Origin of the sequence: Oceanisphaera arctica (assembly GCF_002936955.1) — a bacterium.
In the GTDB taxonomy this organism is placed as follows: domain Bacteria; phylum Pseudomonadota; class Gammaproteobacteria; order Enterobacterales; family Aeromonadaceae; genus Oceanimonas; species Oceanimonas arctica.
This window is the reverse complement of record NZ_MPZM01000022.1, coordinates 1-49,552: the sequence shown is the minus strand read 5'-3', so window position 1 is coordinate 49,552 and position 49,552 is coordinate 1. Positions and strand designations below refer to the sequence as shown.

Annotated in this window: 42 protein-coding genes and 2 pseudogenes; 28 read left to right on the top strand and 16 right to left on the bottom strand. The window is 60.6% G+C overall.

Translation table 11 applies throughout. From position 1 onward, the window contains the following. Positions 1-341: pseudogene (locus tag UN63_RS10840) on the top strand (ATP-binding cassette domain-containing protein); the annotation flags it as partial. Positions 342-365: 24 nt separating this feature from the next. Here the strand turns inward: UN63_RS10840 and UN63_RS10835 are convergent. Both UN63_RS10835 and UN63_RS10830 read right to left on the bottom strand, forming a co-directional pair. Further along, a complete protein-coding gene (locus UN63_RS10835) occupies positions 366-1,445 on the bottom strand; it encodes a 3-deoxy-7-phosphoheptulonate synthase (RefSeq protein ID WP_104486776.1) in 1,080 nt (359 codons plus the stop codon). A 99-nt stretch (positions 1,446-1,544) separates the two neighbouring features. Beyond that, positions 1,545-1,952 (bottom strand): VOC family protein, encoded by a 408-nt coding sequence (locus UN63_RS10830; RefSeq protein WP_104486775.1) that lies wholly within the window; start codon positions 1,950-1,952, stop codon positions 1,545-1,547. Between the two features lie 74 nt (positions 1,953-2,026). Here UN63_RS10830 and UN63_RS10825 point away from each other — a divergent pair, with 74 nt between their 5' ends. Beyond that, positions 2,027-2,329: a putative quinol monooxygenase gene (locus tag UN63_RS10825; protein ID WP_104486774.1), complete on the top strand. Its 303-nt coding sequence runs from the start codon at positions 2,027-2,029 to the stop codon at positions 2,327-2,329. Between the two features lie 65 nt (positions 2,330-2,394). Here the strand turns inward: UN63_RS10825 and UN63_RS10820 are convergent, their stop codons facing one another. Then, complete coding sequence (locus tag UN63_RS10820; RefSeq protein WP_104486773.1) at positions 2,395-3,390, bottom strand: LLM class flavin-dependent oxidoreductase; 996 nt, start codon at positions 3,388-3,390, stop codon at positions 2,395-2,397. Positions 3,391-3,491: 101 nt separating this feature from the next. Here UN63_RS10820 and UN63_RS10815 point away from each other — a divergent pair, with 101 nt between their 5' ends. Genes UN63_RS10815 through UN63_RS10805 form a run of 3 tightly spaced genes read left to right on the top strand, consistent with a single transcriptional unit; the run spans position 3,492 to position 6,354 of the window. Next, complete coding sequence (locus UN63_RS10815; RefSeq protein ID WP_229793534.1) at positions 3,492-3,992, top strand: prolyl-tRNA synthetase associated domain-containing protein; 501 nt, start codon at positions 3,492-3,494, stop codon at positions 3,990-3,992. A 59-nt stretch (positions 3,993-4,051) separates the two neighbouring features. Further along, the gene (locus UN63_RS10810; RefSeq protein WP_229793535.1) at positions 4,052-5,770 is read left to right on the top strand and encodes a PhnD/SsuA/transferrin family substrate-binding protein; all 1,719 of its coding nucleotides are present in this window, start codon (positions 4,052-4,054) and stop codon (positions 5,768-5,770) included. Then, positions 5,770-6,354 (top strand): response regulator transcription factor, encoded by a 585-nt coding sequence (locus UN63_RS10805; RefSeq protein WP_104486770.1) that lies wholly within the window; start codon positions 5,770-5,772, stop codon positions 6,352-6,354. The genes UN63_RS10810 and UN63_RS10805 overlap by 1 nt, the downstream gene beginning before the upstream one ends. A 247-nt stretch (positions 6,355-6,601) precedes the next feature. Here UN63_RS10805 and ansA read toward each other — a convergent pair whose 3' ends face one another. Both ansA and sppA read right to left on the bottom strand, forming a co-directional pair. Next, the gene (gene ansA / locus UN63_RS10800) at positions 6,602-7,615 is read right to left on the bottom strand and encodes an asparaginase (protein ID WP_104486769.1); all 1,014 of its coding nucleotides are present in this window, start codon (positions 7,613-7,615) and stop codon (positions 6,602-6,604) included. Beyond that, positions 7,615-9,450: a signal peptide peptidase SppA gene (gene sppA, locus UN63_RS10795; RefSeq protein ID WP_104486768.1), complete on the bottom strand. Its 1,836-nt coding sequence runs from the start codon at positions 9,448-9,450 to the stop codon at positions 7,615-7,617. The genes ansA and sppA overlap by 1 nt, the downstream gene beginning before the upstream one ends. Before the next feature lie 177 nt (positions 9,451-9,627). Here sppA and UN63_RS10790 point away from each other — a divergent pair. After that, a pseudogene (locus tag UN63_RS10790) lies at positions 9,628-11,635 on the top strand (oxidoreductase). A gap of 222 nt (positions 11,636-11,857) precedes the next feature. Further along, complete coding sequence (locus UN63_RS10785; RefSeq protein ID WP_104486767.1) at positions 11,858-12,412, top strand: NAD(P)H nitroreductase; 555 nt, start codon at positions 11,858-11,860, stop codon at positions 12,410-12,412. 241 nt (positions 12,413-12,653) lie between these two features. Here UN63_RS10785 and paaZ read toward each other — a convergent pair whose 3' ends face one another. Then, the gene (gene paaZ, locus UN63_RS10780; RefSeq protein ID WP_104486766.1) at positions 12,654-14,693 is read right to left on the bottom strand and encodes a phenylacetic acid degradation bifunctional protein PaaZ; all 2,040 of its coding nucleotides are present in this window, start codon (positions 14,691-14,693) and stop codon (positions 12,654-12,656) included. Between the two features lie 269 nt (positions 14,694-14,962). Here paaZ and paaA point away from each other — a divergent pair, with 269 nt between their 5' ends. The 13 genes from paaA to UN63_RS10715 all read left to right on the top strand — a co-directional run bounded on the left by paaA (position 14,963) and on the right by UN63_RS10715 (position 26,512). Next, positions 14,963-15,898 carry a 1,2-phenylacetyl-CoA epoxidase subunit PaaA gene (paaA, locus tag UN63_RS10775; RefSeq protein ID WP_219821149.1) on the top strand — a complete coding sequence of 312 codons (936 nt, stop codon included), beginning with the start codon at positions 14,963-14,965 and terminating at the stop codon, positions 15,896-15,898. Positions 15,899-15,909: 11 nt separating this feature from the next. Then, the gene (gene paaB, locus UN63_RS10770; protein ID WP_104486765.1) at positions 15,910-16,197 is read left to right on the top strand and encodes a 1,2-phenylacetyl-CoA epoxidase subunit PaaB; all 288 of its coding nucleotides are present in this window, start codon (positions 15,910-15,912) and stop codon (positions 16,195-16,197) included. 8 nt (positions 16,198-16,205) lie between these two features. Next, positions 16,206-16,970, top strand: a complete 765-nt coding sequence (gene paaC / locus UN63_RS10765) for a 1,2-phenylacetyl-CoA epoxidase subunit PaaC (RefSeq protein WP_104486764.1) — start codon at positions 16,206-16,208, stop codon at positions 16,968-16,970. An 11-nt stretch (positions 16,971-16,981) separates the two neighbouring features. Then, positions 16,982-17,476, top strand: coding sequence for a 1,2-phenylacetyl-CoA epoxidase subunit PaaD (gene paaD, locus UN63_RS10760; protein WP_104486763.1), 495 nt, complete (start codon positions 16,982-16,984; stop codon positions 17,474-17,476). Between the two features lie 26 nt (positions 17,477-17,502). Continuing rightward, on the top strand, positions 17,503-18,564 hold the full coding sequence (paaE, locus tag UN63_RS10755) for a 1,2-phenylacetyl-CoA epoxidase subunit PaaE (protein WP_104486762.1): 1,062 nt from the start codon (positions 17,503-17,505) through the stop codon (positions 18,562-18,564). A gap of 9 nt (positions 18,565-18,573) precedes the next feature. After that, complete coding sequence (locus UN63_RS10750; protein ID WP_104486761.1) at positions 18,574-19,350, top strand: enoyl-CoA hydratase-related protein; 777 nt, start codon at positions 18,574-18,576, stop codon at positions 19,348-19,350. Continuing rightward, the gene (paaG, locus tag UN63_RS10745; protein WP_104486760.1) at positions 19,350-20,141 is read left to right on the top strand and encodes a 2-(1,2-epoxy-1,2-dihydrophenyl)acetyl-CoA isomerase PaaG; all 792 of its coding nucleotides are present in this window, start codon (positions 19,350-19,352) and stop codon (positions 20,139-20,141) included. Before UN63_RS10750 ends, paaG begins: the two co-directional genes overlap by 1 nt. A gap of 1 nt (position 20,142) precedes the next feature. After that, positions 20,143-21,642: a 3-hydroxyacyl-CoA dehydrogenase gene (locus UN63_RS10740; RefSeq protein WP_104486759.1), complete on the top strand. Its 1,500-nt coding sequence runs from the start codon at positions 20,143-20,145 to the stop codon at positions 21,640-21,642. After that, positions 21,639-22,085, top strand: a complete 447-nt coding sequence (gene paaI, locus UN63_RS10735) for a hydroxyphenylacetyl-CoA thioesterase PaaI (protein WP_104486758.1) — start codon at positions 21,639-21,641, stop codon at positions 22,083-22,085. Before UN63_RS10740 ends, paaI begins: the two co-directional genes overlap by 4 nt. Further along, entirely contained in the window at positions 22,078-23,286 is a 1,209-nt protein-coding gene (gene pcaF, locus UN63_RS10730) for a 3-oxoadipyl-CoA thiolase (protein WP_104486757.1), read from the top strand. The genes paaI and pcaF overlap by 8 nt, the downstream gene beginning before the upstream one ends. 24 nt (positions 23,287-23,310) lie before the next feature. Continuing rightward, positions 23,311-24,600, top strand: a complete 1,290-nt coding sequence (gene paaK, locus UN63_RS10725) for a phenylacetate--CoA ligase PaaK (protein WP_104486756.1) — start codon at positions 23,311-23,313, stop codon at positions 24,598-24,600. Between the two features lie 86 nt (positions 24,601-24,686). Then, a complete protein-coding gene (paaX, locus tag UN63_RS10720; protein ID WP_219821148.1) occupies positions 24,687-25,703 on the top strand; it encodes a phenylacetic acid degradation operon negative regulatory protein PaaX in 1,017 nt (338 codons plus the stop codon). 212 nt (positions 25,704-25,915) lie between these two features. Further along, positions 25,916-26,512, top strand: coding sequence for a phenylacetic acid degradation protein PaaY (locus UN63_RS10715; RefSeq protein ID WP_104486755.1), 597 nt, complete (start codon positions 25,916-25,918; stop codon positions 26,510-26,512). 75 nt (positions 26,513-26,587) lie between these two features. Here UN63_RS10715 and UN63_RS10710 read toward each other — a convergent pair whose 3' ends face one another. From UN63_RS10710 to mobA, 5 genes are all read right to left on the bottom strand, one after another. Then, entirely contained in the window at positions 26,588-29,041 is a 2,454-nt protein-coding gene (locus UN63_RS10710) for a penicillin acylase family protein (RefSeq protein ID WP_104486754.1), read from the bottom strand. Between the two features lie 97 nt (positions 29,042-29,138). Next, positions 29,139-30,440 (bottom strand): TRAP transporter large permease, encoded by a 1,302-nt coding sequence (locus UN63_RS10705; protein ID WP_104486753.1) that lies wholly within the window; start codon positions 30,438-30,440, stop codon positions 29,139-29,141. Continuing rightward, positions 30,437-30,976: a TRAP transporter small permease gene (locus tag UN63_RS10700; RefSeq protein ID WP_104486752.1), complete on the bottom strand. Its 540-nt coding sequence runs from the start codon at positions 30,974-30,976 to the stop codon at positions 30,437-30,439. Before UN63_RS10700 ends, UN63_RS10705 begins: the two co-directional genes overlap by 4 nt. A gap of 5 nt (positions 30,977-30,981) precedes the next feature. Further along, on the bottom strand, positions 30,982-32,007 hold the full coding sequence (locus UN63_RS10695) for a TRAP transporter substrate-binding protein (RefSeq protein WP_104486751.1): 1,026 nt from the start codon (positions 32,005-32,007) through the stop codon (positions 30,982-30,984). A gap of 362 nt (positions 32,008-32,369) precedes the next feature. Next, the gene (mobA, locus tag UN63_RS10690) at positions 32,370-32,960 is read right to left on the bottom strand and encodes a molybdenum cofactor guanylyltransferase MobA (protein ID WP_104486750.1); all 591 of its coding nucleotides are present in this window, start codon (positions 32,958-32,960) and stop codon (positions 32,370-32,372) included. Positions 32,961-33,183: 223 nt separating this feature from the next. Between mobA and UN63_RS10685 the strand changes: the two genes are divergently transcribed. From UN63_RS10685 to UN63_RS10675, 3 genes are all read left to right on the top strand, one after another. Next, on the top strand, positions 33,184-34,392 hold the full coding sequence (locus tag UN63_RS10685) for a CynX/NimT family MFS transporter (protein ID WP_104486749.1): 1,209 nt from the start codon (positions 33,184-33,186) through the stop codon (positions 34,390-34,392). Between the two features lie 363 nt (positions 34,393-34,755). Then, positions 34,756-35,604: a DNA ligase gene (locus UN63_RS10680; protein ID WP_104486748.1), complete on the top strand. Its 849-nt coding sequence runs from the start codon at positions 34,756-34,758 to the stop codon at positions 35,602-35,604. Between the two features lie 67 nt (positions 35,605-35,671). Continuing rightward, positions 35,672-36,424, top strand: coding sequence for an NRDE family protein (locus tag UN63_RS10675; RefSeq protein ID WP_104486747.1), 753 nt, complete (start codon positions 35,672-35,674; stop codon positions 36,422-36,424). 33 nt (positions 36,425-36,457) lie between these two features. Here the strand turns inward: UN63_RS10675 and UN63_RS10670 are convergent, their stop codons facing one another. Continuing rightward, positions 36,458-37,315 (bottom strand): PA4780 family RIO1-like protein kinase, encoded by an 858-nt coding sequence (locus UN63_RS10670; protein ID WP_104486746.1) that lies wholly within the window; start codon positions 37,313-37,315, stop codon positions 36,458-36,460. Positions 37,316-37,611: 296 nt separating this feature from the next. Continuing rightward, a complete protein-coding gene (locus UN63_RS10665; RefSeq protein ID WP_104486745.1) occupies positions 37,612-38,571 on the bottom strand; it encodes a LysR family transcriptional regulator in 960 nt (319 codons plus the stop codon). A gap of 133 nt (positions 38,572-38,704) precedes the next feature. Here UN63_RS10665 and UN63_RS10660 point away from each other — a divergent pair, with 133 nt between their 5' ends. Continuing rightward, positions 38,705-39,766: a sodium-dependent bicarbonate transport family permease gene (locus tag UN63_RS10660; protein ID WP_425320323.1), complete on the top strand. Its 1,062-nt coding sequence runs from the start codon at positions 38,705-38,707 to the stop codon at positions 39,764-39,766. Between the two features lie 25 nt (positions 39,767-39,791). Here UN63_RS10660 and UN63_RS10655 read toward each other — a convergent pair whose 3' ends face one another. Continuing rightward, complete coding sequence (locus UN63_RS10655) at positions 39,792-41,144, bottom strand: purine-cytosine permease family protein (RefSeq protein ID WP_104486744.1); 1,353 nt, start codon at positions 41,142-41,144, stop codon at positions 39,792-39,794. A gap of 270 nt (positions 41,145-41,414) precedes the next feature. Between UN63_RS10655 and capB the strand changes: the two genes are divergently transcribed. The 3 genes from capB to UN63_RS10640 all read left to right on the top strand — a co-directional run bounded on the left by capB (position 41,415) and on the right by UN63_RS10640 (position 46,314). After that, entirely contained in the window at positions 41,415-43,154 is a 1,740-nt protein-coding gene (gene capB / locus UN63_RS10650) for a caprolactamase subunit beta (RefSeq protein WP_104486743.1), read from the top strand. Between the two features lie 27 nt (positions 43,155-43,181). Further along, on the top strand, positions 43,182-45,263 hold the full coding sequence (capA, locus tag UN63_RS10645; RefSeq protein WP_104486742.1) for a caprolactamase subunit alpha: 2,082 nt from the start codon (positions 43,182-43,184) through the stop codon (positions 45,261-45,263). 103 nt (positions 45,264-45,366) lie between these two features. Beyond that, complete coding sequence (locus tag UN63_RS10640) at positions 45,367-46,314, top strand: AraC-like ligand-binding domain-containing protein (RefSeq protein ID WP_181068230.1); 948 nt, start codon at positions 45,367-45,369, stop codon at positions 46,312-46,314. Between the two features lie 546 nt (positions 46,315-46,860). Here the strand turns inward: UN63_RS10640 and UN63_RS17230 are convergent. Beyond that, positions 46,861-46,992 (bottom strand): putative transporter small subunit, encoded by a 132-nt coding sequence (locus UN63_RS17230; protein WP_219821147.1) that lies wholly within the window; start codon positions 46,990-46,992, stop codon positions 46,861-46,863. 2 nt (positions 46,993-46,994) lie between these two features. Beyond that, a complete protein-coding gene (locus UN63_RS10635) occupies positions 46,995-48,665 on the bottom strand; it encodes a sodium:solute symporter family protein (RefSeq protein ID WP_104486740.1) in 1,671 nt (556 codons plus the stop codon). Between the two features lie 507 nt (positions 48,666-49,172). Between UN63_RS10635 and purE the strand changes: the two genes are divergently transcribed. Next, positions 49,173-49,552 (top strand): 5-(carboxyamino)imidazole ribonucleotide mutase (gene purE / locus UN63_RS10630; RefSeq protein ID WP_104486739.1); only part of this gene is annotated, 380 nt, incomplete at its 3' end.

The window sequence follows — 49,552 nt, the reverse complement described above, 5'->3', positions numbered from 1 at the left end:
TGATAGCCGGCACCCTGCTGCAGGTGGATCCCGCCATCAACCCCGACGCTCGCCTGCTGCTGCTGGACGAACCGCTGGCCGGGCTGGACTGGCATCACCAGCTCGCCACCCTACGCCTGCTACGCCGCTATGCGGAGCAAGGGCTGGCGGTGGTGGCCTCCATTCACGATATCAACCTGGCCTGCCAGTATGGCGACGACGTCTGGTGTTTGCACAAAGGCAAACTGGCCGCCCGGGGCGGGCCCGAGGTGATCACCCCGCAGCTTATCGCCGAGGTGTTCGAAGTCAGGGTACGGGTACTGGAGCAGGACGGCCGCCGGATTATGCTGCCGGAAGAGTAAATTGTCGTAGGGTCGAATTTATCCCTAATCCCTAATCCCTAATCCCTCGTGGCTTACCGCCTGATACAGGGTTTCCAGCAGCTGTTCGGTGTCGTTCCAGCCCAGGCAGGCGTCGGTGATGCTCTGGCCAAACACAGCGGCCTTACCTTCCACCACTTCCTGGCGGCCGGATTCGATAAAGCTTTCGGCCATCACGCCGGCGATATGGCGGCTGCCGTTTTTCAGCTGGTTGCAGATGTCTTCTGCCACCAGCAGCTGGCGCTGGTGCTGCTTCAGGCTGTTGCCATGGCTGAGATCTACCACCAGCCGGGGTGACAGCCCCACCTGCTCCAGCCCGCTGGCCGCCTCGGCCACGCTGTCGGTATCGTAATTGGGCGCCTTGCCGCCGCGCAGGATCAGATGGCCATAAGGGTTGCCGCTGGTCTGGTAGATGGTCATCTGGCCGTCTTTGTCCGGCGAGCAGAAAATATGCGGATGACTGGCCGCGCGCACCGCGTCCAGCGCAATCTGGATGTTGCCGTCGGTGCCGTTCTTGAAGCCCACCGGGCACGACAGCGCCGAGGCCATTTCTCTGTGCACCTGAGATTCGGTGGTGCGCGCGCCGATGGCGCCCCAGCTGATCAGGTCGGCAATATACTGTCCGGTCACCATATCCAGAAACTCGGTGGCGGTGGGCAGCCCCAGGGCGTTGATGTCGCACAACAGCTTGCGGGCCAGTTGCAGGCCGGTGTTCACGTCGAAGCTGCCGTCCAGGTGCGGATCGTTGATCAGCCCCTTCCAGCCGACGATGGTGCGCGGCTTCTCGAAATAGGTGCGCATCACGATGCAGAGCCGATCTTTATAGCGTTCACGCAACGGCGCCAGCCGTTCGGCATAGGCTAGGGCAGCGGCGGGGTCGTGAATGGAACAGGGGCCCACTATCACCAGCAGCTTGTTGCTGGTGCCGGTCAGGATGGATTCAATCTCGGCGCGGGCAGTCAGCACCGTCTCGGCCATGGCGTCGGTAAGGGGGAATTGGGTGTTCAGCTGGTGCGGGGTGATCAGCGCCGCCAGGCGGCGACTTCTTAGTTCATCTGTGTTTAATTTCTCGGTATTTAAGGACATGCGTTTCCCTGCTGAAAATTTGATGTGTCGGAGCACGATGTCCTTAACATAACGGAAAGCCGTGGCAGGGAAAACCACGGCAGGGGATAAATCTGCAGCTTACGGCTTGCTGAAACGCTGACCGGAGATGTCCGGGTGGTAGATGGGCTGGATCACGTTGCCGGCCGGGTCGGTAATGTGGAAACTGCGCGCGCCGTCACCGTGATCGTGCGGACGGTCGAGCATGGTCACGCCCTTGCTCTTCAGGTACAGAAACCACTGCTCCAGCTCTTCTTTGCTGTCTACGATAAAGCCGAAGTGATCCAGGCTCTGCACACCGCTGGCGGGCAGGTCGGAGCGGCCCAGAGAGAGGTTGTCATTGCCGCAGGTGAGGTACACCAGATCCTTGTGGGCCCGGCGCAGCAGCTCCATGCCCATGATGTCGGTGTAAAAACGCTCACATTCTTCCAGATTGGGCATGGTGAAGGCGATATGACGCATGCCGTTCAAACGACCGGGTCTTTCCATGGCGGGCTCCTTGTCTCTTGGTTAAAAATATTGTGTACTATTTGTTGATTTTAGATAAACAAATGGAGTTTACAATGTATTCGATTATTGTCAAAACCAAGCTCAAGCCCGGCACCACCGATGCCTTTCTGGCGGCCATGCTGCCCAACGCCGCCGCGTCTGTACGTGACGAGCCGGGTTGCCTGACCTTCGACGTGCTGCAGGACAAGGCCGATCCCGAGCTGTTCTGGCTATACGAAATCTATCAGGACGAAGCGGCCCTGGCCGAGCACAAGCTGACCCCTCATTACAAGGCCAGTCGCGCCGTGGTGACCGACCTGATTGCCGAGCAGTCGGTGATCCGCGCCGATGTGCTGGCGGTGAATCCGGGCCGTTAAATCGCCTCAGGCCAGGCCCTCTGTCGGGCCTGGCTGTTCACGCCTCCTCGCTTTTCAGAACCCGTTTATTCTATCAGCCCGGCCAGCAGCGACAGGCTGTGATGGCGGGCATCCTGCTCATAAATATCGGACACTATCATCAGCTCGTTGGCACCGGTCCGGGCCAGCAGCACTTCCAGCTTGTGGGCCACCCGCTCGGGTGAGCCGACCACCGCCGCCCCCAGAAAGCTTTCGACCCCATTTTGTTCATGAGGCAGCCAGAGCCGGGCCATGTCGGTCACCGGCGGCTGCAGCATGCGGGTATCACCACGCAGCAGCGACAGCACCTTTTGTTGCGGTGTGGTGGCGAGAAAGGCGGCTTTTTCGTCGGTGTCGGCCACGATGGCCGGCACACCCACCATCAGATAAGGCTCGTTCAGCACCGCCGAGGGACGGAACTGGTGCCGGTAGAGTTGTGCCGCCTCCACCATCATCCGGGGCGCAAAGTGCGAGGCAAAGGCATAGGGCAGTCCCATCTGTGCCGCCAGCTGGGCGCTGAACAGGCTGGAGCCCAGCAGCCAGATCGGCACTTCGGTGCCGGCGCCGGGAATCGCCATCAACTTCTGGCCGTGCTGGGCCGGTCCCAACAGCCGCTGTAGCTGTTGCACCTGATCGGGAAAGTCGGCGCCGTCTTCCGGCCGCCGGCGCAGGGCGCGCATGGTGTCCTGATCGGTACCCGGCGCCCGGCCCAGCCCAAGATCGATACGGTCCGGATACATAGTGGCCAGGGTGCCAAATTGCTCGGCCACCACCAGCGGTGGATGATTGGGTAGCATTATGCCGCCGGAGCCGACCCGGATACGCGAAGTGTGGCCGGCAATATGGCCCACCAGCACGGCGGTGGCGGAGCTGGCGATGCCGTCCAGATTATGGTGCTCGGCCAGCCAGAAACGCTCGAATCCCAGCCACTCGGCATGGCGTGCCACCGCCACCGAGTCGGCAATGGCGTCGGCCGCATCGTGATTGGTGCGAATATGCACCAGATCGAGCATCGAGAGTTTGACGGAAGAGAGTGAAGTCATGGCAGCTACCGGGTTCGAATGTCACAATACCCGATAACAGCATATTTCGCTGCCAATGACCATTGGCCGGCAGTCATGGCCCCTGATGTTGGGGAGAACAGATGTTGGAGAGAAAAATGGATATCATGACGCGACTGGCGGACTGGCAGATTTGTCCGCCGCTGATCGAACACCCGCCGCTTTTTACCTGTGACGATGCCGACCGGCTGCTGGTGGAGCGCCCCGGCACCCGGCTCAAGAATCTGTTTCTGCGTGACAATTACGGTCGTCGCCATGCCCTCTTGCTGACCCGTTCCGACAAGCAGGTGGATCTTAAAGCCCTGTCGCGCCAGGTGGGTTGGTCCCGGCTTGGTTTTGCCTCCGCCGACCGGCTGCAGCGTTATCTGGGTGTCGAGCCCGGCCATGTGTCGGTGCTGGCGCTGGTTAACGACTCTGAGCAAGAGGTAGAACTGTGGTTGGATCAGGAGCTGGAAAACGGCGACGACTTTCACTGCCACCCGTTGCGCAATACCGCCACCGTCTTGCTGAGCAAGGTCGACCTGCAGGCCTTCACGGCCCGCACCGGCCATACGCCGCTCTGGCTGCCTGTACCGGCGCCTTGATGGCGAATCGGCGCAGCAGGCTCAGGCTCCGGAAAGGGCCTCTCTGTCATGGCCTCATTTTGTGGCTGCTGCTGTTGCTGAGTTCGCAGGCGTTGGCCGACCAGTATCGGGTGGGCTTTCTGGCCTTTCGGGGCGAGGCCCAGGCCCGAGCCGAATGGGCACCGACGCTGTCGGCGCTGAATGGCGCCTTGACCGGGCATCGTTTTGAAGGCCGTTATCTCACCCAGCAGCAGCTGGACGAGGCGCTGGCCGCCGGACAACTCGACTTTGTGGTAACCAACCCGGCGCACTTCGTGTTGAATCGGGGCCGGGGGTTGAACTGGCTGGCGTCTTATCTGGACCCTCATTATGGCCAGGCACGAGAAAGCGTGGCTGCCACCCTGCTGGTAAGGGCCGACAGCGGCATTACCGTGCCCGAACAGCTGCGGGGCCAGCTGGTAGGGGCGGTGCATAAACAGGCCTTTGGTGGCTATCTGCTGGTGGCGGAGCAGTTGCGCCGCCGGGGCATTTTGCCTGCAGAACTGAATTTTCGTTTTACCGGCTATCCGGTGGATGCCCTGGTTTATCTGTTGCGAGACGGCGCCCTGACGGCGGCCATGCTGCCGACCTGTCTGCTGGAAAGCATGGCGCAGGAAGGTCTGATCGAGGCGGCCGACTTTCGCGCCCTGATGGTGGAAGACGACGCCGTTTGCATGCGCTCGACACCGCTGTATCCGGGCTGGAGTTTCGCCGCCGTAGGCGCTGTAGATGAAGGGGTGTTGCGGGCCATTAGCCGGGCCTTGCTCAATCTGGAGCATCAGGGGCGCCCTTTGTGGGGGGCGGCCATTCGGCTGGATGAAGTCGAACGGTTACTGGCAGACTGGCAGCTGGGCCCGGCATCCGATCCGGCCTCGATCTTGCGGCTGCTGCGCCAGCTACTGGACCGCTACTGGCCTTTTCTGGCCGCACTCGTGATCGTCGTGCTGGCCATGTTGCTGCATCACTATCGTGTGACCCTGCTGTTGCTCAGGCGCACCCAGGAGCGGGATAAATTACATGATCTGATGCAACACAAAGAGCAGGAGTTAGCCCAGGCACGACAACGCATCCTGGTGGGCGAAATGGCCACCGGTCTGGCTCACGAGCTGAATCAGCCGCTGTCGGCGATTCAGGCTTATGCCCAGGCAGGTGAATTGGTGAGCGATACCGGGCCACAACAGGAGGCCTTCGGCCATATAGTGGCGGAAACCGAGCGGGGCGCGGCCATAATTCGCCGCTTTCGCCAGTGGGCCACCCAGCCCTTGCCTTGTGCCGAAGCGTTTGAACCGGCGGACTTGTGTCGGGAGCTGGTGGCGCGAATCGGCCCGCGGGCAGAAGCGAAGGGGGTGCGATTGTCGGCTCGAACCGAGGCCGGAACCCTGCTGTCGGTGCGTCCGGCGGTTGAGCAAATTCTCAATAATCTGCTCGGTAATGCGCTGGATGCCCATGCTCGTTTGGCTAATGGCCATGAGACTCATGGCTGTGCGACTCATGACCATACAAGCAGCGGTGGCATCATGTTGCTGACCGCTCACCACGAGGTGGGGGGCTGGCGTCTGACGGTAGAAGACGATGCCGGTGGGGTGGACAACAGCATTATCGAGGCGATGCAGCAGAGCCTGCCGGCCAGCCACTATCACGGCATGGGCATAGGGCTGCTGGTCAGCCATCGGCTGGCGCTGCGCCTGGGTGGACGCCTGACGCTTGTGAATACCGGCCGGGGTACCCGTGCCACGCTGTTTTTGCCTGAGGAGGCCTGATGCAGATTTACATTCTGGACGACGACGAACAGGTAGTGGCGGCCAATCGTTTTCTGCTGAATGCCATGGGGCATGGCAGCCAGGGCTGGTCCAGTCCGCAGCAGTTTCTGGATGAGCTGGATGATAAGAAGCCGGCCATTCTGCTGCTGGACCTGGCGATGCCCGAACTGGACGGATTGGCGGTGCTAAGCGTCCTGCAACAGCGCCGCAGCACGGTGGCGGTGATCTTGCTGACCGGTCATGGCGATGTGCCTCAAGCGGTGGAGGCGATGAAACTGGGCGCGGTGGACTTTCTTGAAAAACCGATAGATGCCCGTCGCCTGACCGCCGCGCTGGCTCAGGCCCGGCTAAAGGTAGATCAGTTGGTCGAGCAGGCCCGTGTGCACCAGTGTTTCACCCGGTTGTCGGCCCGGGAACGGGAAGTAGTCAGTCTGGTCGCCCAGGGCTTGACCAACAAGGCCATTGCCGAACAACTCTGTGTGGCGGTGCGTACCGTGGAGGTGCACCGCGCTTCGGCCATGAACAAGCTGAACGTCGCCAACATGGCCGAGCTGCTCAATCACTGGCAGTTGTATCGGGGGTAAAACGTGAGGAAGAAACGTGTACTTTGTAGATGCCGCTTTAGCCGGCAGGCCCAGCGAAGCTGGGCAATATCCACAACGCCGAACCTGCAGATCATACGCCGCACCTGAAAATCCCGATGTGCCTGCAGGATTGCGCCGCATAAATGGGCGCCTACAGGGGCCGTGTTTCGTAGGGTCGAATTCATTCGACCATATCGTTACATGATGACACGGCAGGTCCATTGAAATGGACCCTACGAGATGGGCCTCACGCCCGGCTCAATTCCCCGCGCAAATTCCGCTTCATCAGCTCGCGTATTTCTTCCGACGGCAGGTTTTTGCTCAGCAGATAGTGCAGCTTGGCCAGCGCCGCTTCTGTGGTCATGTCGTAACCGGAGATCACCCCGGCCTGGGCCAGGGCGTGGCCGGTGGCGTAGCCGTCCATGTTGACGGTGCCGCGCAGGCACTGGGTCAGGTTGACGATAATCACGCCCCGGGCCGAGGCCTCGGCCAGCAGGGTTAGCATGGCCTCGTTCTGGGGCGCATTGCCCACCCCGTAAGACAACAGCAACAGCGCTTTGACCGGCTGCTGCAGCAGGTTGCCGATTACCTCGGCGGAAATACCGGGGTAGAGGGTCACCACGCCAATGGGCTGGGGCGTGATGGGGCTGACGGTCAGCGGCTTGCCGGTGGTGGTACCAAGCATACCCGACTCCAGGCTGATATGGATGCCCGCATTGAGCAGGGGCGGAAAGTTGGGCGAGTCGAAGGCCTGAAAGCCGTCGGCGTGCACCTTGCTGGCGCGGTTGCCCCGATACAGGCGGTTGTTGAAGAACAACCCTACCTCGTGGATGGGGTAGCAGGCGGCCACATAGAGGGCGTTGAGCAGGTTGGGACGGCCGTCGGAGCGCAGCTCGGCCAGGGGGATCTGGGAGCCGGTGACGATCACCGGCTTGTCCAGGTCTTCCAGCATGAACGACAGCGCGGCGGCGGTAAACGCCATGGTGTCGGTGCCGTGCAGCACCACGAAGCCGTCGTAGTCGTCGTAATTGGCCTTGATATCATCGGCAATCCGCTGCCAGTCGGCGGGCGTCATGTCCGAAGAGTCGATCAGGGGATCGTACTCGTGAATATGGTAGGCCGGCATCTCGGCACGATGAAACTCCGGGGTTCTGGCCAGGCAATCGGTCATGAAGCCCGCCTGGGGCACATAGCCCTTGGCGGATTTCTGCATGCCGATGGTACCGCCGGTGTAGGCGATGTAGATTTTTTTCTGGTGCATTAAAACTCCTGGCATTCCACACACAGCACATACTGGCCGCGAATATCGTTGAACTGGCTCAGGGCCGTCAGCTCGCTCTTGAGCTGTTCACCGGCCGGACGCAATACCGCCGGCAGGGCGGCGGTGGCCCAGTCGCTCAGCACGCCCGAGTCCAGCAGCAGTTGTTCCAGCAGCATTTCTTTGGCGGAGCTGGGCAGTTTCACCGGCTTGACGCTGAACTCCGCCAGCTCGGCCAGACCGGCGGCACCGGCCAGGGCATCGTCCAGATAACCCAGCTCATCCACCAGCCCCAGCTCTTTGGCGTCCTGTCCGGTCCAGACGTGGCCCTGGGCGGCACGCTCCACCTGCTCCGGGTTCATGCTTCGGCCCTTGGCCACCAAATCGACGAACTGATCGTAGGTGTGCTCAACTCCCATCTGGATCAGCTGCTTGGTGTGTTCCGGCAGACCGGTGGTCAGGCCCGCCCCCACAAAGTCGGTGGTGCCCACACCATCGGTATGGAGACCCAGCTTCACGAAGGCTTCCTCGAAGGTGAGGAAGAGGCCGAACACGCCGATGGAGCCGGTGAGGGTGGTGGGTGCGGCGTAAATCTTGTCGGCGTCGGCGGCTATCCAGTAACCACCGGAGGCGGCGATGCTACCCATGGACACCACCAGCGGCTTGCCGCTTTCCTTGAAGCGCAGCAGGCTGCTGCGGATCTGCTCGGCGGCAAAGGCGCTGCCGCCGGGGCTGTCGATACGCAGCACCAGGGCGTGAATGTCCGCATCCAGCCGGGCTTCATCGATCAGCCGGCCGAGGTATTCGTCGTTGATGGTATTGGAGCCCGCATCGCCACTCATGATGGCGCCACTGGCGGTGATCAGACCCACCGCCGGGGCGGCATTCTTGCGCGGCGCGCTGTGGCTGAGGTAGGCGGGAATTTCCACACTCATGTAACGGTTGGCCTGGCTGTCCCAACCCACCTGTTCGGCCACGGTCTGCAGCATCTCGTTACGGCTGGCAAGCCGGTCGACCAGACCCTGCTCCAGGGCATAGCGGGCCGGGTCACCATTTACGGCGCCAAAGCGGCTCAGCAGCTGTTCTTTGCTCGGGTTGATGTGGTCGGCGGGAATTTTCCGGAGTCGGACTATGTTGTCCTGATAATGCTGCCACAGCTGGCCGAGCCAGCGCAGGGTATCTTCACGGCTCTCTTCGGACATGTCGTCGCGCAGATAAGGCTCGACGAACGACTTGTAGGTGCCCACCCGGAATACATGAGGGGTGATGTTGAAGCGCTCGAAGGCCGACTTGTAGTGCAATCGATAGACGCCGAGGCCCTGAATGGTGACGGCGCCGGCCGGGTTCAGCAGAATTTCGTCGGCATGGGCCGCCAGATAATACTGACCCTGGGTGTAGTAGTCGCCGATGGCATACACCGGCTTGCCGGAGGTCTTGAAGCCCTCGATGGCTTCGCCGACTTCATCCAGCTTGGTCAGGCTGGACTCGCTCATGTTCTGCAGCCGCAGCACGAGGGCGCCGATGCGCTCATCGTTGCGGGCCCGATCCAGGGCCTCCTTGATCTGACTCAGGGTCATGGGCGGGGGTGTGGTATCGCCAGATAGCCACTTTTCGGCCAGACGCCGGGGGCTGGCGGTGGCTTCCTGCTCCAGCACGGGGCCGGTCAGGGTCAGGGTCAGGGCGGCCTTGGCCGGCAATGCAGGAGCGTCATCCCCGGCGCTGAAGATCAGCACCACGAACACCAGTACGGCTAGAAACAGCAGGTTGGTTATCAGGAGACGAATGGCATTCAGCACCCGGCCCAGAGTACGAAATAACCACTTGATGGCAAACCACATAGCAACGCCTTAATCGGAATAATTGTCTAATCGGTCCATTATGACGGCAGCTGCGGCACAATACCACGAGCGGTGACCGGTTTACCGTGAAAACCGGGGCTAAAACAAGTGTTTGAAAACGGCCATTTTATCCATTAGCCTCAAGTGGTCAAACCTGTCTTGTTCGGCGGAGGGATCATGAGCCGTTACCCCCATTTACTGGCGCCCCTGGATCTGGGCTTCACCACACTGAAAAACCGGGTGATCATGGGTTCCATGCACACCGGGCTGGAAGAAGAAAAAGGCGGTTTCAAGAAGCTGGCCGCCTTTTATCGGGAGCGGGCCCGCGGCGGCGTGGGGCTGATCATCACCGGCGGCATAGCGCCCAATTTTCGCGGCCGCCTGCTGCCCCATGCGGCCCAGCTCGGTTTTTCCTGGCAGGTGGCCCGCCATCGACTGCTGACGGACGCGGTGCATGAAGAGGGCGGCAAAATCGCCCTGCAAATACTGCACGCCGGTCGCTATGCCTGGCACCCCTTTCTGCAGGCGCCGTCGGCCGAGACCGCGCCCATCAACCCGTTCAAACCCAGGGCCATGAGCCCACGCCAGATCCGCAACTGCATCGCCGACTTCGCCCACACCGCCTTGCTTGCCCGACAGGCCGGTTACGACGGGGTCGAAATCATGGGCTCCGAAGGCTATCTGATCAATCAGTTCATCTGCGGCCGAACCAATCACAGAGACGACGAATGGGGCGGCAGCAGTGACAATCGCAACCGTTTCGCGCTGGAGATAGTACGGGCGGTGCGCGCCGCCGTGGGCGATGATTTAATCCTGATTTTCCGGTTGTCGATGCTGGATCTGGTGGAGCAGGGTTCCAGCCTGGAGGAGGTGATTGCGCTCGGTCGGGCGCTGGAGCAGGAGGGCGTGACCCTCATCAACACCGGCATCGGCTGGCACGAGGCGCGGGTGCCGACCATCGCCACCAGCGTACCCCGGGCTGCCTTCAGCTGGGTCACGGACAAGGTACGGCAGGCGCTCTCGGTACCGGTGATTGCCACCAATCGTATCAATACCCCCGAGGTGGCCGAACAGATACTGTCCTCGAACCAGGCGGATCTGGTGTGCATGGCCCGGCCTTTTCTGGCGGATGCGGACTTCGTTGCCAAGGCGGCGTCGGGGCAGGCGGAGTTGATCAACACCTGCATCGCCTGCAATCAGGCCTGTCTGGATCATGTGTTCAAGCGCAAGCGTGCCTCCTGCCTGGTCAACCCCAGAGCCTGCCATGAAACCGAGCTGAACTTTGTGCCGACCAAGAGCCCCAGGCTGCTGGCGGTGGTGGGGGCGGGCCCGGCCGGACTGAGCTTTGCCAGCCAGGCCGCCGAGCGCGGCCACAGGGTCACCCTGTTCGATCGGGCGACGGAAATTGGCGGCCAGTTCAACTACGCCAAGCAGATACCGGGCAAGGAAGAGTTTTTTCGAGACCCTGCGCTATTTTCACCACCGGCTGGTGCAGACCGGGGTGGAGCTGCGGCTGAACACCGAAGCCACGGCCGAGCTGCTGGCCGGTTTTGACGAGGTGATCCTCGCCAGCGGCATTCTCCCTCGCACCCCCGAGATAGACGGCATCGATCATCCCAGGGTATTGAGCTATCTGGATGTGCTGGCTCGTCATGCGTCTGTGGGGGAAAAGGTGGCCATCATCGGCGCCGGTGGCATCGGCTTTGATGTGGCCGAGTTTCTGGTGGCGAAACCGAATCAGTCCACGGAGCAGTGGCTGGCCGAGTGGGGCATAGACCAAGAGTATCGCGCGCCGGGGGCGCTGATGCTGCCCGAGCCTGTGGTGCCGAAACGCCGGCTCTGGCTGCTGCAGCGCAAGGTGGGCAATCCGGGCAAGGGGCTTGGCAAGACTACGGGCTGGATCCACAAGGCCAGCCTGCGCCACCATGGCGTGAAGATGTGGGGCGGGGTCAGCTACAAGCGCATCGACGATGAAGGGCTGCATATAGAGCGGGACGGCGAGTCGCTGTGCCTGGCAGTGGACAACGTCATTATCTGCGCCGGACAGCAGCCGGATCGCAGCCTGCAGGCGGTGCTGGAACAGCAGGGTAGCAAGGTGCACCTGATTGGCGGCGCCGACGTGGCGGCAGAGCTGGACGCCAAGCGGGCCATCCGCCAGGGCGCCGAGCTGGCGGCGGTTATTTGAAGCTTGTGAGGGGTGAGGAGAAAACGGTGCTGTGTTTACAGACTGGCACTGAACTGCTCCTCCCCCTTGGCAGCGGAAAAACAGACATGACGGTGGATTATCGGCAGGGGGAGGCGGGGTGGGGGTGCTGTGGTACTGCGCCTCAAAGACTTTATGCCCGGGCGCTGTGCTGCTAAGGTAGCGGGCATCGAAATTCGAGCTTGTTACAGAAGGTTTTAAATCATGGATGCACTGGAACTGTTACTCAATCGCCACTCCAATCCTCGACTGGTTGAGCCGGCGCCGGCGGGCGAGCAGCTGGAGACCATTTTCAAGGCCGGGCTGCGGGCGCCGGATCATGCGGCCCTGACCCCCTGGGAATTCATCGTGTTCGGCGGTGAGCAGCGGAAAAAGCTGGGTGACATTCTGGCCGCCGCAACCGAAGCTAAAGGCGAGTCTCCCGAGACGATCGAGAAAGCCCGGCTGGCGCCGCTGCGCGCGCCCATGGTTATTACCGTGGTGGCCAAGGTGAAGCCCCACGACAAGGTGCCACAGCTGGAGCAGGAAATCTCCGCCGGTTGCGCCCTGATGGCGATGCAGATGGCGGCGCTGGCGCTGGGTTATAATGGCATCTGGCGCACCGGCTGGTTTGCCTTCGACCGCAATGTGCATCAGGCGTTGGGCCTGGACGCGCAGGACCAGATCGTCGGCTTCCTGTATCTGGGTACGGCTCAGGTGGAAGTACGCAAACTGCCCGAACGGGATCCGGCGCAGTTCGTGCGCTACTTCGGTTCGTAATCAGCACCTGATATAAAAAAAGGGGGCGGCGTTGTAAAAATAACGCCGCCCCCTTTTTTTGTTCATTCCCTCGTCACTCGCACTGAAGAATAAAAAAGCCGGTCATTGAGACCGGCATAAAAAGGAGACTGACAGTAGTCTGTCATATTGCCTGTGGCAGGCACTTCTTTTTCTGTTTCTTTTTCTTCTTCGGCAACCAAACAGCAAGTCCGGTCGACAGGGGATCCCCGTCACTCATTTATCAGTCTTTCGCTTGCACCAGGGTCAGGATGTCATAGCTGGCCACCAGTTCATCGCGCTGGTTCTTGACCTTTATATCCCAGACCACCACGCCCTGAGCGAGGTCTTCCGGATTGCGCTTTGGTTTGCGGGTTTTCTGCTTGCAGGTGAACTCCACCTGTATGCTGTCGCCAATTTTCACCGGCTCGATAAAGCGCAGTCCTTCCATGCCGTAGTTGGCAATCACCGGGCCCGGAGCCCCGTCCACGAACAGGCCGGCGGCGGCGGACACCACGAAGTAACCGTGGGCCACCCGCTCGCCGAACAGGGATTCGGCCGCGGCAACCTTGTCCATGTGGGCGTAGAAGTGGTCGCCGCTCAGGCAGCCGAAGTTGACGAGATCGGCTTCAGTCACGGTGCGGCGGGCCGTCTTGAGCTGTTCACCGATAGCCAGCTCGTCGAAGTACTTGCGGAACGGATGTACCCGGTCTGTCACCACGGGTGCGCCCTGGTTCCAACTGTGGGTGATCTGACTCATGGCGCCCGGCGAGGACTGGATGGCGGTGCGCTGCATGTAGTGCTTGACCGCGCGCAGACCGCCCAGTTCCTGGCCGCCACCGGCGCGACCGGGGCCGCCGTGCACCAGATGGGGCAGGGGAGAGCCGTGGCCGGTGCTTTCTTCGGCACTGATCGGATCCAGTAGATGTAGGCGACCATGCCAGGGGCCCAGACGGCCAACCAGCTCGGACACATCCTGGCCGGCCTCGAACACCAGGGACGCCACCAGGCTGCCTTCGCCCAGGGTAACCAGCTCGACCAGCTCGTCTTCGGAGTCGTAGGGCAGCAGGGTACAGACGGGGCCAAAGGCCTCGGTAGTATGTACCGCCGGGCTTTCTTTCGGCTGGTTACACAGCAGCAGAGTCGGCGGATAGAAGGCGCCGGCACCGGGGTCGTCGGCCAGTACGTCGAATGGTGCAAGATGGCCACCGCACAGAATGTCGGCCTGAGCCGACAGTTGCTCGACCCGTTCCGAGACGTCTTTCAGCTGGCGCTGGCTGGCCAGCGGTCCCATGGTCACGCCTTCCTTCGCCGGGTCGCCGAGTACCACCTTGCCCAGGCGGGCCAGCAGGGCCTCTTTTACCCGGGGCAGTAGGTCACGGGGCACAAAGGCACGACGGATGGCGGTACATTTCTGACCGGCCTTGGTGGTCATTTCCCGCATCACTTCCCGCACAAACAGCGCGATGGCGTCGTCGCCGGCACCGTCGGCCAGAATGGCGCTGTTCACCGAGTCCGCTTCCATGGTGAAGGGAATGGACTGGCGGTTGAAGTTGGGGTGGGTGCGCAGGGTCTGGCCGGTCTGGGCCGAGCCGGTAAAGGTGACCACATCCTGGGGACCCAGCAGGTCCAGCAGGTTGTTCACCCCGCCACAGATGATCTGCAGGGCGCCGGCGGGCAGTATGCCGGACTCAACGGCCGACTTGACCACCGCCTGGGCCAGTTGAGAGCCATCGGTGGCGGGCTTGATGATGGCCGGCATACCTGCCAGCAGGGTGGGAGCCAGTTTTTCCAGCATGCCCCAGACCGGGAAGTTGAAGGCGTTGATGTGAACGGCCACGCCGGGCTTGGGAGTAAGAATATGACGGGCGCCGAAGCCACCCTTGCGGGACAGGGGCGTCCAGTCGTCTTCGATCAGGATGCGCTCGTCACTCAGTTCACGACGTACCAGGCTGGAGTAGGTAAAGAGGGTGGCGAAGCCGCCTTCGATATCGATCCAGCTGTCTTTGCGGGTGGCGCCGGTGGCGGTGGACAACGCATAGAAGTCTTCCTTCCTGGCCGCCAGGTGGCTGGCCAGGTTTTTCAGCATCAGCGCCCGCTGGTGAAAGCTCATGGCTGCCAGTTCTTTACCACCCTGTCTGGCATAAGCCAGCATGGCGGCCATATCCAGACCCTCGCTGGTCACTTCATACAGAGTCTCACCGGTGACGGCATGCCTGACCGGGCGACCGGCTCCGGCTCCTGCCTGCCATTCGCCTGACACATAGCTTTGCAGCTTTTCCATGGATTCCTCTCCCTCTCAACCTGACACATTAAAGAATCGATTTAACAAAATGATGTTACATAATCTGATTTCATTGCTACCTAATGTCAACAGCTTTAGGTGGGTATTATAGCTAACGGCTGAACCGTTAACCTTTAAGTGTCTGATGTAACGTAGTATTTCATTGCGGTTAAAATGATTCACAAAAAAAGTTATTGAAATGATTGTGGTGTCATATTACCTTGATGGCATGTTTTATAAATGTTGCATCAATTGGTATTGGAGGCTGAGTGGTGGAAAACACGGAACAACAGGCGAGGTTTGATCAGACTATCGCGGCTGATATCAGCATAGAGCCCAGGGACTGGATGCCCGAGGCATACCGCAAGACCCTGATCCGTCAGATTGGTCAGCATGCCCACTCCGAAGTGGTCGGCATGCTGCCGGAAGGCAACTGGATTACCCGGGCGCCGACCTTGAGACGCAAGGCGGTGTTACTGGCCAAGGTACAGGATGAAGCGGGCCATGCCCTCTATCTCTACAGCGCCGCCGAAACCCTGGGTGCCGACCGGGACGACATGGTGGAAAAGCTGATTGACGGCAAGATGAAGTATTCCTCCATCTTCAACTATCCCACCCTCAGCTGGGCCGATGTGCCCGCCATCGGCTGGCTGGTGGACGGCGCCGCCATCGTCAACCAGGTGGCCCTGTGCCGGGCATCCTATGGTCCTTACGCCCGCGCCATGGTGCGGGTGTGCAAGGAAGAAAGTTTCCATCAGCGTCAGGGATTCGAAGCCATGATGGCGTTGGCCAACGGCACCGAAGAGCAGAAGAAGATGGCCCAGGATGCGGTCAATCGTTTCTGGTGGCCGGTGCTGACCATGTTCGGCCCCAGTGACGATAACTCGCCCAACTCGGCCCAGAGCACGGCCTGGAAGATCAAGCGTTTCAGCAACGACGAGCTGCGTCAGAAGTTTGTCGACAGCACTGTGCCCCAGGTGGAAGCCCTCGGCCTGACCGTGCCGGACCCGGATCTGAAATGGAACGAGCAAACCGGACATTACGAGTTCGGCGAGATCAACTGGGATGAATTCTATGCGGTGGTCGCCGGCCAGGGTCCGTGCAACCACGAGCGGCTTGCCGCCCGTCGCAAGGCCTGGGAAGAAGGCCGCTGGGTGCGAGAAGCCGCCAGTGCCTATGCCGCCCGCCGTCAGCAAGCCGCTTAAGGAGAGAGAAGATGAAAACCAATCAATGGCCGTTATTCGAAGTATTTATTCGCAGCAAGCAGGGTCTGCATCACCGCCATGTGGGCAGTCTGCGCGCCGCCGACGAAACCATGGCGCTGGAAAATGCCCGGGATGCCTACACCCGTCGCCGTGAAGGCATCAGCATCTGGGTGGTCAAGTCTGAACTGATCACCGCCAGTCAGCCGGACGACAAGGGTGCCTTCTTCGATCCCGCCGACGACAAGGTGTATCGCCATCCGACATTTTACACCATTCCCGACGGCATAGGCCACATGTAGGAGGCCGTATGGACAAGACATTGCAAGATTCTCTGTTTAACTACCTGCTGCATCTGGGCGACAGCCAGCTGGTATTGTCCCACCGCCTGTCAGAATGGTGTGGTCATGCGCCCGAGCTGGAGCTGGATATTGCCCTGGCCAACATCGGCCTGGATATTCTGGGTCAGGCGCGCACCGTGTTGACCATGGCCGGAGAAGTGGAAGGCCAGGGCCGTGATGAAGACCAGCTGGCTTATTATCGCAGCGAGCGGGAGTTCAAGAACCTGTTGCTTTGCGAGCAGCCCAACGGCGACTTCGCCCAGACCCTGGTCCGTCAGTGGTTCATGGACCACTACCATCAGCTGTTGTTCACCGGGCTGAGCCAGTCGGGCCATGCGCCGCTGGCCGCCTTCGGGGTCAAGTCGCTGAAAGAGGTGAATTATCACCTGCGCTTCTCCAGCGGCTGGGTTCAGCGACTGGGGCTGGGCACCGAAGAAAGCGCCCGTCGCACCCAGGCGGCGATAAACGAGCTGTGGCGCTTTACCGGCGAGCTGTTTGTCACCGACGAGGTGGAGGACGCCCTGGCCGAGGCCGGCATTATCCCCAGCCTGGCAGAGCTGGCGCCGCAATGGGCCAGCCGGGTAGCCGAGCAGTCCAAACAGGCAGAACTGACCCTGCCCGCACAGGCGGCCTATCGCCAGGGCGGCAAGCAAGGCCTGCACACCGAACATCTGGGCTTCCTGCTGGCGGAAATGCAGAGCGTGCAGCGCAGCTATCCCAACATGAGCTGGTAAGGAGGTTTCAGGTGCAGATTTCCGATCACCGACTTCCCCGTTGCTGGGAAGTGCTGAAAACGGTTACCGATCCCGAGATACCGGTACTGTCGGTCACCGATCTGGGCATGATCCGGGGCGTGGATATCGGCGAAGACGGCAGCTTGAGCATTCGTCTGACACCGACCTACAGCGGCTGTCCGGCCACCGACATGCTGGAAGCGGACATACTCGCCGCCCTGGACGGCGCCGGACTGGGTCCGGCCCGGGTAAAGCTGGATTTGTCCGAGGCCTGGACCACCGACTGGATGAGCGCCGACGGCAAACGCAAGCTCAGGGAATACGGTATAGCGCCGCCTCAGGGGCTGGCCTGCGGATCGCACCTGATCCCCACCGATGGTGTGCCCTGTCCGCAATGCGGCAGCGGCCATACCCGACTGATCAGCGAATTCGGCTCGACCGCCTGCAAGGCACAATATCAGTGTCGGGACTGCCTCGAGCCCTTCGATTATTTCAAGTGCATTTAGCCCTCAACCGCACAGGGAGCAGAGTCATGAATCAATTTTATTCGTTGCGGGTTAAATCCGTACAAGAGCAGACCAGAGACGCCATCGCCATTTCCTTCGAGGTGGACGGTGACAATCAGAGCCGTTTTCGCTTCAAGCCCGGTCAGCATCTGACCCTCAAACACCAGCATGAGGGTGAAGAACTGCGCCGCTGCTACTCCATCTGCAGCCGGGAAGGCCACGAAGACCTGACCATAGCGGTCAAGCGCATTCACGACGGCCGTTTTTCCAACTGGGTCAACGACCACCTCAAGCCGGGTGATGTGCTGGAAGTAATGCCGCCCCAGGGCGTGTTTTTCCAGCAGGCCGAAAAACTGGGTGGCGCCCGCTATCTGGGCTTTGCCGCCGGCAGTGGCATCACGCCGCTGCTGTCTATCGTCAAGACCCTGCTGGCCAGCCAGCCAGACGCCAGTTTCACCCTGGTGTACGGCAACCGCAGCTGGGGCCAGACCATGTTTGCCGACGAGCTGGCGGATCTGAAAGACGCCTATCCGACCCGTTTCCAGTTTGTCTGTATCTTCAGCCGGGAGCAGGGCGAGAGCGACATCCTCAACGGCCGCCTGGACGAAGCCAAGATCCGGGCCCTTCTCGAGCACAAACTCTTGTCCGCCGACGTCGATCACTGCTTCGCCTGTGGCCCGGAAGAAATGATGAATGCGGTCGAGGGCGTGCTGCCGGAATACGGCCTGGCCCGAGAGCGTGTCCACACCGAGCGCTTCAACACGGGTCCGGCCCGTCCGCTCAGCGCCGAACAGCGTGCCAGCCGCAGTCAGGGTGAGGTCAGCATCATCCTCGACGGCCGGGAAATGCAGATAGAGGTGCGTCCGGAAGACGACAGCATCCTGGATGCGGCGCTCAATGCCGGTGCCGACTTGCCTTATGCCTGCAAGGGCGGCGTCTGTGCCACCTGCAAATGCAAGGTGGTGGAAGGCGAGGTCGACATGGCACTCAACTACAGCCTGGAGCAGGACGAGTTGGATGCGGGTTATGTACTGAGTTGCCAGGCCAGGCCCAGGAACGGCGTGGTACGCATCAGCTTCGACGACTGAGGAGGAAGGATGAACTGTCAGGATATTCTCGTCAGCCCGGTGGATGCCGGGGTACTGACCATAACACTCAACCGACCCGAGCGACGTAATGCGCTGCGCAACCAGACCCTGGCCGAGATTGGCGAGGTGCTGGCAGGCGCCGCCGCCAACCCCGAAGTCAGAGCGGTGGTTATCGGTGGCAACCTCCGTTGCTTTGCCGCCGGTGCCGATCTGGAAGAAATGCGCCATTTGGACGCGGTCGGCCTGCAGCAAGACATACGGCCCTCGCTGTGGAAGCGTATCGACGACTTCAACAAGCCGCTGATCGCCGCCGTCAATGGCTACGCCCTGGGCGCCGGTCTGGAGCTGGTGCTGCACTGCGATCTGGTGGTAGCGGGCGAGGGGGCTCTTTTGGGGCTGCCGGAAATCAAGCTCGGTATCATGCCCGGCGCCGGCGGTACCCAGAGGCTGAGCCGCCAGATTGGCCAGCAGACCGCCATGAAGATGGTGCTGACCGGCGAGCCGATGACCGCCGAGCGGGCTTACGAGCTGGGGCTGGTCAGTCAGTTGTGTGTACCGGCGCTGACCGATGAATATGCGCTCAAACTGGCCCACCAGATTGCCGCTCAGGCACCGCTGGCGGTACAGGCCGCCAAGGGCGCCATCAAGGCCTGCCAGGAAACCAGCCTGAGTCAGGGCTTGCGCCAGGAACGGCAGGCTTTTGTCTGGCTGGCCGGCACCGAAGACAGAAACGAAGGCATCAATGCCTTCCTCGAAAAACGTGCACCACAGTACCGGGGGAAATAATGGAATATCAACATATCGAATGCCATCAGGAAGGCGCCGTCGGCGTCCTGATACTGAATCGCCCGGGCCAGCTCAACAGCTTCAACGAGGTCATGCATAAAGAAGTGGCCGCCGTACTCAAGGACTGGGAAAACAACCCGGAAGTGCGTGCCATCCTGCTCACCGGCAATGGCCGAGGCTTCTGCGCCGGCCAGGATCTGGGGGATAGGGCCGTCAACAATGGCGACGAAGCGCCGGATCTGGGCCAGTCCATCGACCGTTACTACAATCCGCTGATCAAGCGCATCACCAATATGCCCAAGCCGGTGATTTGTGCGGTGAACGGCGTGGCCGCCGGCGCCGGTGCCAATATTGCTCTGGCCTGCGACATAGTGCTCGCCGGCCGCAGCGCCTCTTTTATTCAGGCCTTTTGCCGCCTGGGGCTGGTGCCTGACTCCGGTGGTACCTGGCTGCTGCCACGCCTGGTCGGCCGCGCCCGTGCCATGGCGCTGACTCTGCGGGGCGACAAGGTCAGCGCCGATCAAGCTCGGGAAATGGGCATGATCTGGCAGGTGGTGGAAGACGACCTGCTGCAAAGCGAAGCCATGCAGCAGGCCCAGCACTTGTCCCGCCAGCCGACCTATGGCCTGGGTTTGATCAAGCTGGCCATCAACAGCGCCGCCGACAACAGCCTGAACGAACAGCTGGAGCTGGAGCGGGACCTGCAGCGCCTGGCCGGCCGAAGTGAAGACTACCGGGAAGGGGTGGACGCCTTCCTCAACAAGCGCACCCCCGAATACAAGGGCCGTTAACATGAGCAGCAGCTTCACTATTCATCAGGTGGCGGTGATCGGCGCCGGCACCATGGGCATGGGTATCGCCCAGGTGGCGGCCCAGGCCGGCCATGCGGTTGTTCTGTACGATACCAACCCGGCGCAGACCGCCCGGGCGCTGGACGACTTTGCCAGCCGGTTGGCCAGTCGGGTGGCGCGCGGCAAACTGACCGAGCAGGATGCCACCGCCTTGCGTGCACGCATCAGCCCGGCCGAGAGGCTGAGCGAGCTGGCCGGCTCCGATCTGGTCGTCGAGGCCATTATCGAGCGGCTGGACATCAAGCAGCAGTTGTTCGCCGAGCTGGAAGGCATCTGCGGCGACCGGTGCATACTGGCGTCCAATACCTCCTCTATTTCTATTACCGCCATCGGCGCGGCCCTGTCTCGTCCCGAGCGGCTGGCCGGCCTGCACTTCTTCAACCCGGCGCCGGTAATGAAACTGGTGGAAGTGATCTCCGGCCTGGCCACCACCGCAGAAGTGCGTGACACCCTGCTGACGCTGGCAAGGGACTGGGGCAAGATGGCGGTACACGCCAGCTCCACACCGGGCTTTATCGTCAACCGCATCGCCCGGCCCTATTACGGCGAAACCCTGCGTGCCCTGCAGGAAGGTTGTGGCAGCCCGCAGCTGCTGGACACCCTGATGCGCAGCAGTGGTTTTCCCATGGGGGCCTGCGAGCTGACCGACCTGATTGGTCAGGACGTGAACTTCGCGGTGAGCAGCAGCGTGTATCGCGCCTTTCACGACGAGCCGCGCTATCGCCCGTCACTGGTACAGCAGGCGCTGGTGGATGCGGGCCGCTTCGGCCGCAAGACCGGCCAGGGCTTTTATGCCTACGAGAACGGCAAGGCCGAACAGGTTCCTCTGGCGGCGCCGGCCGGGCAGGCACCCGACCGGGTGCTGGTCCTCGGCGACTGGTCCGAACTCAAGGGCGCCGAAGCCCTGCTGGGACGCTATCGGGGTGAGCTTGAGCGGCGTGACGGCAGCCCGGCGTTGCTGATTGACGGTGTGCGGGTCGAGCTGACCAGTGGCCGCAGCTGTGCCCTGCGCCATCCGGGACTGGCGGCCATGGCGCTGGACTGGGCCGACGACTACGAGAGCGTCAGCCATATCGCCCTGGGCGTGTCCGAATACTGCACCGAACAGCAGGTTGCGGCCGTGGTCGGCTTCTTCCAGAGCCTGGACAAGCAAGTGATACTGCTGCCGGATCATCCGGGCATGCTGGTGCTGCGCACCATCGCCATGCTGGTCAACGAGGCGGCGGAAGCCTGCCTGCACCGGGTGGCCAGCCCGGAAGATATCGACCTGGCGATGCGCTTCGGCGTCAACTACCCCAAGGGCCCCGTGGCCTGGGGAGCCGAAGTGGGCTACCGCCGTCTGCTGACCCTGCTCGACAACCTGAGAACCGTGTATGGCGAGGAAAAGTACCGGCCCTCGCTGCAGTTGCGGCACTGGGCGGTCGCCGAGGAGGCCATATGAAGGATCAGCACAACCACGAGCTGGCCCGCCAGTGCGCCGAGGCCATGTTTGCGGCCGATCCCTGCAGCCAGCATATGGGCATGGAAATCGAAAGCGTGTCGGCCGGCAAGGCAGTGATGACCATGCGGGTACAGCCCTGGATGCTCAACGGCCACGGCAGCATACAAGGGGGCATGCTGTTTACCTTTGCCGACTCGGCCTTCGCCTTTGCCTGCAACGGTTACGACAAGGTGACCATAGGCCAGGGCTGCAGCATTGATTACCTCAAGCCCGCCTTTGCCGGCGAGTTTCTGCGGGCCCGTGCCTGCGAGCTGCACCGGGGCGGGCGTACCGGCACTTACGATGTAGTGGTGGAAAACGAAGCGGGAGAAACGCTGGCCCTGTTCCGGGGGCGTTCCTACCAGGTCAAGGGAAGCATTTTAAAGGAAGAAAGCAATGACTGACGCCTATCTGTGTGACATGGTCAGAACCCCGGTGGGTCGCTATGGTGGCGCCCTGAGCGCGGTGCGCGCCGACGATCTGGCCGCTATCCCGCTGCGCCAGCTGAAGGAAAACAATCCGCAGCTGCCCTGGGAAAAGATTGATGAAGTGATCATGGGCTGTGCCAACCAGGCCGGTGAAGACAACCGCAACGTGGCACGCATGGCCGCCCTGCTGGCCGGTCTGCCGACCACGGTGCCCGGCACCACCGTCAACCGCCTGTGTGGCTCGGGCCTGGATGCCATCGGCTTCGGCGCCCGCACCATCAAGGCCGGTGAGGCCAGCCTGGTACTGGCCGGCGGGGTCGAGTCCATGTCCCGTGCCCCCTTCGTGATGCCCAAGGCCACCAGCGCCTTTACCCGGGCCAACGAGGTGTATGACACCACCATCGGCTGGCGTTTCGTCAATCCTCTGATGCAACAGGAGTACGGCACCGATTCGATGCCGGAAACCGCCGAGAACGTGGCCGAGCGTTTCAATATCAGCCGGGAAGATCAGGACCTGTTTGCCCTGCGCAGCCAGCAGAAAACCGAACAGGCGCGCCAGGCCGGCATTCTGGCCCAGGGCATGGTGCCGGTGGTGATCCAGGGCCGCAAGGGCAAGGTGACCGAAGTAACCCGGGATGAACATCCGCGGGCGGACACCACACTGGCGGATCTGACCCGGTTGCCGACCCCGTTCCGGGCCGGTGGATCTGTGACCGCGGGCAATGCCTCGGGCGTCAACGACGGTGCCGCCTGTACCCTGCTGGCAAGCAGCCAGGCGGTAGCCGACTATGGGCTGACGCCGAAGGCACGGATACTGGCCCTGGCCAGTGCCGGTGTCGAGCCCAAATACATGGGCATAGGCCCGGTGCCTGCGGTACGCTCGGTGCTGGAAAAAACCGGCCTGTCTCTGGAAGATATGGACGTGATCGAGCTCAACGAAGCCTTTGCCGCCCAGGCACTGGCGGTGCTGCGCGAGCTGGGTCTGCAGGATGACGATGCCCGGGTCAACCCCAACGGCGGCGCCATTTCTCTGGGGCATCCCCTGGGCATGAGCGGCGTGCGACTGGTGATGGCGGCAGTCAATGAACTGAAACGAACCAATGGCCGCTATGGCCTCTGTACCATGTGTGTCGGTGTCGGCCAGGGTGTCGCGCTGATCGTGGAAAATATCGACTAATCTTGCCAGAGGGAGGAGGCACTCATGACTAAAATGGAACATATCGAACAGGCTTCAAGAGACGAACTGCAGGCCCTGCAACTGGAACGACTGCAGAAGACACTGCATCACGCCTATGAAAACGTGCCCATGTACAAGCGCAAGTTTGACGAGGCCGGTGTGCATCCGTCCGACTGCAAGACCCTGGAGGATCTGAACAAGTTTCCGTTCACTACCAAACAGGACTTGCGTGATAACTACCCCTTCAACATGTTTGCCGTGCCCATGGAGCAAATCGTGCGCCTGCATGCCTCGTCCGGCACCACCGGCAAGCCGACCGTGGTGGGTTACACCCAGAAGGACATCGATACCTGGGCCGACGTGGTGGCGCGCTCGCTGCGCGCCAGCGGCCTGAGCAACAAGGACAAGATCCATATTTCCTACGGCTATGGCCTCTTTACCGGCGGCATGGGTGCCCACTATGGTGCCGAACGCCTGGGTGCGGCGGTCATTCCCATGTCCGGCGGCCAGACCGAAAAACAGGGTCAGTTGATCCAGGACTTCCAGCCCGACGCCATCATGGTGACCCCGTCCTACTGCCTGAACATCATCGACGAACTGGAAAAGCAGATGGGCGGTGATGCCAGCGGCTGTTCGCTGCGGGTCGGCGTGTTCGGCGCCGAGCCCTGGACCAATGCCATGCGCCAGGAAATCGAGCAGCGACTGGGCATCGATGCCCTGGATATCTATGGCCTGTCCGAAGTCATGGGGCCGGGTGTGGCCATGGAGTGTCTGGAAAGCAAGGACGGTCCCACCATCTGGGAAGATCACTTCTATCCCGAGATAGTCGATGCCCACAGCGGCGACGTGCAGGCCGACGGCGAGCTGGGCGAACTGGTGTTTACCTCGCTGACCAAGGAAGGCATGCCGGTGATCCGCTATCGCACCCGGGATCTAACACGTCTGCTGCCGGGAACGGCCCGTACCATGCGTCGCATGGACAAGATCACCGGCCGCAGTGACGACATGCTGATCATCCGCGGCGTCAACGTGTTCCCTTCCCAGATCGAGGAGCAGATCCTGCAGTTCTCCCAGCTGACGCCCCATTATCAGCTGGAAGTGAGCCGCCACGGTCATATGGACTCGCTGCGGGTCAAGGTCGAGCTGCGTACCGATCACGCCAGTGCCGATCTGCATTCGCTCGAGCACCATATCAAGCACCGCATCAAGGCGATGATCGGCATTTCCACCCAGATAGACATAGTGGCCGAAGGCCAGTTGCCGCGCTCTGCCGGCAAGGCGCAGCGGGTACTGGATTTGCGCAAGACCGCCTGAAAGGACTGATACACAAAAGTGGCGGAAACGCCACTTTTTGCTTGATATCAATCGTTTAACCGAGGTGTAATGGAGCCTTCCATTGTATGAGGCAGGCTCGCTTTCTGCCCTCGCAATACATGCTGCAGCTCGGGCTCTGGCCCGGCAACTCACAAAATCTGGTAATAAACACCCTCATGGACTCCCGACTCAATCCGCTTATTCAGCAGGCCCTCGATTACGAAACCGTCAGCGGCACTTCGCTTATCATGACCATCTTCGGTGACGCCATCATTCATCGCGGTGGCTGTATCAGCCTGGCCAGCCTGATCGACATGGTCTCCGATTTCGGCTTCAACGAACGCTTCGTGCGCACCTCTGTCTTTCGTCTGACCAAGGATGAATGGCTGACCTCGGAACGTATCGGCCGGCTGAGTTTCTATCGGGTCACCGAGCGTAGTGCGCACCGTTTCCGGCAGGCCGAAATCCGTATCTACGATATGGAACAGAAGACCTGGGACGGCCGTTGGGATCTGGTGCTGCTCAGCTCGCTGGAGCTGGAAGCCAAGGCACAATTGAAAAAAGAGCTGGAATGGCTGGGCTGCGCCAGTATCTCCCCCAACCTGATGGCGTATCCGGGCCTGGATCAGGGCAAGCTTCGTCAGTTGCTGCGCGAACTGAAGATGGGCGAGCAGGTGGTGGTGTTTCAGGCCAACACCCTGGATCTGGGGCTGGACTCGCCCCCGCCCTTGCCCCGCATGGTCAGCGTCAACTGGCCGCTGGAGGACATCAGCCGGCGCTATGAGGAATTTCTGGCGCTGTACCGGCCGCTGTTGCCGCTGCTGGAAGACAGCCAGACGCTGGACTCGGGACAGGCCTTTCAATTGAGGACCCTGCTTATTCACCATTATCGTCGGTTACAGCTGCGCGACCCGCACCTGCCGATGGCGTTGCTGCCCCAGAGCTGGCCGGGCATGGCGGCCCGGACCCTGTGCGCCAATATCTACAACCTGGTGTACCAGGCGGCGGAGGAATACATCTGGAGCCGGGGACGCACGGCGGAAGGGCCGCTGCCCCCGGCCGATGCCGGCTTTTACCTGCGTTTTGGTGGCTTGAGACGCTAGCCGTTTCAACCAAACAGATAAAATAACTGATCTGTTTGGTTGTTCTGAGTAGAGGTCGGACAAACGGCCAGCTCCCCCGACACGCCGTGAATCCCTCCCTGGAGGCTCCACCGCGCTCGTAGCGTGTAGTGGGAGACGGCTATGTTGCCTCTGCACTCGAGTTCACAAAACGATCAGATTTTTATACGAATTGGTATTAATGGAGTAACAAGATGCATTGCTATGAAATAGACGGGATCCGCCCCGTGGTGGAAGAGGGGGCCTACGTGCACCCCACTGCCGTACTGATCGGTGATGTGATTATCGAGCGCGGCTGCTATATAGGGCCGCTGGCCTCGTTACGGGGCGACTTCGGCCGCATCCATATCCGGCAGAATGCCAATATTCAGGATAACTGCGTGATGCACGGTTTTCCCGAAACCGACACCATAGTGCACCCCTGGGGCCATGTGGGGCACGGCGCCATACTGCACGGTTGTGTGGTGGGCGAAAACGCTCTGGTCGGCATGAATGCGGTGGTGATGGATGGTGCCCTGGTAGGCGAGAGCAGCATCGTGGCCGCCCATTCTTTCGTCAAGGCCGAGATGCAGATACCGCCCAGAGTGCTGGTGGCTGGTACGCCCGCCAGGGTGATGCGAGAGCTTCGGGATGAAGAAATCGAATGGAAACGCCAGGGCACCCAAACCTATATCGACCTGACTCGACGTTGCCTGGACAGCATGCACAGCGTCAGCCCGCTGACGGCGGTGGAACCCGACCGCAAGCGGCTGTTTCAGGATGCGGACTACCTGCCGAAATACAAGGCGTAAAGGCTGAGCGGAGACAGAATCAGGAAAAACAAAGAGCGGGCATAGGCCCGCTCTTTGTTGTTAAGGTGCTGCCTTTTAACGCTCAACGGTCAGCACGGTTTCACTCTGGCTGGCGGCGGCAACGTCTTCTGGTTTGAGCCACACCGGCTTCAGCCTGAACTCGATAAAGTCGTCGAGTTGATCCCGGTAATGGGGCGAGCGGGTACCGTCCGGCGCGATAAAGCCGGACTGGCCCGGTGCCGCCACTTCATAGGCTTTCACCTCGGCGCCGTTGAATACCGTCATGTTGTTTTCGGTGCCCCGGTTCATGGCGATGGGGGTACGCACCGCCTCGTCCGGGTTGGCCTGGGGCACACCGATATAGTTTTTGTGGCCGAATTCCAGCACATCGACCTGGCCCAGCCACTGGCTGCTGTCGGTACCGTATTTCTGGCTCAGCTTGTCGATGGCCTGTTTCAGGGCGGTCAGCTGCAATTTGTCGCCATCGCGGCCGGAAAGCAGGTCGGTGTTTACCACACTGCGGTTAAGCCAGGCGCCCAGTGCCTTGGTGCTGGTGCTGATGTTATAGCCATTTGCCACTATGCCCTCGGCATCACCATAACCGGGACCTGTGTACCAGGACAGCTTCTGGGCCGGGATCAGCGGCTGATAGGTCTGGGACAGCATGGCCTGCAGCCAGGCGCGGAACAGGGCGGAGGCGGGATTGTCATAGCGGCCATCGCGGTCTGCGTCCGTGTTCAGGTAATCCCAGTCGGCCAGCAGGCGGGCGGCCTGCTGCAGCCGGGTATCCTGGCTGCTCTGGGCGAGTTCCACCAGGTGGGGGACAAAGAAACGGGCATTGGGATCGGCTAGAGAGGCTTCCATCATCAGATCCCAGGCCTGATCCGGGGTCAGTTTGTCGATGGCGTCGACCCGGGAGTTGATTTCCTGCACCCTGTCTATCTGGTTCCAGCTGTACCACCACTGATCCGGGTTGGGGAAGCCTTCAGCCGGACGGTTGTTCCAGTTGGCGATATAACCGCTGGAGGGATTGTAAACCTGAGGGTTGGTATCAAACGGATACAGTCCCAGCCAGTCGGCACTGCCATCACCGGGCGTCGGAAGGCGACCGTCCTGACCCGGATGACGCACCGGATAATGACCGCCGAGGGCATAACCGATGTTGCCGTCCCGATCCGCATAGTACCAGTTGACGTTGATGGCGCTGTGCGCTACATGATCCCGCCATTGTTGGTGGTTTTTGGCCTTGCTGACCTTGTTCCAGGCCATCAGGGTGGAGACCTCCTTGCCGGCCCAGCCTCTTTGCTTGGCATAGGCGATGCCCTCATCCGGACGGTAGTCGACCACGGGGCCGTAAACGGAGCGATAAACGGTGATGACGGTGTCGGCGGCGTCTTTTACCTTTATGCTCTGCTGCTCTTTTTCCAGCGACCGGTACTGGCCCTTGTACAGGTATTGCTCCGGATTGCCCGGATTAAGCGTCAGGCGGAACAGATCCACGTTGTCTCCGGCACCCCAGGTGCTGCCCCAGGAAATATGGCCATTATGGCCGAACTCGACCATGGCATAGCCGGTGGGCGAGTTACCCACTGCCTCATAACCGGCACCGTGCAGGCCCACCGAATAGGTGTAGGCGGGCTGGTAGAAGCCGAACTGGGGGCCGTTGATCAGCACGGCGCTGGCATCTTTGGTCTTGTCCTTGCCCAGCACCAGCATGTTGCTGAAGGGCGCTTCCCTGAACCCTTGCCAGCCCAGGGTGCCCTGGCGGCTCAGCGGTTGCTGTTGCATGGCCAGCAGCGGGGCCTCGTTGGGGTGAGCCGCGTGCGTTATTCCGGCCGTGAGCTGCTGTTCCACCCGCTGCCGACCTGTGGCAGACCAGTCGCCGACGGGAATGGTGTCCACCGCTTTATCGCTTATATAAGGCAGTAGGGTGTCGAACAGCTGTTGTGCCTTCTGTTTGCCGTGTTTCTGCTCCAGAGAGAGTAACAGTTGCTGGTTTTCCAGCTCGGTATTGTAGTCGCCGAAGCGGTTGATCATGGAGCCGATAAACAGCATGGCCACATCAAACTCGTTCCACGGTGCCGGGGTAAAGCCGTAGTCGATAAACTGCTTGGGCATCAGCGTGCCGGGTTCCTGCTGCACCCTGGCCTGCCATTGGTTGAGGCCGGCGGCATAGCCGCTGAGGATATCCCGGTCGGCGGCGGGCAGGGCATCCAGCTGTGCCTGAATGGCGTGCGGGTTGTAGTGCTGGCGCACCTTGATGTCCAGCGGCAGAAATTCCTCGCCCAGCACCTCGGCCACTGTACCCTGGGCGCTGCGGCGGGCCATTTCCACCTGGAACAGCCGATCCTGGGCAATGGCGTAGCCGTAGCCATAGAAGAGGCCATAGGTGGTGTCGGCATAGATATGGGGGGTGCCGTGCTGGTCACGTTGTATGGTGACTTGCTCTGCATCGGGCAGGGTGGTGCAGCCGGCGAGCAGAGAAAGGCTGGCCAGCGCGCTCAGCAGAAAAACGGGTTTTTTAGACATGGTAATCCCTTACAGGTTTCCTGATGAAGATGGGGGTTGGGTTGTGAAAGCAGGTCGGCCAGAAAGGCCGACCTGTAAAGCGTCGTGATTGTTTAAATTATCGGTAAAGCAGTTCCGGTAGCCAGAGGGTGAGAGCCGGCAGCATGATCAACAGCGCCAGGCGCACTATGTCGGCGCACCAGAAGGGAGTGACGCCGCGGAACACGGTAGCGCTGTTCAGATCCTTGACCATGCCGGTCAGTACGAACACGTTCATGCCCACCGGTGGCGTGATCAAACTGATCTCGGTGGCCACCACCACTATGATGCCGAACCAGATGGGATCCATCCCCAGACTATGAATGACGGGATAGAACACCGGCACCGTGAGCAGCATCATCGACATGCTTTCGAACACGGCACCCAGCACCAGGTAGATGGCGATGATCATCATCAGCACCATCATTGGCGACAGCGAGAAGCTGGTAATCATCTCGACCAGATGATCGGGCAGGCCGGCCCGGTTGACGAAGTTCGAGAAGATGAGCGCGCCGATGACCACGCAGAACAGCATGGCCGAGGTACGCGCCGTTTCTATCAGTACCTCTTTCAAGTCCTGCAGGCTCAGACGACGGCGCTTGATGGCGATGGCCAGAGAGCCGGCGGCACCGATGCCGGCGGCCTCGGTGGGGGTAAACACGCCCAGGTAGATACCGCCCATCACCAGGGTGAACAGGCTGAGGATGCCTCCTACGCCTTTGAAGGCCTGCCATTTTTCGGCGCGACTCATGGCCTCGCCGGGTGGGCCTGCCTTGGGGTCGCGCCACACCACGTAGCGCACCGCGCCCAGATAAAGCAGCACACCCAGCACACCGGGAATAAAGCCGGCGGCGAACAGATCACGAATGCTTTGCTCGGTGAGGATGCCGTAGATGATAAGCGCAACACTGGGCGGGATCAGTATGCCCAGGGTGCCGCCGGCGGCGATGGCCGCAGAGGCCAGGCTGTCGGCATAGCCGTATTTGCGCATGGGCGGTATGGCCACCCGCGACATGGTGGCGGCGGTCGCCAGGCTGGAGCCGCAGATGGCGGAGAAACCACCGCAGGCGGTGATGGCCGCCATGGCCATGCCGCCCTTGCGGTGGCCAACCAGCGCATGGGACGCGGTGAACAGCTCGTTGGACAGGCCGGAGCGACTGATCAGGTTACCCATCAGGATAAACAGCGGGATCACGCTCAGGCCGTAATCCTGGGCGGTATCCAGCAGCCGTCGGGCGCTGATCGACAGGGCGGCATTGAAGTTGAAGTCCATCAGGGCCGCATAGCCCACCACGCCCACGGCAGCCATGGCGAAGGCGATGGGGACGCGCAGAAAAATCAGCGACAGCAGGATGGCGAAGCCAAGCAGGGATTCCATCATAACGCAGGCGCCTCCTGGGCGGGATTGGTCACGGCTCTGTTCTGGGCCTCTGGATCACCGAGTAGCGTCATCACCAGAAAGGTCAGGGCGGTCAGACACAGGCTGATGCCGATCAGGTACATGGCATAAGCGCTGGGAATAGCCAGGTATTCGCTCACCGAGTTGTAGCGGTCGGCCCGCTCGGCCAGCTTCCACACCGTCATTGCCATATAGGCACAAGCTGCCGTCATGAACAGATGATAGAGCCGATCCCGGGTGACACGCAGCCAGCGGGGCAGCCAGGGTTCGACCAGATCGACCGACACATGCTCCTGCCGCCAGGTGATGGTGGGCAGGATTAGGAAGATGGAGGCGGCCAGCATGATCTCGATGAGTTCGGAGCCACCCACCATCGGTTTGTTGAACAGGTAACGGCCAACCACATCGACGGTGGTGATCAGCATCATCAGCAACAGCATTAGGCCGGCCAGCAGATTGAGCAGCCGCTTGAGCGCGGCTGCACTGCTGCACCAGAGTCGGGAAACATGGGCAATCATGGTGGTTATCCTTGGGAGTCCAGTTGGGCCTGATAGTCACGGGCAATCTGGCGGAATTCCTGCAGGGCCTGCGGAGCATCCACCTTGCGGTCGGCCACGTCCTGCAGCCAGTCCTGTTCAATGTTCTGGGTCAGCTCGGCAAACAGCTGCACATCCTGCTCGCTGGCCGGGGTGATGGTATTACCGTATTCCAGTGCATCCTGTTCGGCTTCCTGGTCTGCCTGCACCCAGGCGCGGGCGGCCATGGCCGAGAGTTTCTCGCCGGATACCGCCATGATGGCCTCCCGGTCTTCACTGGAGATGCGGTCGAAGAAGTCTTCACCGATAAAGATGCCAAAGCTGCCCAGGTACAGGCCGTGGGGCATTTTCAGGGTGTAGGGTGCCACTTCCTTGAAGCGCATGCTGCGCTTGGTGTTCATGGGGTTGAACACACCATCTACCACGCCCTGGGTGAGCATTTCGTAGACCTTGGTGGTGGGGGCGGCCACGCCGGTAATGCCCAGTTGCTGGCCGATGGCGTTTTGTACACCACCACCGATGCGGATTTTCTTGTCGGCCAGCTCGCTCAGGCTGTTGATGGGCGAGCGCATGTGGATTTCGCCCGGACCGTGGGTGAACAGACCGGCCACGACCACCTCACCATGTTCGTGGGCCTTGGCCAGGTATTTTTCGTGGATCTTCCAATGCGCCACCGAGGCGGCTTCGGCCCCGGCACCCAGGTTGGGCAGCTCGGCGATGGTGGTCAGTTTGAAACGACCGGGAAAGTAACCATGATACGTCCATGAGGCATCTACCGCGCCATCTTGAACCAAATCAATCATGCTCTGGGGTGCTCCCAGATCGTGTTCAAGCTTGAGCCTGACCCGACCCTCGGTGGCTTCCTCAATCCACTTCCCCCAGATGGGCAGCACGGTGGCATTCATTTCACTGGTGGGTGAAAGCCAGGTGGCAACCCGCATTGTGGTGGCTGCGCTAGCCTGGCCATGCCAGAGTCCGACGGCGGCAAACAGCGATATCCATATACTCTTCATAACCCTCTCCCGTTCGACATAAAGATAACAACAGTAAAACATATTCGATACACATTACACCATTTGATACAAATAAGTGAAGTGTTTGTTGTTGATGTGCTTAACTGTTTGTTAACACTGTATTAAGCAGGGCGGAGGCGATCACGAAGGGGGGAGGAGAGCGAGTTCGCCGACGCACTCGGTGCCTGATGGCATCTTCAGATTGGTTGATCGGTGTCACTCTTGCAGGAGCAGGATTATCGTCACTTCCGCGTGCAAGGAGTGAGGGTCCGGACGGAGATGACGGCATTAAGCATGGGCGCGGATGCAAAAAAGGGGTTGGCGTCATTTGATTGAAATGACGCCAACCCCTTTTTATGTTTTTATTTCTGTCCTCGTTGCTCCAGTTCCTGCAGGGCTGCCTCGGTGTTGAGGTTGATAAAGGCATCGGCCTGGTCGCTGAAGTCTACCGGCACCAGCTGGTGGCGCTCATACCACAGCTGCAGCTTGCGGTCGCCGCCATCCAGATAGTTGTAAAGAGACGGCAGTAACGACTGGTGCACCAGGGCGGTGGCGGAGTGGAGCTGGATGCCGTCGTCCACCACCGCGATTTGATCGTGGCGCTGTATTGCGGCGCATAAACGATGTGCGAGATCGCTTGGCACCAGCGGGCTGTCGCAGGGCACGAACAACACCCATTCGCTGGGCGCATGGCTCAGCCCGGCCTCAAACCCGGCCAGCGGGCCGGCATAATCACCGACGTTATCCGGCACCACCGGCGCCAGTTGCCGATAGTGTTCCAGATTGCGGTTGGCATTGATCAGCACCTTGCCTACCTGAGGGCCGAGGCGCTCCAGCAGATGCACGACCAGTGGCTTGCCCCACAACTCCAGCAGCCCTTTGTCGGCGCCCTTCATGCGTCGGCCTTCGCCTCCGGCCAGAATAACGGCAGTGATATCTTTTGGATCCAGCATGAGATTTCCTGTTATTGCAGCTTTTGCCCGATATTAACCATTTAACTATTAACTATATCAGTGGCAGGGTCAGTGGCATGCGCTGCATCAAGTAATTGATGTTTTTTAGATACTTGCTCTCTTCAGACGCTAATCCTAACATGGTCGCTCTTCATACCAATCGTCGATGCGCCTTGCCGTTAGAGCATGTATTGCCGGCCGCCATCGCACCCAAGGGATAATAATGACAACAACCTCGCCCGACGGCCCCTTCCACGGCCGTCCCGTTATTGCTTTGCTGGCCATAGTGGCGCTGATGCTGGCCGCCGCCAACCTGCGTGGTGGCCTGGTGGTGGTGGGGCCGCTGGTGGTGGAGATTCGTGCCGCGCTGGATATCAGCGCCAGTGCCTTCAGCCTGCTGACCACCTTGCCCCTGCTGTGTTTCGGCGTTATGTCCATCTGCGTGCCCTGGCTTACCCGCCGCTGGGCACCCCAGTGGCTGACGATTGCCGGCCTCATGGTGATAAGCCTGGGCGTGGGGCTGCGGCTGGTAGACAATTATCCGCTGGTGATCCTCGGCACCCTGTTGCTGGGCCTGGCCATCGCCGTGCTCAATGTGCTGATCCCGGGGCTGGTGAAAGCCTTTTTTCCGCGACAGGTGGGGCTGATGACCGGCCTGTATTCCGTCACCCTGAGCATGGGGGCGGGCCTGGGGGTGTATCTGGCCGTGCCTCTGCTGGAGCAGTTTGGCAGCTGGCGTTATCCGGTGGCGCTGTGGGCAATACTGCCGCTGCTCTGCCTGCTGTTCTGGCTGCCGATGCTGAAGGTCAGGGGAGTGGGGCGTCCCGCCAATCCGGTGCGCATCAGCCTGTGGCGAGACACACTAGCCTGGTCCATCACCTTCTACATGGGTCTGCAGTCGTTCTATTTTTATTCCATGGCCACCTGGCTGCCGAAAATCCTGCTCGAAAACGGTCTGGACGCCCATGATGCCGGCACCGCCACGGCGCTGATCAACCTGGTGGGCATTCCCTTCAACCTGCTGATGCCGATACTGGCGGCCAAGATGCGCAGCCAGCGATTGCTGGTGCTGGGCACCTTTATCGTTTCCTTTGCCGGTCTTGCCGGACTCTGGTGGCAGCCCGCGGCGGCGCCCCTGTTGTGGGCGACGCTGATAGGCATGGGTTGCGGCAGTGCACTCAGTCTGGCGTTGTCGTTTTTCGTGCTGCGCTCGGCCAACACCGCCCAGGCCACGGCCCTGTCGGCCATGGCTCAGAGCATCGGCTATCTGCTGGCGGCGCTGGGGCCGGTATCGCTGGGCCTGCTGCGCGATGTCGGCGGCGACTGGCAGTGGGCGCTGATGCTGATGCTGGCGCTGCAGCTGGCGCAATTTACTGTGGGCTGGTCTGCCGCTCGCCCTATCAATGTGGTGCCGGATCAAGACCGTAACTGATAGCGATCGCAATGCGAAGCAGCAGCGCGCTTGCGCTCCGCCGACACGCTCCAAGCCCATCCCTGGGACGCTCGGCAAATGCCGTCCATGGCATTCGACGGTCGGCTACGGCAATCCCCGCTGTCTCTTGCATGACCCGGCTGAGCCTAGTCCCCCTGTAGTAGCTGCTTTAGCTGCTAAATCCGGCAACGCCGGATCTGGTGCACGGGGTCAGGTAATACGGCGATATATAAGACATTGGTGTTGAGGTGTGGCTGCGCCACATTGCACAGCTAAAGCAGTGCCTACAGGGGTCTACTATTCTTGGTGGTTGGCGATTGATTTTCATACCGTCGCTATTGTTTCTACCAGGGAGGGTTGAGAATGAACAGATTACCGTTATGGCTACCGTTGGTGCTGTTGTCGGGTACCGGATACGCCGAGAGCATGGCGTTGCCACCGCTGCAACTGGCGGCCGAGTATCAACAGCAGGATGTGACCCATTACCGGGTCAGCGAAAAGCTGGACGGGGTACGCGCCTACTGGAACGGGCGCGAGCTGCTGTCGCGCGGCGGTCATCGTTTTTCGGCGCCCGACTGGTTTGTGGCCGGCTTTCCCGATATGGCCCTCGACGGCGAGCTCTGGCTGGGTCGGGGGCGGTTCGAAGACCTGTCGGCCGCGGTACGCCGTTACCGGCCCGACGAGCCCGAATGGCGACAGATTCGCTTCATGGTGTTCGACCTGCCCGCCAGCGAGCTGCCGTTCGAGACGCGGTTAACGGCATTGGAACGACTGTTTTCGCATCTTGACTCCCCCTATATTGAGCTACTAGAACAGCGGCGGCTACCCGATAATGCCGCCCTGGCCGCATACCTCACCGAGGTGGAAGCCCTGGGCGGCGAGGGGCTGATGCTGCGCCATCGCGACAGCCTCTATCTGCCGACCCGCAACCAGGACCTGCTCAAGCTCAAGCGCTTCCAGGATGCGGAAGCCCGGGTACTGGCGCACCTGCCCGGGCAGGGAAAATTTGAGGGCATGCTGGGCGCTTTGCTGGTGGAAACCGACGATGGCCGCCGCTTTAAACTGGGCACCGGTTTCAGCGATCGGCAGCGGCAACAACCGCCGGCGGTGGGCAGCATCGTCACCTACCGTTACCGGGGTGAAACCGGTCAGCGGATGCCCCGATTCGCCAGCTTCGTTCGGATAAGAAACGACGAACCGGAGCGGCCCTGACTCTGGCCTGGGGCCACGCTCGGGAGTAAAGTAGAGCCTTGTCGATATCATCTGAGGAGCCCCGCTTTTGTGTCTTATTGCCTTTTCGTGGCAGCCTGAACAGGGCCGCCTGCATCTGCTGGCCAACCGGGACGAATTCTATGCCCGCCCCACGGCGGCGGCCCACTGGTGGCCGGAGAGTCCCGACATCTGGGCCGGGCGGGATCTGCAGGCCGGAGGTACCTGGCTGGGCATGAGCCGGGCGGGGCGCTTTGCCGCCCTGACCAATGTGCGGGAAGGCGGGGCCCGCCCCGGGGGGCGTAGCCGCGGCGAGCTGGTGGCCGATTTTCTGGCCGGCGAGCAGGATCCCGGGGCCTATTTACGTCACAAGCTGGCCAACGGCGATGATTACGCCGGTTTCAACCTGTTGGTGGGGGATCTGACCCGTGGTGAGCTCTGGTATGGAGGCAATCGCCCCGGCGCGGATGCCCGCCGGCTGGGAGCGGGGCTCTATGGCCTGTCCAACGCCATGCTCGACACCCCCTGGCCCAAGGTGGAGCTGCTCAAGCAGGGGCTGGCCACACTAGGGCCGGTGCATGAGGGAACGGCCTTCGGCCTGCTCGATGACGATACCCGGGCCGCGCTCGAACACCTGCCCAACACCGGCGTCGGCCCGGAATGGGAAAGCCTGTTGTCGTCCATTTTCATTCAGAGTCCGGACTACGGCACCCGAGCCCAAACGGTATTGTGTGTCGAGCGGGGCCGGGTAGCCATTACCGAGCAGGGGCGGGGGCCGGAAGGCGCGCTGCTGGAACGACGACAGGCAAGCTGGATGCTGTAATAGATTTATTGCGACGTGCGCCCTTTTTCAAGTTCAGGCATCTTGCTCGGCATCGCGGATTCGTTCTCTTCGCTCGTATTCTTCTTCCATCGCCGCTTTTATTTCTTCCAGTATGGAGTCTACATCGGCGCTGTCGCTGTCATCCTCAAACTCACCCGTGAGGGTTGAATGGGGTGTCAAGCTGCCTTCTTCGAACAGTGCCCACATTTCCTTGGCGTATTGGGTCTTTAACAAGGCGGGTGCAAACTCGCCATAATAGCGGCGCATATTGTTGACGTCGCGGGCGAACATGGCTTTCGCGCTATTATTGGCGGCGGCATTAACCGCTTGTGGCAAGTCGATAATCACAGGGCCCTGATCATCAACCAGTACGTTAAATTCGGACAAGTCACCGTGTACAATGCCCGCACAAAGCATGAGCATAATGTAATGCATCATGGTGGCGTGATCTTCCATCGCCTGTTCTGCCGACATGGTCACCTCACCGAGCTGTGGTGCGACATCGCCCGCGTCATCACTGACCAGTTCCATCAACAAGATGCCATCGACGCAACCGAATGTTTCGGGTACGCGCACACCGGCATGGGCCAGGCGGGCCAGCGCATCGATTTCGGCATTTTGCCAGATTTTTTCCTGTTCCTGGCGGCCATAGTTCGAACGTTTTTCCATGGCGCGAGCCTGGCGGCCACTGCGAACCTTTCGCCCTTCCTGATATTGCGCCGCTTTTTTAAAGCTGCGTTTCACCGCATCTTTATAGACTTTGGCGCAACGAATGTGCTCACCACAGCGGACAACAAAAATATCGGCTTCTTTGCCGCTCATGAGACGGCTGATCACTTCATCGATTAAACCGTCATCGACGAGAGGCTGTAGTCGTTTGGGTATTTTCACAGGCGGTCTGCCAGGTTGGAGCGGCTATCAATCATTTTTTATCGAGTCTGTTCTGCGTGTGGTTGGTGTACGTGTCTGTACTTTGATCGGGCAGGATATCACCTTTGAGGATGAAGGGCGATAATGAGCAAATCGCGAACTCTCGGCCGCTTCTTCCGGCACACCGAATGGCCAGCAGACGGTGCCAACAGGCGATGTCTAAGCATCAAGGTGGACAAAGGTACCTGCTCAGCCGACCATTCGCGCCAAGGCCGAAAATGCTCCTGCCGTATCGGCACTACCGCCATTCACGGCGTTCAGTGCCGGGCACCCAGCTGCGCCAACAGGGCGGCCAGATCGTTGTGTATATACCGTTCATCCACGCAGTGGGCCAGGTTGTCGTTGATAAAGCGCACGAAATTGGCGGCGGCATAGGGCATGCGGCGGTTGTTGTGGCAGACCAGATACCAGTGGCTGCCGAGCGGAAACCCGGGAATCGCCGGGCGACCGACCTTGTGCTCGCCCTCGGCCAGGGTGTGTTCCGACAACACCGCCAGCCCCAGTCCCTGCTCCACGCTCATGCGGATCACCTCGTTGCTCTCTATCTGCATGACCCGCTTCAGTTGCAGGTTGCGCTTGCGCAGCCATTCCTCAAACACCAGCCGGGTGGCGCTGCCCGGCTCGCGCAGCAGAAAACGCTCTTCCAGCAAGGCCGAAAAATCGGCGGGAGGATCTTGTACCGCCCAGTGATCCGGTGGGGTGATCAGCACCAGCGGGTTATGGATAAAACGGCCACTCAGCGTGTGCTCCCCGGTGGGGGGATGGCTGAACAGGTAGAGGTCGTCCTGCTGGTGCCGGTGACGATCCAGAATATAGCCCCGGTTACCGACGCTGATGGACACTTCGACCCCCGGGAAGTCACGGTTAAAGGGCCCCAGCAGGCGCGGCAGTATGTATTTGGCGGTGGTGACCACGCCGATGCTGAAACTGCCGCGGGTGCCCTGGCGAGCATCCTGCAAAAAACCGCCGAAGTCCTCGAAACGGCTCAGGGCATCCAATGCCGCATGATATAGCTCGGTGCCGACCAGGGTGGGGGTGATGCGGCCTTCGCCGATGATCAGCAGAGGTTCGCCCACCGCTTCGGCCAGGCGCTTGAGCTGCTGGGATACGGTGGGCTGGGTCAGATGCAGCTGGCTGGCGGCCCTGGATACCGAGCCCAGCCGCACCACGGCCACATACACCTGCAGCAGGCGAAAAGTCAGATGACGAACATTCATTGATGATTATCTATATCTGCTGTTATTAACATTTATTGGTAACTATATCTCGCGTTCCGCACTATGTCTGCCATCTTCAGGGTCAACCAGGCGGTACCACCGCCCTCATCCGGTTGACTGCGGTTACAACATAATGACAAGAGAGGAATTCATGCCGGATATAGTGGTGGCGTTTTTTGCGCTGGGCGTGGTAGCGGGACTGGCCCGTTCGGATTTGCAGGTGCCCAAGGCGGCGTATGACACCCTGAGCATATTGTTGATGCTGACCATCGGTTTCAAGGGGGGGCTGGCACTGCATGGCAACCTGCACTGGGGGCTGGTGCCGGAGCTGCTGGCGGTGGCGGCGCTGGGTGTGCTGATCCCTCTGCTGTGTTATCCGATAGCCCGCCGGCTGCTGCGTCTCGATCAGGCCAACAGCGCCAGCCTGGCCGCCCACTATGGATCGGTCAGTGCCGGTACCTTCGCGGTGGCGCTGGCCTATGCCCAGAGCCTGAAGCTGGACATAGCGCCGGAAACCACCCTGTATCTGGTGTTGCTGGAGCTGCCCGCCATCATCGTCGCCATTTCCCTTTACAAACGGCTGGCGGGGCAGGGCGAGCAGGTCGGTCATGGCGGCGTCTGGCACGAGGCGCTGACCAGCCGGGGCGTGGTGTTGCTGACCGGCGGCGTGTTGATTGGTTATTTCTACGGTCCCGAGCGGGCGGCGCCGGTCAGCGATCTGTTCATTCATTCCTTCAAGGGCTTGCTGGCGCTGTTTTTGCTGGAGATGGGGCTGTGTGCCGCCAAGGCGCTGTGCCCTGTGCCCTGGCATCGCTGGCCGGTGATGCTGTTCGCGCTGCTGGCGCCCTTGGTGCTGGCCTGGCTGGGTATCCTGATGGCCTTGTTGCTGGAGCTGCCGCAAGGCACGGCGCGTGATCCTGGTGTCGCTGGTGGCCAGCGCCTCTTACATAGCGGCGCCGGCGGCCATTGGCGCGGCCATCGAGAAGGCGGACATCGGTCTGGCCATGCTGGCGGCGCTGGCGGTGACTTTTCCCTTCAACGTGCTGGTGGGGATACCGCTCTACGCCCGCTGGCTGCAGAGCCTTTACTGAGCATGAAAAAGGCGGACCCAGAGGTCCGCCTTACCAGAACCCACAGGGTGATGGCGGGCCAGATCAGAATAACGTTAGTTATTTTGTTTCGTAACTTTGTTTGAGCTGCAGCCGGCTGCGGTTGTCGCTTCAGGAGGAAGCTGGATCGGCTTCAGACTGCGCTGCGGAGGCCAGGCGGGCTGAACGCCGGTTGAGCACGCTATAGAGGCCGAAGGCGGTCACAAAAGACAGGGGCGCCGACAGGTTGCTCCACTGTTCGCCCGCTATCATGCAGCCGATTCCGAGTCCCGCTGCCGCCAGCCAGGCACCCAGGCCGGCCGAGCGAAAACGAGGGGCCTGCTCGCCGTAGCGTACCGTGCCCGGGTCGAAGAAAATATGGCTCAGCGCCAGACCCACCCAGGCCACCACGAAGATGCCCTGATAGGCCAGCGCCTGCAGGATGAACTCGAACACATTGGTCAGCATCAGCAGATAGACCACCACGCCCACCAGCACGCCGCAGGCCAGCTTGGGCAGCCGTAGTCCCAGCCCTTTTTCCAGACAGCTCTGCAGGTTGATGGTGGCCAGATAGAAGTTGGCGGTGTTGATGCGGGTCTGACTGACCCAGACGAAGGCCAGACCGGCAAAGCCCATCAGCTTCAGCAGAGCCAGCACCACCGACACCTCGGTCACGGGCCCATCGGTGGGAATGCTGGCGGCCAGGAAGATGCCGACCACGCCGTTGACCAGAAAGGTAAACGCATAGAAGGGCAGTCCGAAATTGAAACGGGCGTGGTAGTCGGCGTCTTCCTCTTTGCCCATGCGGGCATAGTCCCAGGTGTACATCATCAGGATCCACACCCCCATGAAGTAGCTGAAGCAGCGCCACCAGCCGTCGGCTGACGCACCGCCTTCCGGCCCCAGTTCCAGCCAGGCATGGCTGTAGCCGTAGGTGTTGAGGGTCATCAGCACCGCTGCCGCCAGCCCCAGCAGGTAGAAGGGCAGCAGCACGCCGTTAAGCTTGTCGAGCCAGCGCTGCACGCTGCCCAGTACCAGAGGCACGCTGTAGAGCACCACCAGCAAATAGGCCTGGTTCAGGGTCAGGGACGGAAAGTAACCCTGAATGGCCACCGCGATCACCGAGCCTTCGAACACCCCGTAATAAATGGCGGTGGCGAAGAAAATCAGGGTGGCAAGGGCCGCCCCCGACCTTCCCAGCAGCGTTTGGGAAAAGAGCCCCACCGACAGCCCGGTACGGATGGCATGGCGGCTGATAACGGCATTGATCAGGCTGTAGCACAGCGCCGACAGGCCCAGACCGATAAGGGTATTGACGGTGCCGTAATGAATGGCCAGGGTGGCAGACACGACCAGCCAGAACATGGCACTGCACACCGACCACCAGGCCATGGTAAGGCCGAAACGGGACATGCGTGCGCTCTGGGGCACGGGTGAACGGGTGAAGTCCGGATCCGAACTCTGGGGGTGCGAAATATTCGCCATGGCAAACTCCTTTTCACTCGGGATAAGGCTCAACCCCTGTTGAGCCATTACTGACCCATGCAGCATAAAAGGACCCGACAGGAAGAAAATTGCACCTGAGCGCATCGGCTATTGCCAGCCAGTGCATCACTGCCGGGTGCGTTGATGGTCAAAAGCGGGTGCGCTCATCGTCAATTCGGCCGGGGGGAACGGCTTTTATACTGGCGGCGAAACGTTGCGGTAACAGTTTGTTAACCGTCATTCAGCCAGTCATAAAACGGAAGGTAGACGATGGCCACACATGTAGATCCCATAACCCTGGCGGTGGTGCGCGGAGCGCTGGAAACCACCCAGCGGGAAATGACTCTCACCCTGGAAAAGACCGGGCGTTCGAGCGTGTTCAACCTGGCTCACGATTACAGTAACGCCCTGTTTGACCATTTTCCCGAGATGATTCTTCAGGGCCAGGACATTCCTATTCACCTGGGTTCGCTGATCCCGGCCATGAAGGCGGTGGCCGAGTTCTTCGACGGCGACATTCAGGAAGGGGACGTCATCTATCACAACGACCCGGCCTACAAGGGCAGTCACATCCTGGACTGCTGCATGTACAAACCGGTGTTCTACAAAGGCGAGCTGGTGTTCTGGACCGTGTGTAAGGGTCACCTCACCGACATCGGCGGTCCGGTGCCGGCCGGTTATAACCCGGACGCCAAGGAAATTTACGCCGAGGGCCTGCGCATTCCGCCGGTCAAACTGTGGGAACAGGGCAAGCCCCGGAAAGACGTGATCAACCTGCTGCTCACCAACATGCGCGCAAGGCGCGATCAGGAAGGGGACATCAACGCCCAGTACGGCGCCTGCCGGGTGGGGGAGCGCAATCTGATTGCTCTGCTCGACAAATACGGGGTGGATACGGTCAAGGCCTGCATCGCCGAGCTGAAAGACATGGCCGACCGGCAGATGCGCTCATTGATCCGCGACGTGCCCGATGGCGTCTACCATGGCAGTGCCATGCTGGAAGATGCCGGTCACGGCTTTGGCGAGATGGAAATCACCAGTACCATCACGGTCACCGGCGACCAGCTGCACATTGCCGTGCAGAGTCCGCCGCAAATCCCGTATTTCATCAACTCTTACGAGGGTAACTCCCTGTCCGGCGTCTATCTGGGTCTGATGATGTTTGCCCAGCTGCCTCCGCCCTACAACGAGGGCCTGTATCGCTGTGTGACCGTGGATCTGGGCGAGAAGGGTACCCTGTGTAATGCGGTTGAGCCGGCGCCCCACGTCAACTGTACGACCACCCCGATGGAAACCCTGACCGACGCCGTGCGCCAGGCTCTGGAGCAGGCTGCTCCCGAGCGGGTCACCGCGTCCTGGGGCCATGCCAGCGGCATCAATATCGCGGGCATGGATCCGCGCAGCGGCGAGCAGTACGTGACCATGGTACTGGCTTCCATTATCTCCGGTGCCGGTGCCACCCAGGTGATGGATGGCTGGCACGCGGTGGGGCCCTTGTGCTGCTTCGGTGCGCTCAGCTCCGGCGACGTAGAGCTGCTCGAATATTCCTACCCGATCATCATTCACCGCTATGGCCTGCTGCAGGACAGCGGGGGTGCCGGCAAGTATCGCGGTGGTTCGGGCACGGCCTGGGAAGTAGAGCCGAGAGATCACGAAATGCAGGTCATCGCCTTCGGCGAAGGCCGCCAAATTGCCACCCTGGGGGCGGCAGGTGCCGAGAACCGGCTGCTTGAGCCCAAGCTGGGCAAGCTGGTGGTGGACAGAGCAGACGGCCAGCAGGTGCACAAGCACAACACCATGCTCACCATTAAACCGGGCGAGCGGGTGACCAACATCAACCCGGGCGGTGGTGGCTATGGCCCTGCCTTCGAGCGGGACCCCAAGGCGGTGCTGGAAGACGTGCGCAATGATCTGGTATCGCTGGAAGCGGCCGAACTGGAATACGGCGTGGCGCTCAATCCCGATTGCCTGAGCGTGAACTGGGCCGAGACCGAACGCCTGCGTGGCTGAACTCTTTAAAAGGTAAGGAAACTGATTATGCGTAGCAAATATCGTCTGGGCGTGGATGCCGGCGGCACCTTCACCGATTTCGTACTGGCCGAGAACGACGGCAATATTCGGGTATTCAAGAGCCCGTCTACCCCCGAGGACGGCACTATTGCCATCCACCACGGCCTGGGACAGATTGCCGAGGCGCTCAACAAGCCGGTGAGCCAGATAGTGCAGGAATGCGATTTGTGCATCAATGGCACTACTGTGGCGCTCAATGCGTTAATCGAGAAGAAAGGGGTCAAGGTTGGCCTGCTGTGCAGCACGGGCCACGAAGACAGCATAGAAATTCGACTGGGCCACAAGGAAGAAGGTTATCGCTACGAGGCCGACTTCCCCCCGGCTCACATGATAGTGCCGCGACATTTGCGCCGGGGCATAGACGGCCGCTTTCTGGCCGATGGCACCGAGTACAGCGAGCTCAACGAGCAGCAAATTATCGACGCGGCGGCCTATTTCAAAGAGCAGCAGGTCGAAAGCGTGGCCATTTCCTTCCTGTGGGCGGTGCGCAACCCGGGCCATGAGCGGCGAGCCAAGGAGCTGATCGAGCAGCTGTTGCCCGGGGTCTTTGTGTGTACCGGCAGTGAGGTGTACCCGCAGATCCGCGAATACAGCCGCACCTCCACCACGGTCGTGAACGCCTACCTGAGCCCGGTGATGCGCCGTTATGTGGAGCGTATCGACGAGTACTTCAGGAACCTGGGCGCCAAATATCCGGTGCGTTACTTTCAGTCCAACGGTGGCCTGGCTATCGGCGAGGCCATGCAGGGCAGGGCGGTCAACGCCATCAACTCGGGCCCTGCCTCTGCGCCCCAGGCCGGTCTTTACGTGGCGCGCCCCTTCGACATCGATAACGTGATTACGGTGGACATGGGCGGTACCTCGTTCGACATTACCCTGACCAAGGGCGGTCATACCAACCTGAGCAAGGACATCGACTTTTTACGCTACCGTATCGGCGTGCCCATGATCCAGGTGGAAACCCTGGGCGCCGGCGGCGGCTCCATCTGTCAGGTGGACGAATTCGGCATGCTGCAGGTGGGCCCCGAAAGTGCGGGCGCGACCCCAGGGCCTGTGTGCTACGGCAAGGGGGGCACCCGTCCTACCGTGACCGACGCCAACCTGGTGCTCGGCTACCTTAACCCGGACGCCGTGCTGGGCGGCACCATCCGTTTGAACCGGGATGCGGCCTGGCAGGCGGTGAAAAAGCACGTGGCCGACCCGCTCGGCATCAGTGTGGAAAAGGCGGCCTACGGCATCAGCACCATCGTCAACTTCAACATGGTCAACGGTATTCGCCGGGTCTCCATCGAGCGGGGCTATGATCCGCGCGACTTCGCTCTGGTCTGCGCCGGCGGCGCGGCCGGCATGCACATCAGCTCCCTGGCCGAGGAAATTGGCAGCCGTACCGTGCTGGTGCCCAAGGTGGCTTCCGTGTTCTGCGCCTTCGGCCAGATCATCTCGGACGTGCGCTACAACTACCTGGCCTCGGAACCCATGCCTATCCACCGGGAGGCGGAACTGAGCCTGCTCAACGAGCGCTTTCACGAGCTGGAGAGCCAGGGCACCGAGCATCTGCTGGCCGATGGCTTCCAGTTGGGCGACATCAGCCTGTCGCGCAGCGTGGAAATGCGCTATCAGGGGCAGATCCACGAATGTCCGGTCGAACTCCCCGGCGGCGAAATTACTCCCGACACGATAGACGGCCTGCTAGAGGCCTTCCACCGCCGCCACGAAGAGCTGTATACCTACAGCGAGCCGAACAACCCGGTGGAGTTGGTGAACATTGAATCTACCCTCACCGGCAAGGTGAGCAAGCCGCCGGCGCAGCAGTTGGCCGCCACTGGCCGTACTCTGGCCGATGCCTTGATGGGCCACAGACCCATGCTGTTCGATGCCGACGGCCACTGGATTGAAACCGGTGTCTACCACGGCGAACGGCTGGACGTGGGGCTGGAGATCATGGGGCCGGCAGTGGTGGAGGAGCCGACCACCAACATAGTGGTACGTCCGGGCTGGTGCCTGGTGCTGGAGGCCAACAACTGCTATCGCCTGACCAGAATGAGCTGAGGATCCCGTTTCAGCACTCGTATTCTTGAGGTTACCGCCGGACCATGGTTACATGTCCGGCGGTTTTTTGACCAGTGCGCAATGGATTTGCGAAGGAGCGAGCATGCATTTATGCCATCACACCACGCTGTTGCCGGTGCCGGAGCGACAGGACTACTGGCGTGAGGTGATAGGAAGCACCTATTTCGATATGGACCTGCGTTTCACCGAGCGACAGGGCTTTTACGGGCAGTTGTGGAACTGGGACGTGGCGCCGTTTGGCATCTCGTTTCTGAGCAGCTCCCCCACCCAGTACCAACGTCTGCGGCAGCATATCAACCCGCACGGCGATAATCATTTTCTCATCACCATTCCCGAGCGGCAGGAAGTGCATTTCAGCCAGGAGCGGCGCAGCGTGCGTTGCCGACCCGGCAGTTTCATTCTGGAGCGCAGCGACAAACCCTACGAATTCGAGTATCAGAACGACAACAGCCTGTGGGTGCTGCGGGTGCCCGACTCTTTGCTGCGTGCCCGACTGCGGCTGCCCGAGCGCCACCTGTTCAGCGAATTCGATCGCAGCCAGGGCTTGGGTGCCGTTTTTTTCGATTTTTTCCGCAGCATCACCCATCAGGTGGCCTATCTGGACGACCGCCAGACAGAGCCCCTGCTGCGCCAGCTGATAGAGCTGTTTGCACTGGCGGTGGAAGGCGATCAGCGTGCCATCGCCAGTGAAGACAGCGGCTTGTGTCAGGTGCATCAGCAGCGTGTGGAGCAGTATATTCGTGAACACATCCGTGATTCGAATCTGAACCCGGAGCAGGTGGCGGCGGCCTGCGGCATCTCTACCCGCTACCTGCACAAGCTGTTTCAGGGCGAGGAGTTTAGTGTAAGCCAGTGGATCCGCGAAATACGCCTGCAGGGAGCCGTGGCCGATATCCGTCGCAGTGGCACCGGCAGAACCCTGGCCGATATCGCCTATAAATGGGGCTTCAGCGATCAGGCCCATTTTTGCCGCAGCTTCAAGAGCCGGTTTGGCATTACCCCCAAGGAGGCCCGGCAGCCAGGGGGATGAGCCGAGTGCCTGTACAGCAGTGCAGGAAATAAACAGAGATGCGGCCGAATAATACCAATCTAAATAAAAATATGATCTATTTTAAAACGGGACACGAGAGGAAACAGAGTCACCTCCCACGACACGCCATGAACCCATCCGTGGGGGCTCGGAAATGCCGTCTGACTGCCAGGGAGGGCGGGAATGCCGGAACGGCAGGAGCATTTTTCGGCCCTGGCATTTCACGGTCGTGGGAGGCGCTCTCTGTTACCTCTCCTTAGCACCGAGTTGTCTGCAGGTCGCTCCACAGGCGACTCCGCAGCATTAGGGAGAATGAAGGGTTTTACTCCAGCGACCATCACATGACAGGATGTCATGTGCTGAGCGTCGCAGGGATGCGGTTTAGCGTGTCGGGGGAGTGAACCCTTCGTTCGACCTTTACCGTGAAGCCAAGTAGATCAGTTAGTTTTCCAGATTGGTATAATTGGCTGCTAATCCTGTATTGACCATGAAAAAGGCGGACCCTGAAGTCCGCCTTTGTTTTTCTGCAAGCCGTGATACAGGTGATTACACCAGGTCGCGGTTTTCTTTTTTAGCCTCGCGCATATCCTTGAGCACTGCCTTGCAAATCACCACCAGTATCCACAGGGTGAGGGCGGGCCAGATCAGGATATAGGCTCCTAAGGTCAGATCGTTCATTATCAGGACTCCTTGGCAATTTGAGCGGTATATGCGGCATCGAGCCCTTGGTCGTAGTGACCCACACGCTTTTTGATGAGATTGAAGTCGAACTGCTCGCTGTCGAGCAGACTCACGGCCACACAGACCAGGGTGCTGACGCCGTAGGCCACCAGAGATGACAGCAGCACCGTATATTCCCGCAAAAATCCGGTGGCAAAGAACATCAGCGCGACCCCGGCAATGATGCCGGCTACAAAACCGGCACGGGTGCCGAGGAAGCCAAACACCATCAGGCCGATCACTACACCGCCGCCGATGCTGGCCAGCAGCTCGAACAGCACCGCGATGGGGCCGGTCATGGGCACCAGTTCGAAGCGGGCTATGCAGAACATCAGCAGGCCGGCAACCACAGAGCTGGTAAAGGCGCGATTGGTGACCCGGTTCCAGAAGCAGCTGGCGATAACCGGGAACACGATGGCGCCCCACAGCGCCCCCACAAACACCAGCATCACCAGAATATCGAATGAGAAGCTGGCAAAAATGATACCGACCATAGTGGCTGCCACCATGGTCAGACGGCCGATAAACAGCATGCGCTTGGGACAGGCTTTGCCCTTGGCGATGTTCTTGCCATAGACGTCGGCCATCATGATGGCCGACAGCGCCGACAGGTCAGAGTCGGCGGTGGACGACAGAGAGCCGATCACCAGAATAAAGAACAATCCTATAAACACCGGCGGCAGATAAGAAGACACCATCTGCGGGATCAGGTTATTCATGTCGCCGTTCAGCGGCTCAACCCCTGTGGTCAGGGCCATCAGACCTATCATGCCCAGACCGATGACGATGGCGCCATAGCCCAGAGTAGCGGTGATGAAGGTGGGCTTGATGTGTTTTTCATTCACGGCAAACAACCGCTGAGCAATGGTCTGGTTACCGATCGCATAGGCCAGCACGGCCACGAAGTAGGGCGCGCCCTGATGCAGTATGGCGTCGGTCGAGAACAGGTCGGCCTGTTGCAGGGTGAGCTTGTCAAAGCCATTGAGCATCTCGGTCGGGCCACCCATGGCAAACAGTACCGCCGGGATGATCACCACGGCGATGGCCATGAGGGCGATCAGCTGGGCGAAATCGGTCAGTACGGAAGCGCGGAAACCGGACCAGAGGGTGTAGCTCAGTACGCCTGCGCCGGCGATGATGACGCCGGTCTGAAACGACAACGGCGACAGCACAGATACCAGGGCACCGGCGGCGGTGAAGTTCACCATCAGGCTGATGAGGCTGCCGAGCAGGTTGGATAATGCCAGGATCAACTGGCTGGAAGAGCCGTGACGGGCGTGGATGATTTCACCCAGAGTATGTGCCTTGGGGGCAAGGGCGCGAAAGCGGCGACCGAAGGGATAGATGAACAATATCATTAGCGCACCCCAGAGGCCGTAGTGCAGGGGGCCCGAAACACCGTAGGTATAGCCGGAGGTGGCGGCGGCGTAGAAAGAAGCCGCCCAGATCCAGGTGGCGGTCATGCTGGCTGCACCTATGCCGAAGCCGACGCTCTGGTTGGAGACCATGAAGGCGTCGGTGTCTTCCTGTTCTTTCTTGATAAAGGTGGTGATCAGATAGGTGCCGCCGTAAAAGGCGGTCAGCAGCAATAGCACAGTGGTGCTGGAAAATTGATAGAGTTCCAAGTTCATCTCCTTGTTCGCGCTCGAGCAGCTGAGTACTCGGGTGAGCAGGCATACGCACAGACAACAGACACCGGATTAATGGCACCTGAACTGGCGTAGGTTAAGACGACCTGGCTAGCGGCAACGGACGCGGAGATCCCGTAAAAAACGGATCGGCAATAAATAAGGACAATTACTTAGAGACGTTGGCGATAGCCTGGTAATGTGTGGTCGACGACACTGATGGTCGTGACTAAGGTAACGCTTCGATGGCACCAATCATGGGGCGGACACCTCCTAGGTATACGTGATGCTTACTTGTGAGGACGCAATACCTTAACGTGACGTTCGGGTAATGTCCACCATTGGGCGATTAGCCGACTAGCCGCCACCCCCTCCTTTCGTTATAATCCGCGCTCCCCCGGATCCACCAAAATGCCGAACGTTGTTTAGACGTCGTTGAAAGATAGTTGAAACATAATTGAAACACGGTTGAAACAAACGTCGCTGAAACGCTGTTGAACAGGAGTAGTCATGCAAGCAAAAGTTGCCGTCATCATGGGTTCCAAGAGTGATTGGCCCACCATGCAGGGTGCTGCAGAAATCATGGATAAACTGCAGGTCGCCTATGAAGTGGAAGTGGTGTCGGCGCACCGCACCCCCGACCGATTGATGGAATTTGGCGAGCAGGCCGTGGACCGCGGTTTTGAAGTCATCATCGCCGGTGCCGGCGGTGCCGCCCACCTGCCGGGCATGGTTGCCTGCAAGACCCGTTTGCCGGTACTGGGTGTGCCGGTACAAAGCCGGGCGCTGAACGGTATGGACAGCCTCTTGTCTATCGTGCAGATGCCCAAGGGCGTGGCCGTGGGCACCCTGGCCATCGGCGAGGCCGGTGCCTTCAACGCGGGCCTGAT

What these genes read in the sequence shown, in the direction of transcription:
- UN63_RS10710 (WP_104486754.1), bottom strand. Translation starts at nt 29,041, where the DNA reads ATGTCTAAAAAACCCGTTTTTCTGCTGAGCGCGCTGGCCAGCCTTTCT.
- UN63_RS10750 (WP_104486761.1), top strand. Translation starts at nt 18,574, where the DNA reads ATGAACTGTCAGGATATTCTCGTCAGCCCGGTGGATGCCGGGGTACTG.
- mobA (WP_104486750.1), bottom strand. Translation starts at nt 32,960, where the DNA reads ATGCTGGATCCAAAAGATATCACTGCCGTTATTCTGGCCGGAGGCGAA.
- UN63_RS10660 (WP_425320323.1), top strand. Translation starts at nt 38,705, where the DNA reads ATGACAAGAGAGGAATTCATGCCGGATATAGTGGTGGCGTTTTTTGCG.
- UN63_RS17230 (WP_219821147.1), bottom strand. Translation starts at nt 46,992, where the DNA reads ATGAACGATCTGACCTTAGGAGCCTATATCCTGATCTGGCCCGCCCTC.
- capB (WP_104486743.1), top strand. Translation starts at nt 41,415, where the DNA reads ATGGCCACACATGTAGATCCCATAACCCTGGCGGTGGTGCGCGGAGCG.
- paaC (WP_104486764.1), top strand. Translation starts at nt 16,206, where the DNA reads ATGGACAAGACATTGCAAGATTCTCTGTTTAACTACCTGCTGCATCTG.
- UN63_RS10680 (WP_104486748.1), top strand. Translation starts at nt 34,756, where the DNA reads ATGAACAGATTACCGTTATGGCTACCGTTGGTGCTGTTGTCGGGTACC.
- UN63_RS10695 (WP_104486751.1), bottom strand. Translation starts at nt 32,007, where the DNA reads ATGAAGAGTATATGGATATCGCTGTTTGCCGCCGTCGGACTCTGGCAT.
- UN63_RS10640 (WP_181068230.1), top strand. Translation starts at nt 45,367, where the DNA reads ATGCATTTATGCCATCACACCACGCTGTTGCCGGTGCCGGAGCGACAG.
- UN63_RS10700 (WP_104486752.1), bottom strand. Translation starts at nt 30,976, where the DNA reads ATGATTGCCCATGTTTCCCGACTCTGGTGCAGCAGTGCAGCCGCGCTC.
- UN63_RS10665 (WP_104486745.1), bottom strand. Translation starts at nt 38,571, where the DNA reads ATGAATGTTCGTCATCTGACTTTTCGCCTGCTGCAGGTGTATGTGGCC.
- sppA (WP_104486768.1), bottom strand. Translation starts at nt 9,450, where the DNA reads ATGTGGTTTGCCATCAAGTGGTTATTTCGTACTCTGGGCCGGGTGCTG.
- UN63_RS10805 (WP_104486770.1), top strand. Translation starts at nt 5,770, where the DNA reads ATGCAGATTTACATTCTGGACGACGACGAACAGGTAGTGGCGGCCAAT.
- UN63_RS10830 (WP_104486775.1), bottom strand. Translation starts at nt 1,952, where the DNA reads ATGGAAAGACCCGGTCGTTTGAACGGCATGCGTCATATCGCCTTCACC.
- UN63_RS10825 (WP_104486774.1), top strand. Translation starts at nt 2,027, where the DNA reads ATGTATTCGATTATTGTCAAAACCAAGCTCAAGCCCGGCACCACCGAT.
- paaB (WP_104486765.1), top strand. Translation starts at nt 15,910, where the DNA reads ATGAAAACCAATCAATGGCCGTTATTCGAAGTATTTATTCGCAGCAAG.
- UN63_RS10715 (WP_104486755.1), top strand. Translation starts at nt 25,916, where the DNA reads ATGCATTGCTATGAAATAGACGGGATCCGCCCCGTGGTGGAAGAGGGG.
- paaK (WP_104486756.1), top strand. Translation starts at nt 23,311, where the DNA reads ATGACTAAAATGGAACATATCGAACAGGCTTCAAGAGACGAACTGCAG.
- capA (WP_104486742.1), top strand. Translation starts at nt 43,182, where the DNA reads ATGCGTAGCAAATATCGTCTGGGCGTGGATGCCGGCGGCACCTTCACC.
- paaZ (WP_104486766.1), bottom strand. Translation starts at nt 14,693, where the DNA reads ATGGAAAAGCTGCAAAGCTATGTGTCAGGCGAATGGCAGGCAGGAGCC.
- paaG (WP_104486760.1), top strand. Translation starts at nt 19,350, where the DNA reads ATGGAATATCAACATATCGAATGCCATCAGGAAGGCGCCGTCGGCGTC.
- UN63_RS10740 (WP_104486759.1), top strand. Translation starts at nt 20,143, where the DNA reads ATGAGCAGCAGCTTCACTATTCATCAGGTGGCGGTGATCGGCGCCGGC.
- UN63_RS10835 (WP_104486776.1), bottom strand. Translation starts at nt 1,445, where the DNA reads ATGTCCTTAAATACCGAGAAATTAAACACAGATGAACTAAGAAGTCGC.
- UN63_RS10685 (WP_104486749.1), top strand. Translation starts at nt 33,184, where the DNA reads ATGACAACAACCTCGCCCGACGGCCCCTTCCACGGCCGTCCCGTTATT.
- UN63_RS10785 (WP_104486767.1), top strand. Translation starts at nt 11,858, where the DNA reads ATGGATGCACTGGAACTGTTACTCAATCGCCACTCCAATCCTCGACTG.
- paaX (WP_219821148.1), top strand. Translation starts at nt 24,687, where the DNA reads ATGAGGCAGGCTCGCTTTCTGCCCTCGCAATACATGCTGCAGCTCGGG.
- UN63_RS10655 (WP_104486744.1), bottom strand. Translation starts at nt 41,144, where the DNA reads ATGGCGAATATTTCGCACCCCCAGAGTTCGGATCCGGACTTCACCCGT.
- UN63_RS10705 (WP_104486753.1), bottom strand. Translation starts at nt 30,440, where the DNA reads ATGATGGAATCCCTGCTTGGCTTCGCCATCCTGCTGTCGCTGATTTTT.
- paaI (WP_104486758.1), top strand. Translation starts at nt 21,639, where the DNA reads ATGAAGGATCAGCACAACCACGAGCTGGCCCGCCAGTGCGCCGAGGCC.
- UN63_RS10820 (WP_104486773.1), bottom strand. Translation starts at nt 3,390, where the DNA reads ATGACTTCACTCTCTTCCGTCAAACTCTCGATGCTCGATCTGGTGCAT.
- UN63_RS10815 (WP_229793534.1), top strand. Translation starts at nt 3,492, where the DNA reads ATGTTGGAGAGAAAAATGGATATCATGACGCGACTGGCGGACTGGCAG.
- paaE (WP_104486762.1), top strand. Translation starts at nt 17,503, where the DNA reads ATGAATCAATTTTATTCGTTGCGGGTTAAATCCGTACAAGAGCAGACC.
- UN63_RS10635 (WP_104486740.1), bottom strand. Translation starts at nt 48,665, where the DNA reads ATGAACTTGGAACTCTATCAATTTTCCAGCACCACTGTGCTATTGCTG.
- pcaF (WP_104486757.1), top strand. Translation starts at nt 22,078, where the DNA reads ATGACTGACGCCTATCTGTGTGACATGGTCAGAACCCCGGTGGGTCGC.
- ansA (WP_104486769.1), bottom strand. Translation starts at nt 7,615, where the DNA reads ATGCACCAGAAAAAAATCTACATCGCCTACACCGGCGGTACCATCGGC.